This is a genomic window from Halorhodospira sp. M38, from assembly GCF_022227985.1.
GTDB lineage: Bacteria > Pseudomonadota > Gammaproteobacteria > Nitrococcales > Halorhodospiraceae > Halorhodospira > Halorhodospira halophila_A.
The window spans coordinates 1-55,764 of sequence record NZ_JAJNQP010000012.1 but is presented as its reverse complement, the minus strand read 5'-3'; the positions used below and the strand labels follow the sequence as shown (position 1 = coordinate 55,764).

55 protein-coding genes, 1 tRNA gene and 1 other RNA gene (1 of these 57 only partly in view) are annotated in these 55,764 nt (G+C 70.3%); 7 read left to right on the top strand and 50 right to left on the bottom strand.

From position 1 onward, the window contains the following. A protein-coding gene (locus LRA98_RS08575; protein ID WP_238633905.1) for a porin crosses the window boundary here: on the top strand, positions 1-552 show its final stretch. The gene continues 639 nt to the left of window position 1, outside the view; the window shows 552 of its 1,191 coding nt (coding positions 640-1,191); its start codon lies beyond the left edge, outside the window; the stop codon is at positions 550-552. A gap of 99 nt (positions 553-651) precedes the next feature. On the opposite strand, the gene LRA98_RS08570 is transcribed toward LRA98_RS08575, so the two are convergent. From LRA98_RS08570 to LRA98_RS08495, 16 genes are all read right to left on the bottom strand, one after another. Beyond that, the gene (locus tag LRA98_RS08570) at positions 652-2,661 is read right to left on the bottom strand and encodes a hypothetical protein (protein ID WP_238633903.1); all 2,010 of its coding nucleotides are present in this window, start codon (positions 2,659-2,661) and stop codon (positions 652-654) included. Next, the gene (locus LRA98_RS08565) at positions 2,658-2,861 is read right to left on the bottom strand and encodes a hypothetical protein (RefSeq protein WP_201172308.1); all 204 of its coding nucleotides are present in this window, start codon (positions 2,859-2,861) and stop codon (positions 2,658-2,660) included. The genes LRA98_RS08570 and LRA98_RS08565 overlap by 4 nt, the downstream gene beginning before the upstream one ends. An 8-nt stretch (positions 2,862-2,869) precedes the next feature. Further along, entirely contained in the window at positions 2,870-3,460 is a 591-nt protein-coding gene (locus tag LRA98_RS08560) for an LPP20 family lipoprotein (protein ID WP_201172310.1), read from the bottom strand. Positions 3,461-3,550: 90 nt separating this feature from the next. Then, a complete protein-coding gene (locus LRA98_RS08555; protein WP_238633901.1) occupies positions 3,551-4,252 on the bottom strand; it encodes a hypothetical protein in 702 nt (233 codons plus the stop codon). Next, positions 4,249-5,511, bottom strand: a complete 1,263-nt coding sequence (gene rho / locus LRA98_RS08550) for a transcription termination factor Rho (RefSeq protein WP_201172324.1) — start codon at positions 5,509-5,511, stop codon at positions 4,249-4,251. Before rho ends, LRA98_RS08555 begins: the two co-directional genes overlap by 4 nt. Before the next feature lie 106 nt (positions 5,512-5,617). Next, positions 5,618-5,944, bottom strand: coding sequence for a thioredoxin TrxA (gene trxA / locus LRA98_RS08545; RefSeq protein WP_011814842.1), 327 nt, complete (start codon positions 5,942-5,944; stop codon positions 5,618-5,620). 202 nt (positions 5,945-6,146) lie between these two features. Further along, complete coding sequence (locus LRA98_RS08540; RefSeq protein ID WP_201241672.1) at positions 6,147-6,530, bottom strand: hypothetical protein; 384 nt, start codon at positions 6,528-6,530, stop codon at positions 6,147-6,149. 85 nt (positions 6,531-6,615) lie between these two features. Next, positions 6,616-7,440, bottom strand: a complete 825-nt coding sequence (gene cysQ / locus LRA98_RS08535; protein ID WP_238633899.1) for a 3'(2'),5'-bisphosphate nucleotidase CysQ — start codon at positions 7,438-7,440, stop codon at positions 6,616-6,618. Between the two features lie 28 nt (positions 7,441-7,468). After that, positions 7,469-8,023: an ADP compounds hydrolase NudE gene (nudE, locus tag LRA98_RS08530; RefSeq protein WP_201172330.1), complete on the bottom strand. Its 555-nt coding sequence runs from the start codon at positions 8,021-8,023 to the stop codon at positions 7,469-7,471. A 65-nt stretch (positions 8,024-8,088) separates the two neighbouring features. After that, positions 8,089-9,264 (bottom strand): acetate/propionate family kinase, encoded by a 1,176-nt coding sequence (locus tag LRA98_RS08525; RefSeq protein WP_238633898.1) that lies wholly within the window; start codon positions 9,262-9,264, stop codon positions 8,089-8,091. Between the two features lie 14 nt (positions 9,265-9,278). Then, positions 9,279-10,595 carry a bifunctional enoyl-CoA hydratase/phosphate acetyltransferase gene (locus tag LRA98_RS08520; protein WP_238633896.1) on the bottom strand — a complete coding sequence of 439 codons (1,317 nt, stop codon included), beginning with the start codon at positions 10,593-10,595 and terminating at the stop codon, positions 9,279-9,281. A 14-nt stretch (positions 10,596-10,609) separates the two neighbouring features. Next, the gene (locus LRA98_RS08515; RefSeq protein WP_238633894.1) at positions 10,610-12,367 is read right to left on the bottom strand and encodes a PHA/PHB synthase family protein; all 1,758 of its coding nucleotides are present in this window, start codon (positions 12,365-12,367) and stop codon (positions 10,610-10,612) included. Between the two features lie 114 nt (positions 12,368-12,481). Continuing rightward, a complete protein-coding gene (gene traF, locus LRA98_RS08510; protein ID WP_238633892.1) occupies positions 12,482-13,771 on the bottom strand; it encodes a conjugal transfer protein TraF in 1,290 nt (429 codons plus the stop codon). Further along, entirely contained in the window at positions 13,768-14,997 is a 1,230-nt protein-coding gene (locus tag LRA98_RS08505) for a LytR C-terminal domain-containing protein (RefSeq protein WP_238633890.1), read from the bottom strand. Before LRA98_RS08505 ends, traF begins: the two co-directional genes overlap by 4 nt. Before the next feature lie 194 nt (positions 14,998-15,191). Next, positions 15,192-17,699, bottom strand: a complete 2,508-nt coding sequence (locus LRA98_RS08500) for an ABC transporter permease (protein WP_238633889.1) — start codon at positions 17,697-17,699, stop codon at positions 15,192-15,194. Further along, complete coding sequence (locus LRA98_RS08495) at positions 17,696-18,406, bottom strand: ABC transporter ATP-binding protein (RefSeq protein WP_238633888.1); 711 nt, start codon at positions 18,404-18,406, stop codon at positions 17,696-17,698. The genes LRA98_RS08500 and LRA98_RS08495 overlap by 4 nt, the downstream gene beginning before the upstream one ends. 15 nt (positions 18,407-18,421) lie before the next feature. Between LRA98_RS08495 and LRA98_RS08490 the strand changes: the two genes are divergently transcribed. Further along, complete coding sequence (locus tag LRA98_RS08490; protein WP_238633887.1) at positions 18,422-19,075, top strand: arylesterase; 654 nt, start codon at positions 18,422-18,424, stop codon at positions 19,073-19,075. 179 nt (positions 19,076-19,254) lie between these two features. Here LRA98_RS08490 and LRA98_RS08485 read toward each other — a convergent pair whose 3' ends face one another. The 5 genes from LRA98_RS08485 to LRA98_RS08465 all read right to left on the bottom strand — a co-directional run bounded on the left by LRA98_RS08485 (position 19,255) and on the right by LRA98_RS08465 (position 23,969). Further along, positions 19,255-20,163 carry a recombination-associated protein RdgC gene (locus tag LRA98_RS08485; protein WP_201172376.1) on the bottom strand — a complete coding sequence of 303 codons (909 nt, stop codon included), beginning with the start codon at positions 20,161-20,163 and terminating at the stop codon, positions 19,255-19,257. Then, entirely contained in the window at positions 20,150-21,304 is a 1,155-nt protein-coding gene (locus LRA98_RS08480; RefSeq protein ID WP_238633886.1) for a 5-(carboxyamino)imidazole ribonucleotide synthase, read from the bottom strand. The genes LRA98_RS08485 and LRA98_RS08480 overlap by 14 nt, the downstream gene beginning before the upstream one ends. Next, complete coding sequence (gene purE / locus LRA98_RS08475; protein WP_201172390.1) at positions 21,301-21,792, bottom strand: 5-(carboxyamino)imidazole ribonucleotide mutase; 492 nt, start codon at positions 21,790-21,792, stop codon at positions 21,301-21,303. The genes LRA98_RS08480 and purE overlap by 4 nt, the downstream gene beginning before the upstream one ends. A gap of 45 nt (positions 21,793-21,837) precedes the next feature. Continuing rightward, positions 21,838-22,074 carry a hypothetical protein gene (locus tag LRA98_RS08470; protein ID WP_201172393.1) on the bottom strand — a complete coding sequence of 79 codons (237 nt, stop codon included), beginning with the start codon at positions 22,072-22,074 and terminating at the stop codon, positions 21,838-21,840. Positions 22,075-22,163: 89 nt separating this feature from the next. Further along, entirely contained in the window at positions 22,164-23,969 is a 1,806-nt protein-coding gene (locus LRA98_RS08465; RefSeq protein ID WP_238633885.1) for a PHA/PHB synthase family protein, read from the bottom strand. A gap of 62 nt (positions 23,970-24,031) precedes the next feature. Between LRA98_RS08465 and LRA98_RS08460 the strand changes: the two genes are divergently transcribed. After that, positions 24,032-24,829: a class I SAM-dependent methyltransferase gene (locus LRA98_RS08460; RefSeq protein WP_238633884.1), complete on the top strand. Its 798-nt coding sequence runs from the start codon at positions 24,032-24,034 to the stop codon at positions 24,827-24,829. 92 nt (positions 24,830-24,921) lie between these two features. Here LRA98_RS08460 and LRA98_RS08455 read toward each other — a convergent pair. The 26 genes from LRA98_RS08455 to mraZ all read right to left on the bottom strand — a co-directional run bounded on the left by LRA98_RS08455 (position 24,922) and on the right by mraZ (position 50,181). Then, positions 24,922-24,995, bottom strand: a tRNA-Gln gene (locus LRA98_RS08455). A gap of 24 nt (positions 24,996-25,019) precedes the next feature. After that, positions 25,020-25,412 (bottom strand): 30S ribosomal protein S9, encoded by a 393-nt coding sequence (gene rpsI, locus LRA98_RS08450; protein ID WP_201172401.1) that lies wholly within the window; start codon positions 25,410-25,412, stop codon positions 25,020-25,022. 26 nt (positions 25,413-25,438) lie between these two features. Then, a complete protein-coding gene (rplM, locus tag LRA98_RS08445) occupies positions 25,439-25,867 on the bottom strand; it encodes a 50S ribosomal protein L13 (RefSeq protein ID WP_011814863.1) in 429 nt (142 codons plus the stop codon). A gap of 87 nt (positions 25,868-25,954) precedes the next feature. After that, positions 25,955-26,773 (bottom strand): adenosylmethionine decarboxylase, encoded by an 819-nt coding sequence (speD, locus tag LRA98_RS08440; protein ID WP_041595177.1) that lies wholly within the window; start codon positions 26,771-26,773, stop codon positions 25,955-25,957. A 156-nt stretch (positions 26,774-26,929) separates the two neighbouring features. Next, on the bottom strand, positions 26,930-27,748 hold the full coding sequence (trpC, locus tag LRA98_RS08435; protein ID WP_201172419.1) for an indole-3-glycerol phosphate synthase TrpC: 819 nt from the start codon (positions 27,746-27,748) through the stop codon (positions 26,930-26,932). Then, the gene (trpD, locus tag LRA98_RS08430; RefSeq protein ID WP_238633883.1) at positions 27,745-28,773 is read right to left on the bottom strand and encodes an anthranilate phosphoribosyltransferase; all 1,029 of its coding nucleotides are present in this window, start codon (positions 28,771-28,773) and stop codon (positions 27,745-27,747) included. Before trpD ends, trpC begins: the two co-directional genes overlap by 4 nt. A gap of 45 nt (positions 28,774-28,818) precedes the next feature. Then, positions 28,819-29,412: an anthranilate synthase component II gene (locus LRA98_RS08425; protein WP_201172425.1), complete on the bottom strand. Its 594-nt coding sequence runs from the start codon at positions 29,410-29,412 to the stop codon at positions 28,819-28,821. Then, the gene (trpE, locus tag LRA98_RS08420) at positions 29,409-30,884 is read right to left on the bottom strand and encodes an anthranilate synthase component I (protein WP_201172428.1); all 1,476 of its coding nucleotides are present in this window, start codon (positions 30,882-30,884) and stop codon (positions 29,409-29,411) included. Before trpE ends, LRA98_RS08425 begins: the two co-directional genes overlap by 4 nt. Before the next feature lie 4 nt (positions 30,885-30,888). Next, positions 30,889-31,569, bottom strand: a complete 681-nt coding sequence (locus LRA98_RS08415; protein WP_238633881.1) for a phosphoglycolate phosphatase — start codon at positions 31,567-31,569, stop codon at positions 30,889-30,891. A gap of 68 nt (positions 31,570-31,637) precedes the next feature. Next, positions 31,638-32,540 carry a UDP-3-O-acyl-N-acetylglucosamine deacetylase gene (lpxC, locus tag LRA98_RS08410; RefSeq protein WP_011814870.1) on the bottom strand — a complete coding sequence of 301 codons (903 nt, stop codon included), beginning with the start codon at positions 32,538-32,540 and terminating at the stop codon, positions 31,638-31,640. A 160-nt stretch (positions 32,541-32,700) separates the two neighbouring features. Further along, on the bottom strand, positions 32,701-33,861 hold the full coding sequence (gene ftsZ, locus LRA98_RS08405) for a cell division protein FtsZ (protein ID WP_201172434.1): 1,161 nt from the start codon (positions 33,859-33,861) through the stop codon (positions 32,701-32,703). Between the two features lie 48 nt (positions 33,862-33,909). After that, positions 33,910-35,148, bottom strand: a complete 1,239-nt coding sequence (ftsA, locus tag LRA98_RS08400) for a cell division protein FtsA (RefSeq protein WP_201172437.1) — start codon at positions 35,146-35,148, stop codon at positions 33,910-33,912. Between the two features lie 14 nt (positions 35,149-35,162). After that, positions 35,163-35,936 (bottom strand): cell division protein FtsQ/DivIB, encoded by a 774-nt coding sequence (locus LRA98_RS08395; protein ID WP_238633879.1) that lies wholly within the window; start codon positions 35,934-35,936, stop codon positions 35,163-35,165. Then, positions 35,933-36,847 (bottom strand): D-alanine--D-alanine ligase, encoded by a 915-nt coding sequence (locus LRA98_RS08390; RefSeq protein WP_238633877.1) that lies wholly within the window; start codon positions 36,845-36,847, stop codon positions 35,933-35,935. The genes LRA98_RS08395 and LRA98_RS08390 overlap by 4 nt, the downstream gene beginning before the upstream one ends. After that, positions 36,844-37,746, bottom strand: a complete 903-nt coding sequence (gene murB / locus LRA98_RS08385) for a UDP-N-acetylmuramate dehydrogenase (RefSeq protein WP_238633876.1) — start codon at positions 37,744-37,746, stop codon at positions 36,844-36,846. The genes LRA98_RS08390 and murB overlap by 4 nt, the downstream gene beginning before the upstream one ends. Further along, positions 37,743-39,203, bottom strand: a complete 1,461-nt coding sequence (gene murC, locus LRA98_RS08380) for a UDP-N-acetylmuramate--L-alanine ligase (protein WP_238633874.1) — start codon at positions 39,201-39,203, stop codon at positions 37,743-37,745. The genes murB and murC overlap by 4 nt, the downstream gene beginning before the upstream one ends. Further along, the gene (murG, locus tag LRA98_RS08375; RefSeq protein WP_238633872.1) at positions 39,196-40,269 is read right to left on the bottom strand and encodes an undecaprenyldiphospho-muramoylpentapeptide beta-N-acetylglucosaminyltransferase; all 1,074 of its coding nucleotides are present in this window, start codon (positions 40,267-40,269) and stop codon (positions 39,196-39,198) included. The genes murC and murG overlap by 8 nt, the downstream gene beginning before the upstream one ends. After that, entirely contained in the window at positions 40,266-41,453 is a 1,188-nt protein-coding gene (ftsW, locus tag LRA98_RS08370) for a putative lipid II flippase FtsW (protein ID WP_201172464.1), read from the bottom strand. Before ftsW ends, murG begins: the two co-directional genes overlap by 4 nt. Beyond that, complete coding sequence (gene murD / locus LRA98_RS08365) at positions 41,446-42,789, bottom strand: UDP-N-acetylmuramoyl-L-alanine--D-glutamate ligase (protein ID WP_238633870.1); 1,344 nt, start codon at positions 42,787-42,789, stop codon at positions 41,446-41,448. The genes ftsW and murD overlap by 8 nt, the downstream gene beginning before the upstream one ends. Further along, positions 42,789-43,853 (bottom strand): phospho-N-acetylmuramoyl-pentapeptide-transferase, encoded by a 1,065-nt coding sequence (gene mraY, locus LRA98_RS08360; protein WP_238633918.1) that lies wholly within the window; start codon positions 43,851-43,853, stop codon positions 42,789-42,791. Before mraY ends, murD begins: the two co-directional genes overlap by 1 nt. An 18-nt stretch (positions 43,854-43,871) precedes the next feature. Then, the gene (locus LRA98_RS08355) at positions 43,872-45,227 is read right to left on the bottom strand and encodes a UDP-N-acetylmuramoyl-tripeptide--D-alanyl-D-alanine ligase (protein ID WP_238633868.1); all 1,356 of its coding nucleotides are present in this window, start codon (positions 45,225-45,227) and stop codon (positions 43,872-43,874) included. Further along, complete coding sequence (locus LRA98_RS08350; RefSeq protein ID WP_238633866.1) at positions 45,215-46,726, bottom strand: UDP-N-acetylmuramoyl-L-alanyl-D-glutamate--2,6-diaminopimelate ligase; 1,512 nt, start codon at positions 46,724-46,726, stop codon at positions 45,215-45,217. Before LRA98_RS08350 ends, LRA98_RS08355 begins: the two co-directional genes overlap by 13 nt. Further along, positions 46,723-48,450: a peptidoglycan D,D-transpeptidase FtsI family protein gene (locus LRA98_RS08345; protein ID WP_238633865.1), complete on the bottom strand. Its 1,728-nt coding sequence runs from the start codon at positions 48,448-48,450 to the stop codon at positions 46,723-46,725. The genes LRA98_RS08350 and LRA98_RS08345 overlap by 4 nt, the downstream gene beginning before the upstream one ends. A 10-nt stretch (positions 48,451-48,460) precedes the next feature. Then, positions 48,461-48,733, bottom strand: a complete 273-nt coding sequence (gene ftsL / locus LRA98_RS08340) for a cell division protein FtsL (RefSeq protein WP_201172482.1) — start codon at positions 48,731-48,733, stop codon at positions 48,461-48,463. Next, complete coding sequence (gene rsmH / locus LRA98_RS08335; RefSeq protein WP_238633863.1) at positions 48,730-49,704, bottom strand: 16S rRNA (cytosine(1402)-N(4))-methyltransferase RsmH; 975 nt, start codon at positions 49,702-49,704, stop codon at positions 48,730-48,732. The genes ftsL and rsmH overlap by 4 nt, the downstream gene beginning before the upstream one ends. A gap of 18 nt (positions 49,705-49,722) precedes the next feature. Continuing rightward, positions 49,723-50,181, bottom strand: a complete 459-nt coding sequence (mraZ, locus tag LRA98_RS08330) for a division/cell wall cluster transcriptional repressor MraZ (RefSeq protein ID WP_201172489.1) — start codon at positions 50,179-50,181, stop codon at positions 49,723-49,725. 287 nt (positions 50,182-50,468) lie between these two features. Between mraZ and rnpB the strand changes: the two genes are divergently transcribed. Further along, an RNA gene (gene rnpB / locus LRA98_RS08325) (RNase P RNA component class A) lies at positions 50,469-50,828 on the top strand. Positions 50,829-50,853: 25 nt separating this feature from the next. On the opposite strand, the gene rsmI is transcribed toward rnpB, so the two are convergent. Then, a complete protein-coding gene (gene rsmI, locus LRA98_RS08320) occupies positions 50,854-51,696 on the bottom strand; it encodes a 16S rRNA (cytidine(1402)-2'-O)-methyltransferase (RefSeq protein ID WP_238640834.1) in 843 nt (280 codons plus the stop codon). Positions 51,697-51,879: 183 nt separating this feature from the next. Here rsmI and LRA98_RS08315 point away from each other — a divergent pair, with 183 nt between their 5' ends. The 3 genes from LRA98_RS08315 to LRA98_RS08305 are packed head-to-tail and all read left to right on the top strand — an operon-like array spanning position 51,880 to position 54,630. Next, positions 51,880-53,688, top strand: a complete 1,809-nt coding sequence (locus LRA98_RS08315) for a penicillin-binding protein activator (protein WP_238640833.1) — start codon at positions 51,880-51,882, stop codon at positions 53,686-53,688. Continuing rightward, a complete protein-coding gene (locus tag LRA98_RS08310) occupies positions 53,642-54,004 on the top strand; it encodes a YraN family protein (RefSeq protein WP_238634243.1) in 363 nt (120 codons plus the stop codon). The genes LRA98_RS08315 and LRA98_RS08310 overlap by 47 nt, the downstream gene beginning before the upstream one ends. A gap of 29 nt (positions 54,005-54,033) precedes the next feature. Then, positions 54,034-54,630 (top strand): phosphoheptose isomerase, encoded by a 597-nt coding sequence (locus tag LRA98_RS08305; protein ID WP_201172502.1) that lies wholly within the window; start codon positions 54,034-54,036, stop codon positions 54,628-54,630. Between the two features lie 55 nt (positions 54,631-54,685). Here the strand turns inward: LRA98_RS08305 and LRA98_RS08300 are convergent, their stop codons facing one another. Beyond that, positions 54,686-55,117, bottom strand: coding sequence for a ClpXP protease specificity-enhancing factor (locus tag LRA98_RS08300; RefSeq protein WP_201242364.1), 432 nt, complete (start codon positions 55,115-55,117; stop codon positions 54,686-54,688). 18 nt (positions 55,118-55,135) lie between these two features. Continuing rightward, a partial coding sequence (locus LRA98_RS08295; RefSeq protein ID WP_338018552.1) for a glutathione S-transferase N-terminal domain-containing protein occupies positions 55,136-55,764 on the bottom strand: 629 nt, incomplete at its 5' end.

Genomic DNA, 55,764 nt, shown 5'->3' with positions numbered 1-55,764 from the left:
GATGGGGATCAAGAGCACAACTGGATGGTCATGGTGGACTACTCCGACGGTCCGCTGTCTCTACAGGGCACCGTTGCTGAATGGTATACCGTTGGCGTAGAGGACGACGAGGCTAATCCGAATACCCCCGACCTCGTGCCGGACGGTGACCTTGACGACAGTTCCATGGTCTTCGCGATCCAGGGCAACTACGACCTCGGCGGCATGAATGTCGGCGGCGGCGCGCTGACGGTCAGCGCGGACGAGGACGACAGCGACAACAGCGCGGTCTGGTTCGGTGGCAACATGCCGGTTACCGACCGTGGCACTGCGAAGGCCCAGCTTTCGCACCTGAGCGGGGATCGCAGCGACTCCGACGCCAGCATCTTCGCGGTGGGATACGACTTCGCCTTGGCCGAGCGCACCACGCTCTACGGCGTGGCGTCGTTCGTCAACAACGACGATGAGCAAGGGATCGTGCCGCACAGCTACGCATCCACAGCGCCGTCAACCGGCATCGGTGCCGACGAGAGCGGCACGGTTGTGTCCGGCGGCATCATCCACAACTTCTAAAGCGGTCCTCACCCGCACAACAAGAAGCCCCGGGTGCAACCGGGGCCTTGTCTGACTCCAGGGCGCCTACGGGCGCCCTTTTTTTGTGCCGGGATCGGGCTAGTCGAAGTGGGTGCCGGGACGGGCCTCGACCTCGGCGGGCAGGCGGTAGCCGTGCTCCATGGCCGTGCCGCCGAGACCGACGAGCAGCAGCGGCCGCAGGCCCTCGCCGCCGGCGGCGATGCGCGCGCTGACCAGCCACGGGCCCCACTGCCCGCCCAGCTCGAGGAAGGGGTAGCGATTGGAGCTGCGCCCGCCGGGCATGGGGACCGCGCTCTCGTCGTCGTCCCAGCGGCTGCGTTCCCACGCCTGGTTGGCGGTGAGCCAGCCCACGCCCGTCTCGCCCAGGGGCCGCCACAACCCGGCGCCGATGGTCAGCTGCACGGTATCCAGATCGACGTCATCGCGCTGGCCGGCGGCGCTCTCCACCCGGTAGCTCACACTGCGCAGACCGAGACTGCCGCTGGCGGTAACCGGCAGGCGATCGGCGAAGTACTGCCCCTGAACGCCGAAGTGGAAGTTGAGTTCGCCGTCGCGCTCCACCCGGGTAAGCCCATCGAAGCCGTCCGGGCGGTCGCTGTAATCGACCCCGCCGTCGCTGCCCGGCAGGCGGTAGCTGTCGTAGGGCTCGCCGCCAAGGCTGCCCACGCTCACGCCCCAGCGCCAGCCGTAGTGGTAGGGGTGGCGGTAGCGCGGCTCCTTGTAACGGCGCTCGATGCGCTGGTCCGGGCGCAGCACCAGCTCATCGACGACGTCCTGGTAGTCGGGGTCATCCCGGGTGACGCGCACCGTGTACGCCCCCGCCTCGGCGGGGCGACGGATGGCACCGGGCTCCTGGTGGTCGTGGCTGTCCAGGCGGATGACGCTGTGCCGGCCGGCGGCACGCAGGTCCAGGTGGCCGTACTGGCGCTCGGTCAGGCGGGCCGAGAAGTAGACCGCCGGACTCCGCTCGCCGACTTTCACCGTGGCCGTTTCGCCGCGGTACTCGGCGGTGTCCAGTACCCGGATCCGGTAGCGCTGCCCCGGACGCACCGGCACCCGTGCCGGAGTGACGTAGTCGCGTCCGTCGATACGCACCACGGCCCCACCCGGCTGGGTGTGCAGATAGAGGGTGGCGCGGTCGAGCTCCGCCCACGCCTCCGGCTGCAACGCCACCAAGCAACAGAATTGGGCGGGCAGTCCGGCGGGCTGATCCGGGGCACCGAGGACCTGGACGCGGATCTCGCCACCGAGACCGCGCAGACTGCGCGCCGCTGTCCGGCCGTTGTCGTCGGTGAGCAGGGTCATGCCGCCGATGCGCAGCTTGAGGTTGGGCTGTGGGCGCAGGGAGTGGCGGTCCACGGCCACGAAGCGGACCTCGCCGTCGGTCACCACCGGGATCACCTGCAGTTGCGCGGCGGCCTCCCGGGCGGTCTCCTCGAAGTAGGCGGCGAAGGTGGTCTCGCCCAGGCGGGGGCTGTAGAGTCGCTCATCGCCCACGCCGGTGCGCACCACCGTCTGGTGGCCCCGCGCCGCGCGGGCGAAGCGCTGCCCGGGGCGGTCCTCGGGCACCGCCTCGGTGAGCTCGAACTGCGCCATGGCCGGGGCGTTGCGCCGGGCCTGGGCGCGCAGCCGATCCATGCGCGCATCGGGCAGGCGAACCCGGACGTACCACCCTTCGGCCACCCGCTGCTCGGCCACTACGCTTGCACCCTCCAGGGCGACGTGGCTCACCGAGGCCACGGTGGCGGTGAGTTCCAGCTCGGTGTCCCGCTCCACCTCGTCCCCGGCGACCTCACCCCGGCGTTGCAGGCTGCGGAAGACCTCGCGCTGCTCGCCGCGCACGGCGGTGACCACCTCGCCGGCAATCTCGTAGAGGGCGGACTGCCGTGCCTCGTCGGGGGTCTCGCCGGTGCCGTGCCCGTAGGTGTAGCCGGGCTCGGCCGCCGCCCGGCCCTGCTCGCGCAGTTCGGCAGCATCTGGGTGGCGATCACCGAGCCAGGCACACCCGCTGCCGAACATTATCCCCCCAACCAGCAGCAGGGCGGCGGCGAAACGTGGCAGGCGGCCCGGCACGGGAGCCCCCGTCACCGCTGCTGCATGCGGTCGCGGTGCTCGTCCCGGGCCCGTTCCAGATCCTGCTCGGCCTGCTCCCGCTCCTCGCGGGTCTCGGCCTCCTCCAGGGCGCGCTCGGCGGCCCGCTCGCTGGCGCTGCGCTCAACCCGCTCGGCACAGCCGCCGAGCAGCAGCGCGCCGAGCAGCGGGATCAACAACGTCCGGCCACGGCGCATGGTGCCCCCTACTGGTTGACCCGCTCGCGCAGCCGGTCCAGGTGGTTCTCGGCGGCGCCGCGCAGATCCGAACGCAGCCCATCGTCGTCCTCGGCGCCGATGGCGCGGAAGTAGGCGTCGAAGTCCTGCTCCAGATCGTACTGCGACATCACCACCCAGCGGCCGTCCTCGGTGACGTCGGTGCGTTTGACCTGCACGCCGACCAGGGTCTGGTCGATCCACTGCTCGGTGCTCTGCTGCAGCTGCTGCCGGGTGCGCGCGCCCTCCTCGTCACGGCCCAGGTCCTGACGGTCGAAGTATTCGCTGTTGAGCGCCTGGATGGTCTGGGTCAGCTGCTCGGCGATCTCGGCGGCGGCGTTGGTGCGCGCCTGGCGGCGCATCTGATCCGGATAGTCCGGCTCGGCCTGGGAGACGCCGAAGCCGTAGACCACCATGGACTCCTCCGGCGTCTCGCGCTGCACGTACCAGCCGGGCAGCCCCAGGCGCTCCTCGGCCTCGGGCTCGGTCTCGGGCGGCTCGTCGGGGGTGGTGCCGCAACCGATCAGGGTCGCGGCCAAGGCGCTGGCCGCCAGCAGGGCGGGGAAACGGTTCAGGGGCATGGATCCTCCGGGGTGAAAGCCGCTTCGTGGATGGTCTCCACCAGTCCCTACTATAGCCCAATCACCCCTGCTGCGCGCCGGGTATCCGGGCTAGAAGATGCGGCCGAAGACCATGTGCACGCCGGCGCTGCCGCCGGTGTCCGCGTGCAGGCCGACGTAGCCGGTGCGATCGACCATCAGATCGAACTGGGTGTAGGCGCCGGTGAGCCGGTCCTGCTCGAAGCCGTCGCGTACACCATTCACGTACTGATCGCCATCGATGGCACTGAGGTAGCCGCCCACGCTCCAGCGCACCGGGCCGACGCGCACCACCGGCCCGAGCCGCGCCTGCAGCTCGGTCCACTCGCGCTCGACCTCGCGGCCGTTGCTGCTGCCGTCGGCGTCGTGCCAGGTGTAGCGGACCTCGCCGAGCAGGCTCACCGGCTCGCGGTGGAACAGGTGCGAGCGCACGCCGGCGCCGATGTAGTAACCGCTGAGCCGTGTGGTGTCGGCCACCTGGCTGTCGGGGGCGGGGCCGGGGTCGTCCACCCGGGAGCGCATCCAGCCGCCGAACAGGCCGGGCTGGATCTGCGGGTTGCCGACCTCGAAGAGCTGGAAGCCGACGCGGCTGGTGCGGTGCTCGACGGTGCGATCACCGTAGTCGAGGTCGGTCTGGGCGTGGGCACCGCTGATGCGCAGATCCACGTCGTATCCGCGCTCACCCTGGTAGCCGTGCGCCGACGCCGGGCCGGCCACCGCCATCACCACGGCGGCGATCAGCGGGGCACGGACGCGGCGGCGCGGGAGGGTCATGTGCGCTTCATGGCCTCGAAGAACTCGGTGTTGGTCTTGGTGTCCTTGAGCTTGTCGAGGAGGAACTCGATGGCGGCGACTTCGTCCATGTTGTTCAGGAGCTTGCGCAGGATCCAGGTCTTCTGCAGCTCCTCCGGCGTCATCAGCAGTTCCTCGCGGCGGGTCCCGGAGCGGTTGAGGTGGATGGCCGGGTAGATGCGCTTCTCGGCGATCTTCCGGTCCATGTGCAGCTCCATGTTGCCGGTGCCCTTGAACTCCTCGTAGATCACCTCGTCCATGCGCGAGCCGGTCTCCACCAGCGCGGTGGCGAGGATGGTCAGGCTGCCGCCCTCCTCGACATTGCGCGCCGCGCCGAAGAAGCGCTTGGGCCGGTGCAGGGCGTTGGCGTCGACACCGCCGGTGAGCACCTTGCCGGAGGACGGCACTACCGTATTATAAGCGCGCGCCAGGCGGGTGACGGAGTCGAGCAGGATGACCACGTCCTTCTTATGCTCGACCAGGCGCTTGGCCTTCTCGATGACCATCTCGGCGACCTGGACGTGGCGCGAGGCCGGCTCGTCGAAGGTGGAGGAGACGGTCTCGGCGCTGAGCACCGAGCGGGCGAACTCGGTGACCTCCTCGGGCCGCTCGTCGATGAGCAGGACGATGAGGTAGCACTCGGGGTAGTTGTAGGTGATGCTCTGGGCGACGTTCTGGAGCATCATCGTCTTGCCGGCCTTCGGCGGCGAGACGATCAGGCCACGCTGGCCCTTGCCGATGGGGGCGACCAGATCGATGACGCGGGCGGTGAGGTCCTCGGTGGAGCCGTTGCCCCGCTCCATGCGCATGCGGTCGCGGGTAAAGAGCGGCGTCAGGTTCTCGAAGAGGACCTTGTTCTTGGCCGCCTCCGGCGGCTCGAAGTTGATCTGGTCAACCTTGAGCAGCGCGAAGTAGCGCTCGCCATCCTTGGGCGGGCGGATCTTGCCGGTGATGGTGTCCCCGGTACGCAGCGCAAAGCGCCGGATCTGGCTGGGCGAGACGTAGATATCGTCGGGCCCGGCCATGTACGAGGCATCGGCGGAGCGCAGGAAGCCGAAGCCGTCCTGGAGGATCTCGAGGACGCCGTCGCCGTAGATGGAGTCGCCGTTCTTGGCGTGGGCCTTGAGGATGGCAAAGATGATGTCCTGCTTCCGGGAGCGGGCAGTGCCCTCAATGCCCATGGACTGGGCGATCTCCAGGAGTTCGGTGGCTGGCTTTCTCTTGAGCTCGGTGAGATTCATGGTTCGCTTCGGCGTGGGGAGGGTCACGGGGGCGCCGTCCCGCCGGAGGTCCGCAGGGGCGCGGTAGCGCGGGACTGCATCCGGGGGCGGCGCCGCGGCGGTTTCGCTACAGGTTGCTGTCGATGAACGCGGTCAGCTGGGACTTGGACAGGGCGCCGACCTTGGTGGCCTCGACGTTCCCGCCCTTGAACAGCATCAGCGTGGGGATCCCGCGGATGCCGTACTTCGGCGGCGTTTCCGGGTTCTCGTCGATGTTCAGCTTGACCACCTTGAGGCGGTCGCCGTAATCGGCAGCGATCTCTTCGAGAATGGGGCCAATCATTTTGCACGGGCCACACCACTCGGCCCAGTAATCCACCAGCACCGGCACGCTGGCTTGAAGCACTTCCTGCTCGAAATTCTGGTCGGTGGCGTGCACGATTGCGTCGCTCACGGTAGAAGACCTCCAGGTTCGATTGCGTCGATATGGGCGGAGCCGCTGCGCGGGGCTCGGAAAATTGGAAACCGCTCGCTGATTGGAACCGAGGATCCCGACAAGGGGGCCGAATGCGGGATTGGGCGCTGCGCTGCCAAAAGAGCCGGTGCGCGACGCGCGGTTGTAGTAGGACGGAAAATAGCGGCCCTCGGCCAGCGTGTCAACTGCGCTGGCAGGCGCCGAGCGCTTCGCAGCAGCGCAGACCACGCTCTGCCACCTGTTTGAGGTCGCGCAGGGCGTCGTGGGCGGCGAGGATCCGCTCCTGGGTCTGCTCGCCGGCGCCTTCGTCGGCAATGGCTGCGGCGCGTGCCGAATCCGCCGCCTGCTCGAGTTCGATCACCCGGGCGCGGAAACAGCACAAGCGCTGACACTCGACGCAGTTGAGTGTCGCCTCACTCTTGCGCAGCAGCTCCTCGAACACCGCCCGCAGCACCGGCGAGGCGCCCGGGTCGCTGCAGACCGCCGCCACCGCCTCGGCGACGCAGTGGCTGATACGGGTCAGCTGCGCTTCCACCTCTTCCAAGGGGGCCATGGACTCGGCCAATTCCGGTTACCTCCGCTACGGGACAGGCTATGATCCTCTAATGATGCGGGTGAGACTCCACAATCACAAGTACCCCGCTGGCGGCCTAGCGTCGCGCCTCCCAGGGCAGGCGGTCGGTAATGCGCGCCCAGTCGTAGGCCGGGTCGCCCACGGCGATGAAATCGGGATTGAGCAGCGACGCCCCGGTGTTGTAACGCAGCGGCTCCCCGCCGACGTCCATCAGGCGACCGCCGGCGGCCTCCAGCACGCACTGCGCCGCACCGGTGTCCCACTCGCAGGTGGGCCCGAAGCGCGGGTACAGGTCGGCCTCGCCCTCGGCAATGCGGCAGATCTTCAGCGAGCTGCCCACCGAGAGTTCGCGGTAATCGCCCAGCCGGGCGAGGATATCGGACACCGCCGCCTCGCGGTGGGAGCGGCTGACCACGGCGGTCAGCGGCGGCTCAGCCGCCCGGGTGCGGATGCCGCGCCGCTCTCCGCCGGCCTCGCGCCAGGCACCGGCGCCTGCCGCAGCCGCCCACGTCACCCCCAGATCCGGGGCGTGCACCACGCCGAGCACCGGGCGACCGCCGTCGACCAGCGCGATGTTCACGGTGAACTCACCGTTGCGCTTGATGAACTCCCGGGTGCCGTCCAGCGGGTCGATCAGCCAGTACTGCCCCCACGCCGCGCGCTCGGCCGGCTCGATGTCCTCGCCCTCCTCCGAGAGCTGCGGCAGATCGGGGGTCAGGCCGCCCAACCCGGCCCGGATGGCGTCGTGGGCCGCCTGGTCGGCCCGGGTCAACGGGCTGTCGTCCGCCTTGGCCTCCACCTCGAAGTCGGCGGTGCGGTACACCGCCATGATGCGCTCACCGGCCTGCTCGGCGATCTCCTGCACCGGCGCCAGCCAGCGCTGCCACTGTTGCTCTGCCATCATCCCTTCCGTGTCGTTCGGGCGCGCATTACGCCGTGCGCGCCGCCAGGTGATCCCGCGCCAGGAACAGCGCGGTAATCGAGCGCGCCTCGGTCAGATCGGCCTGCCCGAGGAGCCGTTCCAGCTCTTCCAGCGGCCAGGGCACCACCTCGATCGGCTCCGGCTCATCACCGGGCAGGGGATGCTCGTAGAGCCCCTCGGCGAGGATGAGCTGCGTGCGGTGACTGAAGTAGGCGGGCGCCAGGGTGACGCTGCGCAGCACGGTGAGCCGCTCGGCGCCGTAGCCGACCTCCTCCATGAGCTCGCGGTTGGCAGCGCGCAGCGGGTCCTCCTCGGGCTCCACGCGGCCTTTGGGCAGCCCCAGCTCGTAGCACTCGGTGCCGGCGGCGTACTCGCGGATGAGCAGCACCTCGCCACGGGTGTTCACCGGGACCACCAGCACCGCCCCGGCTGCGCTGCCCCCCAGTCGCTCGTACTCCACCTCGACGCCGTTACGAAAGCGCAGCCCCACCGACTCGATGCGAAACAGCCGCGAGCGGGCAACGGTGCTGCGGTGGAGCGTCTCCGGGTAGCGATCGCTCATCGGCCCTGCCTTTCTTCGCGTCGGGCCATTGTACATCCCCCGCCCCGGCGGCGGCGAGCGCCGCCTCAGGCGGCCAGGCGGGCGGTGTGGGCGGCGATGACCCGCTCCTCGTCGGTGGGGATAACCCAGGCGCGAAGGGCGCTGCCCGCCGCGGTCAGCCGGGGTCCACCGGCCTCGTTGGCGGCGCCGTCGAGCTCCAGGCCGAGCCAGGCCAGCCCCTCGAGGATGCGCCGGCGCACCGGCGTGGCGTGCTCGCCGATCCCGGCGGTGAAGACCACAGCGTCCAGCCCGCCGAGGACCGCAGCCAGGCCACCGATCTCGCGCAGCGTACGGTGGCAGAAGAGATCCACCGCCTCTTCGGCGGCCGGGTCGTCGCTGTCGAGGAGCACGCGCATGTCGGCGGAGAGCCCGGAGACGCCCAGCAGCCCGGACTCGCGGTAGAGCAGGCGCTCGACCTCCGCCGCCGTCATCCCCTCCTGCTGGAGCAGGTGCAGGATCACCCCGGGGTCGATGTTGCCGCAGCGCTGCCCCATGGGCAGACCGTCCAAGGCGGTAAAGCCCATCGTCGTGGCCACGCTGCGCCCGCCGGCCAGGGCGCAGAGGCTGGCGCCGGCGCCCAGGTGGGCGACCACGGTGCGCCCTGCCGCGGCGGCCGGATCGTATTCCGGCAGGCGGGCGGCGATGTACTCGTAGGAGAGGCCGTGGAAGCCGTAGCGGACCACCCCGCGCTGCTCGAACGCCCGCGGCAGGGCGAAGCGCTGGGCGACCGCCGGCTGGGTGCGGTGGAAGGCGGTATCGAAGCAGGCCACCTGGGGCAGTTCCGGCGCCACCCGGCGCACCGCTTCGACAGCGGCGAGGTTGTGCGGCTGGTGCAGCGGCGCCAGGGGCTCGAGCTGGTGCAGGGCCTCGAGCACCGCCGCGTCGATGACCACCGGCGCGCTGTGCGCCTGGCCACCGTGGACGATGCGGTGCCCGGCGGCCACCAGATTCAGCTCGCCCAGATGGGCGCGAACCGCGTCGAGCACGGCCGACAGCGCCGCATCGTGGTCGGCACCGGCCCGCAGCTCGCGGGTGGCGACCGCCCCCTGCAGATCATCCACGTGCAGCCGTGCCGCGGCCCCGATCCCCTCCACCTGGCCACGCAGGTGCAGGGTCAGGGCGTCTTCATCCCCGTGCCGGTAGACCGCGTACTTGACGCTGGAAGAGCCGGCGTTGAGGACGAGGATGGCGTCGTCGGGCATCGGGCCGCCTCCGGCTAGAGGTGAGCCAGACCGCGGCGCTGGCGGTCGGCCACCAGCAGCGCAATGGCGCAGGAGGCCAGCCGGGCGATGACGTCATCGGCCCGGGAGGTGAGCACGATGGGCACCCGGGCGCCGAGAACGATCCCCGCCGCCTCGGCATCAGCCAGGTAGTAAAGCTGCTTGGCCATCATGTTGCCGGACTCGAGATCGGGCGCGATGAGGATATCCGGGTTGCCGGCCACCCGCGAGTGGATGCGCTTGGTCCGCGCCGCGCTCTCGGAGATGGCGTTGTCGAAGGCCAGCGGGCCGTCGAGCAGACCGCCGGTGATCTGCCCCCGGTCGGCCATCTTGCACAGCGCCGCGGCGTCGAGGGTCGAGGGGATCTCCGGGTTCACCGACTCGGTGGCCGAGAGGATGGCCACCTTGGGCTCGGCCACGCCGAGGGCGTGGGCCAGCTCGATGGCGTTCTGGCAGATATCCCGCTTGCAGGCCAGGTTGGGGGCGATGTTGATGGCCGCGTCGGAGATCAGCAGCGGGCGCGGATAGGTGGGCACATCCATGGCGTAGACGTGGCTGATGCGCCGCTCGGTGCGCAGCCCCTTCTGCCGGCTGACGACCGCGCCCATGAGCTCGTCGGTGTGCAGCGAGCCCTTCATCAGGCCCTCGACCTCGCCGCGGCGGGCCAGGTCCACGGCCACCTCGGCGGCCTGGTGGGAGTGCTCGACGTCGATGATCGGCGTTGCCCCCAGCTCCAGCCCCGCCTCGTCGGCGGCGGTGCGGATCTTGTGCTCGGGCCCGACCAGGGTGAGCGTCATCAGATCGTGCTCTGCCGCCTGCATGGCGCCCTGTAGAGCCAGGGCGTCCACCGGGTGGACCACGGCGACGCGCATGGGGGTCAGGTCGTCGGCCATGCGCAGCAGACGGTGGAGCTGACGGCGCCGCCCCTTGCTAGTGCCCGCCAGGCTGCCCGGCTCGCCGTTGATGCGCTCGGTGGGCACGCGCACGGTGATCTGCCCGCTGATCACCGGGTCGCCGGTGTCCTTGACCGCACGGGCGGCGATCACCGCCTGCCCGGTCTCGGCATCCTTCTCGACCACCTCCAGGGTGATGGTGACCACGTCGCCGATGGCGACGCTGCCCTGGTAGATCAGTTCCTGCGCCACCGGCTGGGTGCCAGGGCCGGGCAACTCGGTACACACGGCGTTGACCAACATCGTCCCCGGCCACAGCCCCTCGCCCAGGGTGCGCACGTCCTGGTGGTTGAGCCGGCTGGTGGTCTCCACCTGCTGGCCGGTGTGGAGCTCGTCGAAGAGGAAATTCTGCACCGTCATCGAGACACCCCGGCTCACGGCTGCAGCACGTAGGTGCCGGGGGCATCGGTGAGCGGCTGGTACGACCCCTCGCTCTGCCCCAGGCCCGGCGGCGCCACGCGGCTGCCCGAACGCTCGCGCAACCACTGCTCCCACTCCGGCCACCACGAGCCCTGCTGCTCCGTCGCCTTCTCGAGAAAGACATGGGAAGGCACGTAGGGATCACCGACCCGCCGCGCCAGGCTGCGGTAGATGCGGCGGGGATGCCCCGGCGGCGTGACGATGCCGGCGTTGTGGCCGCCTGTGGTCAAGGCGAAGGTGACATCGGCCCGGGGCAGGAAGCGGTTGATCTTGTAGACCGAGCGCCAGGGCGCGATGTGGTCCTTTTCGGTGCCTACGGCAAAGGTCGGCACCTGGATATCGCCGATGTGGATCGGCTGACCACCGACGTCGTAGCGATCCTCGACGAAGTCGTTGTTCAGGAAGAGATCGCGCAGGTACTCGCTGTGCATGCGATACGGCAGCCGGGTGGTATCGGCGTTCCAGGCCATGAGGTCGATCACCGGGCCGCGCTGACCCATCAGGTAGTCGTGGATCAGCCGCGAGTAGATCAGGTCCTTGGAGCGCAGCAGCTGGAACGCACCGGCCATCTTGGCGCCGTCCAGGTAGCCCTCCTCCCACATCATGTCCTCGAGGAAGGTGACCTGGCTCTCGTCGATGAACAGATCCAGCTCGCCCGGCTCGGTGAAGTCGGCCTGGGCGGCGAGCAGGGTCATCGTGGCTAGGCGGTTGTCACCGTCGCGGGCCATGGTGGCCGCGGCCAGCATCAGCAGCGTGCCCCCCAGACAGTAGCCGACGGCGTGGATCTGGCGCTCCGGCACGATGGTCGAGACCGCATCCAGGGCGTCCATGACACCGTCCCGGCGGTAGGTGTCCATGCCCAGGTCACGATCCTCGCGCCTGGGGTTCTTCCAGGAGATGACGAAGACCGTATGCCCCTTGCTCACCAGGTGCTCGATCAGCGATTTGCCCGGGCGCAGATCGAGGATGTAATACTTCATGATCCACGCCGGGCAAATGAGAATGGGCTCCGGGTAGACGGTCTTGGTGGCGGGCTCGTACTGGATCAGTTCCATGATCCGGTTGCGGTAGACCACCTTACCCGGGGTCGTGGCCAGGTTTTCACCCACCTGCCAGTGCTCCGCACCCACGGGCGGCCGGCCACTGAGGCTACGCTCGGTATCCTCAAGCAGATTGGCGAAGCCCTTGACTAGGTTGGCGCCGCCCTGGTTGAGGGTCTCCTCGAGCACCTCGGGGTTGGTGGGCAAGAAGTTGGAGGGGGAGCAAAAATCTAGGGTCTGGCGCCCAAGGAAGTTGACCACGTCCTCATGGTGCTGGGTAACCCCGCGGATGCCCGTGGTTGCGCTGTGCCACCACTGCTGGCTGAGCAGGAAGCCCTGCTCCATCACATCGTAGGGGAAGCGCTGCCACTGCTCTGCAGCGAAGCGGTCGTCGCCGCTCCAGGGCTTGGCGCAGGGCTCCGGGCAGCTGCCGGTCAGGCGGCTGAAGACGTAGGCGTTGTAGCGCATGGTATGGCGCATCGCCTCGTCCATCAGCGCGAACTGCTTGCCTGGGTGGGTAGCCAGGTGGACGGCCCAGTCGAAGGTGGCCAGCGACAGCGCCGCCGGCGAGAGCCCGAGGGTCATCCGGCCCAGGCCGGCGTGAAACAGGCGATCGATGGTCAGCGCTTCGCGCTCACCTTCCTCGAACTCGGGCATCAGGGGGTGGACCATGGTGGGGCTTCCTCGACGTTACCAACAGGCGGTGCGCGGCGCCGGCAGGCGCCGTGTCGCACTGCACAATCTGGCTCCAGCGACGCCCCATGTCAAGGAACGCCCCTGCGCCAATCAGAAGGTGACGCCGGCGCCGATGCTGAACATCAGCGAGCGCGGGTAGGACTCGTCCTCGTGCTCCACCGAGTCCCGGGCGTAGGCCAGGTCGAGATCGACCACCGAAAAGAGGGTCAGGCCGGTGGTGATGTACTCGAGTTCCGAGCCGGTGAGGTTCTTGCGGTAGCCGAAGCGCACCCCAGGCAGCCAGCCCTGGGGCGGGGCAGCCGAGACGCTCAGCGTGGCCCACTGATGATCATCACCGAAGGCGTCCTCCACGCCGTTGGCGTCCAGCGAGCCGGCCACCACCCAGCTCCGGTCCGGGGTGTAGACGGCGCCCTCGAGACCGAGCTGCCGCTCCAGGGTGTAGTCCGGGCGGGCCTCCAGCTCACCGCTGTCGATGAACTGCGCGGCGGCATCACAGCGCGACCGGGCGGTGCTGTCCGTATCGTAGTCGTCGCACTCCGTACCGATACGCCGGTAGTCGAGGCTCGGCTCGTTGACGTTGCGAAGCGTCGCCCCGGCCTGCCAGCGCTCGGCCACCCACAGGGCACCCAGGTCGACACCGACCCGGGTGCTGGCCTCGGTGTCGTCGCGCAGGGCGTCATCGAGGACATCGGCGGTGTCGTCATCCTCCACCTCATCGAAGGGGATGACTGCCTGGGAGAGCTCACCCTGGATCATGTTCAGCCGGGCACCGCCGACCAGCCTCCCCTCCTCGCGGACGACCAGCGGGCGCGCGTAGCCCAGGCGCAGCTCCTGAATGGTGGCGTCCTGGATCTGGAAGGCCACCTCGGGGTCGTCTGCGTTCCCGTTATTGGGTGAGAAACCGCCATCGTCGAAGAGCAGCCCCAGCCGCGCCTGCCCGGAGCCGCGGGCCTCCACGGTGAGGGCGTCGCCGCGCTCCTCGCTCAGCGGCACCACCACCGGCGTCAGCGGGAGCTGGGCGGCGCCGCCGAGCTTGAGGTAACCGTCCTCCACGGCCGCCTCGAAGAAATCGATGAACTCAAGGAACTCGTCGTCATCGTCAAGATCCGCCGCCAGGGCGTCGTCCAGGCGGTCGATGAAACCGTCCACCGGGCCCAGCTCCGCCCCGGCGCTCAGCGAGCCGAGCCCCACGTGCCGCTGTCCGGGCCGAGCGGCGGCGCCGGCCGGGTTGGCGAGACTGCCCACGGCGTGGGGATGGCTGGTGGGCCCCAGGGTGAACCCCGGGCTCACCGCGGCGCCGGGGGCCGCCGCCAGCGCCGCAGCGGGCGCGGCGGCAACCGCCAGGGCGCCGGCCAGATAGAGACTGCGACGGCGGCTCACGATCCATCCTCCTCTGCACTGTGCCCCAGGGGTTCGCGCTGATCCCGGCCCACCAGGATGCGGACATCGGCCCCGCGGGGCAGTTCGCCCTCGGTCACCTCCTGGATCCGCTCCAGGGACTCGCCCAGGGCGACGGCCTGCTCGCCGTGGCCGGCGCGATAGCGGATGTGGGTGGTCTGCTGGCCATCGCCGGCACGCGCCGAGTCCTGGATCCGAACCACGTAGTGCCCCTCCTCGCGCAGACGCTCGGCCATGGCCCGGCCCAGCCCGGCCTCGCCGGAGGCGTTGATGACCTCGACGTCGAGCTGCCCGGCGCGGCGGCGCAGCAGCTCGATCCGCTCGCGCTGCTCGTCGGCCCGGCCGGCCTGCATGGCGGCACGGGCCCGGGTGCTGGCGTGGGCAGCCTCCAGATGGTCGATGCGCGCCTCCAGCTCACCCCGCGACGGCGCCGGCTGCGGGCGGTGGGTGAGCTGGGCGGTGACGGTGTTGGTGGGCTCGACGCCAGCATCGGGCAGGTCGCGCCCGGCAGTCAGGGAGAGATCGACGGTGGGTGCGAGGTGCAGCCGCACCCCGGGGCGCAGGGCGAGGCCGAACTGGTTCTGCACCTCATCGCCGCTGAGCCCGTAGACGGCCGCCGCCTCCAGGGTGAGATCGAGGGCCGCCGCTACGCGGTGTTCGGCGCGGGCCCCGTAACGAAGCCGGTTGACGGCGCGGTAGCCGGGCTGGCCGTCGACCTCCGCCACGTCGGCCCGCTCCAGCGCCATACTGCTGTGCAGCCGCGTCTCGCCCAGACCGTCGCTCAGGTGCAGGCCGAGACCGAGGTTGTGGCTGCCGCTGCCGATCCCCGAGTCGTCGTCGACGGGGGCGACGGTGCCGTAACCGGCCAGGGTGATGTCCGCCGCTCCCACGTCCTGGCGCAGCGGCGTCGCTGCCTCCAGGGCGAGGTGGCGCAGGCCGCTGCCATCATCCCCCTGCGCCCGATGCTGCGCGGAGAGGCCGATCTCATAGCCGGCGGGCAGCCCGTAGCGCAGCCGCGGCTCGATGAGCCGTGCATCCTCCCGATCCGAACCGGACCAGGTCTGGCTGCCAACGGACAAGGCGTGCACCGTGGCCCCGTCATCAAGGACCTCGGCGCCGCGGACCCCCGTGGGATCCGCGGCGCTGGCAACAGCGCCCGGGCCGCACAGCGACAGCCCGAGCATGGCGAGGAGGGACTTCCGATCCATGGGACGGCCTTTGCGGGAATCTATGCCGGGTTAGCGGCCGATCCGAGTCCGCCTTGAGGGCGCTGGTTGTCAGGAGTCAGCGTCCTCATCATCGGCCCCGTTGTCCGCGGACGCCGAGCGAGGTCACAACGGTATTTTTCGCCACAGGGGGCCAGCCACACCGGGCGGCCGGCCCCTGCCGGCGGGGGGATTGGTCACGACTCGCCGCCGCGCAGCAGCTCCATGGGGCTGGTCCGCCAGTCCCGGCGGGCCCCCAGCCAGCCCGCGCCGGCCACCGTCACCGCGCCGACGACCGCACCCAGCACCACCACCGATCCGGGGAAGGCGTAGGTCAGATCGAACAGGTACCGGGCCGCCAAGTAGCCGCCCGAGGCGGCGGCGATGCCGGCCAGCAGCCCGGCCAGCGCCCCGGAGGCCGCGAGCTCGGCCACCGCGATGGCCTCCAGCCGTCGCCGCGAGGCGCCCAGGGCACGCAGCAGCGAGGCCTCGAAGCGCCGCTGCGCCGCCGCCGTGCGCAGCGCTGCGAGCAGCACGACCACCCCGGCCACCAGGGTCAGAGCAGCCATCAGCTCCACCACCCGTGCCCCCTGGCCGATGATCCGCCGGGCGGTCTCCAGGATGGCCCCGATATCCAGCGGCGTAGCCCCGGGGAAGCGCTCGTTGAGCTCCGGCAGCACCCGCTCGGCGGCGTCCCCGAGGCGGAAACTGGTGATGTACTCCGGATGGGCATCGATCATCCCCGGCGCGGCGATGACAAAGAAGTTGGGATTGAAGCTGTCCCAGCGCAGCTCGCGCAGCGAGGTCACCGTACCGCTAACCGGCTCGCCGTCGATGACGAAGCTGATCTCGTCGCCCACACCGATGCCCACGCGCTCGGCGTAACCGGCCTCCACCGACCACTCGGCACCGGGGTCGTCGCCCCACCATTCGCCGGCGACCACGCGGTTGTCCTCGGGCAGCGTCTCGGCCCAGGTGAGGTTGAGATCCCGGTCGACCATGCGCTGGGTCCGCGGCGACTCGAAATCACCGGGGCGGACGCGGTCCTCGTTGATGGCGTCGAGCCGACCGCGGGTGATGGCGTAAAGGGTCACCTCGGTGTCCAACTCCTCGGCCAGGAAGGCCTGCAGCGGCTCGACATCCTCCGGCGCCACGTCGATGAGGAAGGTATCCGGCGCATCGTCGGGGATGCCGGCCTGCCAGGTATCGAGCAGGTCCTCGCGGACCGCCGAGAGCAGCAGCAGCGCCATCAGCCCCAGGCCCACGGCCACCACCTGCACCACGGTGGCGCCGGGACGCCGGCTCGGCCCGGTGAGCCAGAGCAGCCGCGAGCCGCTGCGCGCACGCAGCCAGCCGGCCAGGCGCACGGCGGCATACGCAGCGATGGCCAGGGCGGCCAGGGTGGCGGCCGTGGCCGCCAGGACCACGCCGGCGAGGGTGAGATCGCCGGCGCGCCAGACCATGAGCGCGGCGATCACCGCCGCCGCCACGGCGTAGGCCCCGCCGGTCCGCACCACGCCGGCACCCGCGGTGCGCCGCAGCACCCGCATGGGCGGCACATGGCGCAGCCGCGCCGCCGTGGGCAGGGCGAACCCGGCCGCCGCGGCCACGCCCAGGCCCACCCCGTAGATGGCCGGCAGCAGGCCCGGCGCTGGCAGGTTGGGCGGCAGCACATCGGCCAGCAGGGCGATCATCACCGCGTGCAGGGCGAAGCCGATGGCCGCGCCGAGCACGCCGGCGGCGAGCGCCACCGCGCCGAGGACCGCGGCCTGGATGGCCACCACCCGGCCCTGCCGAGCGCCGAGCACGCGCATGACCGCCACGCGGTCGAGCTGCGCCTCGGCGTAGTGCCGGGCGGTGAGCAGCACCGCGGCGGCGGCGACCACCACGGTGATCAGCGCCGCCAGGCCCAGGAACCGCTCGGCCTGGCCGACGATCTCCTGGATGGCCGGCTGCGCCTCGGTCCCGGTGAGCACCTCCGCCTCGGGTCCCTCCGCCTCGCGCAGCCACTCGGCGAAGGCGTCCAGCTCCGCGTCGGCCCCGGCGAGCAGCAGGGCGTGGCTCACCCGCGCGCCCTCGCCCACCAACCCGGTGCCCTCGATATCCTCCCAGGCCATCAGCACCCGCGGGGCCACGCTGCCGAACATGCCGGCACGATCGGGCTCGGCGGTAACCAGCCGCGTCATGGGCAGTTCGCTGTCGCCGACCTCCAGGGATCCGCCAAGCTCGGCACCGAGCAGGTCGAGCAGTCGCGGCTCGACCCAGGCCTCACCCGGCTGCGGGCGCTGCTCCGCCACCCGGTCGGCGCTCTCGCGATCCTCTGCGTAGCGCAACTCACCGCGCAGGGGGTAGCCGACCTCCACCGCCTTGGCGGAGACCAGGCGCGTGCTGCCATCGGCAGCCACCACGGTGGGGAATTCCACGGTGCGCGCCGCCTGCAGGCCGCGCTCGCGGGCCTCGTCCAGCCACGCCTGCGGGGCGGCGTCGTCGGTGCGCACCAGGCGATCGGCGGCGATCAGCTCCGCCGCCCGCTCGGTGGTGGCCGCCCCCACCCGGTCGCCCAGCCACCCAACGGCGGTCACCGCGGCCACAGCCACAACCAGCGCGGCGGCGAGGATCCCCAGCCGGCCGGCGGCCAGATCGCGTCGCAGGAAGCGCGCGGCTAGCCGCAGCGTGGTGCCAATCGCAGAGTTCGGGGCGCTCATCGGGCCAGCACCCCCTCGCGGAAGCGATAGACGGTCTCGCAGCGCTCGGCCACCGAGGGATCGTGGGTGACCAGGATCAGGGTGGTGCCGTGCTCCCGGTTGAGGTCGAAGAGCAGGTCCACCACCTGGGCACCGATGGTGTCGTCCAGGTTGCCGGTGGGCTCGTCGGCCATTAGTAGCCGCGGCTCCGTCACGAAGGCGCGGGCGATGGCCACCCGCTGCTGCTCGCCGCCGGAGAGCCGCTCGGGGGTATGGTGCAGGCGATGCCCCAGCCCCACCCGCTGCAGCGCCGCAGCCGCCGCCTCACCGTCGCCACCACGGCCGGAGAGTTCCAAGGCCAGGCGCACGTTCTCCAGCGCCGAGAGCCCGCCGAGCAGATGGAAGGCCTGGAAGACAAAACCGATGCGTCCGGCCCGCGCCGCCGCACGCCCGTCCTCGTCCAGCGCGGTCAGCTCCTCGCCGTCGACACAGACCTGCCCGCTGGCGGGCTGCTCCAGGCCGGCCAGCAGCCCGAGCAGGGTCGATTTACCGGAGCCCGAGGCGCCCAGGATGGCGACGCTCTCGCCGTGGCGGATGGTAAGATTCAGGTTATCGAACAGGACGACCTCGCCGTCGGGGCCACGAAAGCGCATCCCCAGGCCGCGGGCTTCCAGCGCCGGGTGAGGGGTGCCCGCCGCGGCGGGGGCGTCGGCTTCTTCCTTCAGCATCGGGTGTTCGCTCCTATGGCTGGTACCGGCTGCTTCTTTTTGCCCCTGCGCCGGGCGTTGTTCGCCGCGGCACTGGCGCTGCTCCTGGCGCCGGCGGCGGCCGCCGCCGAGCGTCCGACCATCCTGGTCTTCGGCGATTCACTCTCCACCGCCTACGGCTTCGACCGCGACGAGGCGTGGCCCGTTCTACTCGAGACACGCCTGGACGAGGCCGACCTGCCCCACCGGGTGACCAACGTCAGCCGCAGTGGCGAGACCACCAGCGGCGGGACCCGGCGCCTGCCCGACGCCCTCCAAGAACACGAGCCGGAGATCGTCCTGCTCCAGCTCGGGGGCAACGACGGCCTGCGCGGCCAACCCCCGGAGCGGATCCGCAGCAACCTGGCGCGGATGATCGAGCAGGCCCACGAGGCGGACAGCCAGGTATTGCTGATCGGCATCCGTATCCCACCGAGCTACGGGCGAACCTACACCGAGCAGTTCGCGGCCATCTACCCCGAACTGGCCGAAGAGCACGACCTGCCGGTGATCCCCTTCCTCCTCGATGGGGTCTGGGACCGGGACGGGATGATGCAGAACGACGGGGTCCACCCCACCGCCGAGGCGCAGCCGAAGATCGCCGAGCGGGTGTGGGAGACCCTTCGCGAGATGCTCGACACCGCCTCCTAACGGCTGACCGACGCCCCCCACCGGCGGGAGCGGGTGGGGCCGGGGTCAGCCAGGGGCCTCGCTCGCCAGGGACGGCGAGCGTGGAGCCCCCAAAGGTGGGCGGGTAGCGTCCCCAGGTCGGCACCGGCGCCAGCACGCCCCCGCCGGCGGTGATCGTCGGTCGCCCCTGGGGGCAGGTATCAGGAGGTGGCTTTCTCGCCGCCGAACCACTCCATCATGCGCGGGATCAGGGTGCGCAGCTCAAGGGTCATCAGCGAGAAGTCGGCATCGAGCTGCTCGGCCTGGCTCTCCGGGTCGCGGTCGCCGGCCTGCTCGCGGATGACGTCGTGGAATTTCAGGCGGCGCAGGCTCAAGTCGGTGTCGAGCACCGCGCTGAGCCGCTCGCTGTAGGTCACCGCCAGCCGGCGAACGCGCTTGCCGGCATCGATGTGGGCACGCATCTCGTCGGAGGTCAGGTCTTGGCGCTTGACGCGGACCTCGCAACCCTCGGCGTTGGGGTCCTCGAGCACCGCCTCTTCGCCTAGCTCCAGGTCACCGGGCAACTGCTGCTGCGCCAGCCAGCGGGTCATGATGGTCCCCGGCCCCATCTCGGTCTCCGGCGGACTGAGGGTGAGATCCCCCCACGCCTCGCGCAGCTGCTCGACGAAGTGCTCGGCCTGTTTCTCGGAGCCGGCGTCCACCACCAGGTAGCCGGCCTCGGTATCCAGGTAGCCCCAGGTCCGCTTGTGGCGGCTGAATGCCCGCGGCATCAGGTCGGTGACCACCTCGTCGCGGATGCGGTCGCGCTCGCGCTTGCGCACCTTGCGATGCTCGGCCGCCTCCACGGCGCTGATGCGCTCGTCCATAGCCTCGCGAATCACCGCCGCGGGCAGCAGCTTCGTCTCCTCCTGCAGACAGAAGAGCAGGCTGCCGGCGGCGGCGTGCACCAGCGGCGCCCCGGGGCCGAGCGGCGGTACGAACCCACTGCGGCTCGGCTCCAGTGCCCCGCAGGGCGTGAAGGCGAGCGCACCCAGGCGCTGGTCGGCGGTCTCGGGGTCGTAAGCGACGTCATCGCGCAGGCGGTAGGGGATCAGGTTACGAAACCACATGGGGGGCCAGTCGGTTGCGCAGCTTCAGGGCTCGGTCGGCGGCCTCCTGCCGGTCGTCGCCGAGCACGGTGATGTGGCCCATCTTGCGGCCGGGGCTCGGCGCGCCCTTGCCGTAGAGGTGGAGGGTGGCCGCCGGGTCGGCGAAGACCTCGTCCCAGGGCGGGGTGCCGGCATCCCAGACATCGCCGAGCAGGTTGACCATGGCCGCCGGGGTCAACCGCCGGGTGCTACCCAGGGGCAAGCCGCAGATGGCACGCAACTGCTGGTCGAACTGTGAGGTGACCGCCCCCTCGATGGTCAGGTGGCCGGAGTTGTGCGGCCGCGGGGCGATCTCGTTGACCATCAGCTGTCCGCCGGCGTCGATGAAGAACTCGACGCAGTAGGTGCCGACGGCGTCGAGCCCCTCTCCCACCAACCGGGCGATCTCCACGGCCTGCTGACACAACGCCGGGTCGAGGTCGGCATCGCTGACCGACAGATCGAGGATGTGGTCCCGGTGGCGATTCTCGGTCACCCCGTAGTGGACAAAACGGCCATCCACGCCGCGGGCGGCCACCACCGAGACCTCCATGGCCAGATCGATACGCGCCTCGACCACCGCCTCCTCGGCACCGATGGCCGGCCATGCAGCGGCCACGGCCTCGACGCTATCTACCCCCGCCTGGCCCTTGCCGTCGTAGCCCAGCCCGGCGCTCTTGATCACCGCCGGGGCACCGAGACGTTCCACGGCAGCGGCCGCCTCCGCGGCCCCGCAGACGGACTCGAAGGGGACCGTGGGCAGGCCGTGCTGGCGCAGGAAGGTCTTCTCCAGGGCGCGGTTCTGCGTCGTCGCGAGGGCGTGGGGGGACGGCCGCACCGGTAGGCACTCCGCGGCGGCCTCGACGGCCCCCCGGGGCAGATTCTCGAACTCGTAGGTCAGCACGCTCAGTTCGCCAGCCAGGCTGCGCAGCAGCTCCGCCGTGGGCTCGGCGTCGTGCACGACATCGGCCACTTGCCCGGCCGGGGCCTGCCCGGCGCCGGGGGCGATGACGTGGACCCGGTAGCCGGAACGCCGCGCGGCCACGGCGAGCATGCGGCCGAGCTGGCCGGCACCGAGGATGCCGATGGCCGCTCCCGGCAAGATCGGCGCGGCGACGGTCATGAGAGCTCCTCCCCATAGACGCGCTCGGCCTGCTGGGTGCGGAAGGCCTTGAGCGCGTCGGCGTAGCGCGGATCCTCGCGGGCGAGCATGGCCACCGCAAAGAGCGCCGCATTACGCGCGCCGGCGGTGCCGATGGCGAAGGTGGCGGTGGGCACGCCGGCCGGCATCTGGACGATGGACAGCAGCGAGTCGAGGCCGTTAAGGGCCTTCGACTGCACCGGCACCCCGAGCACCGGCACGATGGTCTGCGCGGCGAGCATGCCGGGCAGATGGGCGGCACCGCCGGCGCCGGCTATGATCGCCCGCAGGCCGCGCTCTTCGGCCTCGGCGGCGTAGTCGGCCATCAGTTGCGGGGTTCGGTGGGCAGAGACCACTCGGGCCTCATGGGGCACCTCGAAGTCACGAAGCACCTCGGCGGCGCCGGAGAGGGTGTCCCAATCGGAACTGCTGCCCATCACGACGCCCACTAACGGCTGCGCGTCGGTCATAACGGGTCCACTCGCAAAAGCGAAAATTGTAGCACGGGCGGGAGGTCAGGAGCGGATATTGAGCAGCGTGCCGGTCATCTCGTCGACGGCCCGCACGACGCGGACGCCGGCGTGTCCCTGCTGCTCGTAGCTCAGCGACTGGATGACCGCCGTGTGCATCTCCTCGGAACGAGGATCGGACTGCGCTGTAACCCGGGCCACCTGGGCGGCGGTCCGGGTCAGGCCCTCGTCCGCGCGGTGGATGGCCTGCATCCCCGCCGGATTGAAAGCGGTCACGTCCATGGCAACGCGCTGCCCGCAAGTATGACTCAGTGCATAAGTGTAATCCGGGCCGGCCGTCGACACCAGCCCGCCCGACCCGGAAGATGGCTTCAGTCGCCGTAGAGCACGCCGTGGCGGACGTAGGAGCCCGGTGCCGGCTCGATCGGGGCGTGCTTTTTCGACCCGACCTTCCGTGCAGCAACGCTCTCGCCGCCGTGGCCGGCCAGCCACTGCCCCCAGTCGTTCCACCATGAGCCCTCGTGGGCCTCGGCCCCGGCCAGCCACTCATCCTGATCCACCGTCTTGGCGGTGTTGGTCCAGTAGCCGTACTTGTTCTTGTGGGGCGGATTGATGACGCCGGCGATGTGGCCGGATCCGCCAAGCACGTAGCGGGTGGGACCGGAGAGCAGCCGCGGGCCACGGATGGTGCTCTTCCAGGGGGCGATGTGGTCCTCCTTGGCCGACATGAAGTAGGCCGGGATGTCGACCCGGCCCAGGTCGATGGCCTCCCCCGCCAGCTCCAGGGCACCCGGCTCCTTGAGCAGGTTGCGCTGATACATGTTGCGCAGGTAGAAGCTATGCATCTTGGCGGGCATGTTGGTGGAATCGGAGTTCCAGTAGAGCAGATCGAAGGGGAACGGCTCATCGCCCTTGAGGTAGTTGTTCACGAAGAACGACCAGATCAGGTCGTTGGCGCGGAGCATGTTGAAGGTCGTGGACATGTACCGACCCTCCAGATAGCCCTTCCGGCTCATGCGCCGCTCCAGCGTGGCGATCTGCTCCTCGTCGAGGAAGACCTCCAGCTCACCGGGGTACTCGAAGTCGAGCATGCAGGTCAGGAAGGTCGCGGCCTGAATGCGCCGGTCCCCGCGGGCCGCCAGCCAGGCCAGGGTGCAAGCCGACAGGGTCCCGCCGAGGCAGTAGCCAACCAGGTTCATCTCGTCGCTGCCGGTGATCTCCTGGACCACATCCATGGCCGCCACCGGCCCCTCGAGCATGTAGTCCTCGAAGCGCTTCTCGGCCAGGCTCTCATCGGGGTTGCGCCAGCTGATGATGAACACGGTGTGGCCCTGGGCCACCAGCCACTTGACCATGGACTTCTCGTCATTGAGGTCCATGATGTAGTACTTGTTGATCCACGCCGGCACCAGCAGCAGGGGCCGCTTGTGGACCTCGGCGGTGGTGGGCTCATACTGGATGAGCTGCATGAGTTCGTTCTGGTAGACCACCTGCCCCGGGGTGGTGGCGAGGTTGGTGCCGACCTCGAAGGCGTCGTAGTCGGTCATCTTGATGTCGAGCCGGCCACGACCCCGCTTGAGGTCGTCGAGCAGATTGCTCAGCCCCTGCAGCAGGTTCTGGCCGCCGGTCTCGACGGTCTTCTCGAGCACCTCGGGGTTGGTGGCCACGAAGTTCGACGGGGCCATGGCGTCGATGAACGCCCGGGTGTAGAAATCCACCTTCTTCTTGGTCTGATCATCGAGCCCTTCCACGTCCCGGACCACCGCGTGGGTGTGATCCGCCGCCAGGAGGTAGGACTGCTTAACGAAATCGAAGAAGGGGTGATCCTCCCAGTGCTGGTGCTGAAAGCGCCGATCCCCCTTGGCCGGCTGCGCCACCGGCTCGGACTCCAGCCCCCAGAAGCGCAGGGCCACGTTCTGCATCAGGCTCATGTAGTCCTGCCAGAAGGACATCTGCACCTGCATCAGGCGGGCCGGATCGGCCATCACCCGCGCGCTCAGCTGCTGGAACAGCTGCGCCATCTGCGCGGCATCCTCCATGGCCACGTGGTGCGTCGACTGCTCCTGCTGCAGGAACTCCTGCACCAGCTCCTGACTCTTGGCGGTAATCTCGGTCAGCGACCGGGAGAGCGCCTCGTAATCGATGTCCTGGTTCCGGGTGCCGTTCTCTTGTGCCATACCGCTCCTCGCGATCGGGGCCACGTGCCCCGCGGGTGTCTTGTCTCCGGAGGAACATACTAATGCACGCAGGATTGCGTTGCGATGCGTCAACCGATGCCGGGCTGCGCGGCGTGCTGACCGACGGCGACGATGCCCTCGCCGCCGCATGGGCCGAGCGCCTGGGCGTGCCCCAGCTCGACGCCCACCCCGACGCCGGCCCCGGGGTGGTGCTGCGCGCCGGCGACCCGCCTGCGCTGCAGATGCTCGGCCGGCGCGCCCCCGGACCGGTGGCGGTGGACTTCGCGGACCGGCAGCTGAAGCGCCGGGTGGCCGGCTCCACGCCCCGCCGCGACCCGTTGGCGCGCGCCGTGGGGCTACATAGACGACCGCAGACGGCAGTGGTCGATGCCACCGCCGGACTCGGCCAGGACGGCTGGGTGCTCGCCGCTCTGGGCGCCTCGGTGACCTGGATCGAGTGCAGCCCGGTCCTCTCCGCCCTGCTCGCCGCCGCCCTCGAGCGGGCTGCCGCCGAGCCGCAGCTGGCCGCCACGGCCGAGCGCATCCGCCTGCAACCGGGGGATCTGCGCGACGTGCTGGGGCGGCTCCCCACCGCCTCGTGCGAGGTGGTCTACGTTGATCCGATGTACCCCGACGGCGCCACCCGCGGCGCCGTCGGCCGCCCAGCGCAGGTCCTGCGGGCCCTGCACGCGAGCGCACCGCCCCCGGCCGAAGCCGACCTGCTGGCCGCGGCGCTGGCCCACGCCACCCGCCGGGTGGTGGTCAAGCGTCCGCAGCGCGCGGCCCCGGTGTCCGGCCCACCGCCAAGCCGGGCGGTATCCGGCCGGGCGGTGCGTTTCGACATCTACGAGCGGGGCTAGGATATACGGCGGCGTCGAGAGGAAGGGAGGCCGAACGAAAGCGCCAGCGGCACCCGAGGGTGTCCGCTGGCGCGGGGCATAGGCCGTATAGATGGCTGGGGGAGGTGGATTCGAACCACCGCTGACGGAGTCAGAGTCCGTAGTCCTACCGCTAGACGATCCCCCAGCAGGAACTGCTGCTTTCGCCGCGTTAACGCTTGGAGAACTGCGTCGCGCGACGGGCCTTGTGCAGGCCGATCTTCTTCCGCTCGACCATGCGCGCATCGCGGGTGATGAAACCAGCACGCCGCAGCGGCGCCTTGAGCTCGGCGTCGTAGTTCGCCAGCGCCCGGGCAATGCCGTGGCGCACCGCACCGGCCTGCCCGCTGGACCCGCCGCCCGAGACGGTCGCCTTGATGTCGAACTTGTCCGCGGCGTCCACCTGATCCAGCGCCTGGCGCACGATCATCCGCCCGGTCTCGCGCCCGAAGTACTCGTCGAGCGGGCGACCGTTAACGGTGATATTGCCGTTACCCGGGGTCATGAACACCCGCGCGGCAGAGGTCTTGCGGCGTCCGGTTCCGTAATACTGCTGATTCGCCATGGTCTTGATCGTTCCCGATTGTAGCCTCAGAGCTCCAGCGGCTGCGGCTGCTGAGCGTGATGACGGTGCTCGTTCCCGGCGTAGACCTTGAGCTTCTTGAGCATGGCCCGGCCCAGCCGGTTCTTCGGCATCATCCCGCGCACCGCGCTCTCGATCAGGCGCTCCGGATGACGTTCACGCACTTCGGCCACGGACCGGCTCTTGATGCCGCCCGGGAAACCGGTGTGCCAGAAATACTGCTTGTCCCGCTCTTTCCGCCCGGTCAGGCGAATCTTGTCGGCGTTGATCACGACAATATAATCGCCCGCGTCGACGTGCGGAGTAAAGACCGGCTTGTGCTTGCCGCGCAGGCGATGCGCGACCTCGCTGGCCAGCCGCCCGAGCGTCTTGTCGGTGGCGTCGACCAGGTACCAGTCGCGTTGAACCTCTGCGGGCTTGGCGCTATACGTCTTCATCGCTTCGCTCTCTCCGTCGAAGACCGCGCATAATAACGGAAGGCGGCGGTACTGGCAACCGCCACTGCCCCCGCCGTCCGCGGCGGCTCAGACTTCTTGGTTGGCCGGCAGGTTGCGCCCGGCGAAGATCTCCATCATCTCCCGGCGCAGATGCCTGCGGATCGTGTTCGCCTCTTCCTCGTCAAGGTCGGCACTCGACTCGCCGAAGAGGTAATTATCCAGGTCGAACTCGCGCAGGATCATCTTCGTGTGGAAGATGTTCTCCTGGTAGACGTTCACGTCCAGGGTCTGGTAGCGCTCCTTGGTGTCCTCGGAGAGGTAGTTCTGGATCGAGTTGATCTCGTGATCGATGAAGTGCTTGTGCCCCTCCACGTCGCGGGTGAAGCCGCGCACGCGGTAGTCCATCGTCACGATGTCCGAGTCGAACGAGTGGATCAGGTAGTTGAGCGCCGTCAACGGCGAGATCACGCCGCAAGTGGAGACATCGATGTCCGCCCGGAAAGTGCTCACACCCTTGTCCGGATGCATCTCCGGGTAGGTGTGCACGGTGATGTGCGACTTGTCCAGGTGGGCAACGACATCGTCGGGCAGCGGCCCGGGCCGCGCCTCGGCGCTCTCCTCGGCCTCCTCGGGCGACACCGGACCCTCGGAGATGAGGATGGTCACGCTGGCCCCCTGGGGGTCATAGTCCTGGCGCGCGACGTTGAGCACATTGGCGCCGATGATCTCGGCGACGTTGGTCAGGATCTCGGTCAGCCGTTCGGCGTTGTACTCTTCGTCGATATATTCGATATACGCCCGCCGCTGCGCCTCGGTCTTGGCGTAGCAAACGTCGTAGATGTTGAAGCTCAACGACTTGGTCAGATTGTTGAAGCCGTGGAGCCGGATGCGGGTGTAATCGACCAACGCCTGGGCCCTCCCGTCGCCGGTGGGAAGTGTGCGCTCAAGGAAGCAGGGAATTATGCACAAATCTGGCGATAACGCCACCGTTGTAATGGACAGTAGCTCCGCGGCCGACGTTCCGTGGAACACCCGCCGCGCGGCCCACGGCCACCCCGCCGGTCACGCCCCAGCGGGGCCGCCGAAGAGCTCGGCGAGCCGTTCCCCCGGGCTCTCCGCGGACATGAACGCCTCGCCGACCAGGAAGGCGTGGATGCCGGCCGCGCGCATACGGGCCACATCCCCGGCGGTATGGATGCCGCTCTCGGTCACTGCCAGGGCACCGGAGGGCATCGCCCCGGCCAGCGCCTCGCTGGTTGCCAGATCGGTATGGAAGGTCCGCAGGTCCCGGTTGTTCACGCCGACCAGCGCCGGCCCCAGCGGTGCGACCCGGGCCAACTCCTCGGCGTCGTGGACCTCGATGAGCACATCCATGCCCAGTTCCACCGCCAGGGCGTGCAGCTCTGCCAGCTGCGCATCACCCAGCGCCGCGGCGATAAGCAGGATGCAGTCCGCCCCGAGGACACGCGCCTCGTAGACCTGATAGGCATCGACGGTGAAGTCCTTGCGGAGCACCGGCACGGTGACGGCCTCGCGGGCCTCCTGCAGATGGGCGTCATCGCCCTGGAAGAAGTCGCGGTCGGTCAGCACCGACAGGCAGGCGGCACCGTGACGCTGGTAGTCGGCGGCGATGGCCGCCGGCCGGAAGTCGTCGCGGATCACGCCACGGCTGGGCGAGGCGCGCTTGATCTCGGCGATGACCCCGGCGCCGCCGGCCTCAACCCGCTGCAGCAGGGCATCGCAGAACCCGCGGGTCGGCGCCAGGTCGGCAGCGGCGGCCGACAACTCGCGCAGCGATCGGGCCTCGGCGCGCTCGACCACCTCCTCGGCCTTGCGGCGCAGGATGCGGCGCAGGATATCCGGCGTCCCGGTGGCGCTCATTGGGCGAGCTCCCGGGTCGTCGCCACGAAGCGCTCCAGGGTCTGGGCGGCGGCCCCGGAGGTCATGAGTTCCCGAGCCCGCTCCACACCACGACGCAGATCGGGCGCCTCACCGCCGACATAGAGCGCGGCACCGGCGTTGGCGGCGATGAGCTCCATGGCGGCAATGCGCTCGCCGGCGAAAGCGGCACGGATCATCGCCAGGCTGTCCTTGGTGCCGGAAATGGTGACCTCATTGAGCGGCGCGCTGCGCAGCCCCAGATCCTCCGGCGTGACGGTGTACTCCTCGATCTGCCCGTTGCGCAGCTCGGCGATCCGCGTCGGGGCGGCGATGCTGATCTCGTCCAGCCCGTCCTCGGCGTGGACCACCAGCACGTGGTCGCTGCCCAGGGCCTGGAGCACCTCGGCCACCGGGCGCACCCACTCCTGGCCGAACACCCCGAGCAGCTGGCGCCGCGCCCCGGCCGGGTTGGACAGGGGGCCGACCAGGTTGAACAGGGTGCGCACACCGAGTTCCTTGCGCGGCCCCACGGCGTGCTTCATGGCGCTGTGGTGCAGCGGGGCAAAGAGGAAACCGACGTTGACCCGGCGGATGCACTCGGCCACCGCCTCGCTGCTGAGCTCCAGCGTGGCGCCGCAGGCCTCGAGCAGATCGGCACTGCCACTGCGCCCGGAGACCGAGCGGTTACCGTGCTTGGCCACCGGGATGCCCCCGGCGGCGGTGACGAAGGCGGCGGCGGTGGAGACGTTCAAGGTGCCGCTGGCATCACCGCCGGTGCCGCAGGTGTCCACCAGGCGGTGGAAGTCGTCGCCGACATCGACCCGCTCGGCGAGCTCGCGCATGACCGAGGCAGCAGCGGCCATCTCCTGGACCGTCTCCCCCTTCAGGCGCATGCCGATGAGGAAGCCACCGATCTGCGCCGGCGTGGCCCCACCGGTCATGATCGTGCGGAAGACCGCGGTCATCTCATCGGGGCTGAGGTCCTGGTTTTCCGTGATTCGACGAAGGGCGGCGGTTAGGTCCATGGGGTGCCTCGGTTTTTTGATGGTTCAGGGTACTAGGGGCAGGGTTCAGGCGACGGCGCGGGGCTGCTCGAGGAAGTTGCGTAGCAGATCGTGGCCGGACGATGTGAGGATCGATTCCGGGTGGAACTGCACCCCCTCGACCGGGAGACGGCGATGGCGCAGACCCATGATCTCGTCGACGGCGCCGTGGGCCCCCTCGGTCCAGGCGGTGATCTCCAGCTCCTCAGGGAGGCTTTCGCGCTCGACGATCAGCGAGTGGTAGCGGGTGGCCTCCAGCGGCTCGGGGAGGCCGGCGAAGACTCCCTGGCCGCGGTGACGCACCGCGGACGTCTTGCCGTGCATGACCTCGCGGGCCCGGACCACGCGGCCACCGAACACCTGCCCGATGGTCTGGTGCCCGAGACAGACGCCGAGGATGGGCACCTCGCCGGCCAGGCAGCGGACCACCTCAAGCGACACGCCGGCCTCGTTGGGCGTGCAGGGCCCTGGCGAGATCACGATGCGCTCCGGACGCAAGCGGCGCACCTCATCGGCACTGATCTCGTCGTTGCGCACCACCTCGACCCGGGCACCCAGCTCACCCAGGTACTGGACCAGGTTCCAGGTGAACGAGTCGTAGTTGTCGATCATCAGGATCATAAGCCAGCCTCGGCCATCTCGACGGCGCGCAGCAACGCCCGGCCCTTGTTCAGGGTCTCTTTCCACTCCAGCTCGGGGACCGAGTCGGCGACCACCCCGGCGCCCGCCTGGACATGGACCTGGCCATCGTGGACCACCGCCGTGCGGATGGCGATGGCGGTATCCATATTGCCCGACCAGGACAGATAGCCGACGGCCCCGGCGTAAACGCCCCGCTTGACCGGCTCGACCTCGTCGATGATCTCCATGGCGCGGATCTTCGGCGCGCCGGAGACTGTCCCGGCGGGGAACGTGGCCCGCAGCACGTCCATGGGGCCGAGCCCGGGACGCAGCCGGCCAACCACGTTAGAGACGATGTGCATGACCTGGGAGTAGCGCTCCACCACCATGCGCTCGGTCAGGCGCACGGTGCCGGTCTCGGCCACCCGGCCGACGTCGTTGCGCCCGAGGTCGATGAGCATCACGTGCTCGGCGATCTCCTTAGGGTCCGAGACCAGTTCCTGCTCCAGCTCCCGGTCGCGGGCTTCGGTGGCCCCGCGCTTGCGGGTCCCGGCGATGGGACGCACGGCCACCTCGCCATCCTCGAGGCGGACCAGGATCTCCGGCGAGGATCCGACCACCTGGCACGCACCCAGATCGAGGAAATACATGTAAGGCGACGGATTGGTGCAACGCAACGCCCGGTAGAGATCGAGCGGCTCGGCGCTGAACGGCATGCTCATGCGCTGCGAGGGAACCACCTGCATCACGTCGCCTGCAGCGATATACTCGCGGATCCGCTCCACCGCGTCCTCGAAGCCGGCCTGGGTGAAGTTGTAGCGGGGCTCGCCGGCCGCCACACCACGCCCCCGGGACGGGGGCCGCTGCACGGGCTCGGCCAGCCGCGCGGCGAGCTCGTCGAGCCGGGCCAGCCCGGCCTCATAGGCGCCGGGCTCGCGCGGGTCGCAGTGGACCACCAGGTAGAGCCGGCCAGCGAGGTTGTCGAAGACCACCACCTCCTCGGCCTCCACCAGGCAGATATCCGGCAGCCCCAGGGCGTCTTCCGGGGCCCCCTCAGCCAGGCGCGGCTCGACGTAACGCACGGTATCGTAGCCGAAATACCCCACCAGCCCGCCGAGAAAACGCGGCATCTGCGGGAATCCGGAGGGCGTTGCGGCGCGGTGGCGGTGCTGGTAGGCCTCGATCCAGGCGAGCGGATCGCGAACCTGCTCCTCGTCGACCAACGCGCCGTCGCGGCGAACCTCGACCCGGTGGCCGTAGACGGCGATCTCGGTCCGGGCCGGCAGGCCGATGATGGAGTAGCGCCCCCACTTCTCACCACCTTCCACCGACTCAAAGAGGAAGGAGCGCGGCCCGCGGGCGAGCTTGAGATAGGTGGACAGCGGCGTGTCGAGATCGGCCAGCACCTCCCGGATAAGGGGGATACGGGTGTAGCCGGCCTCGGCGAGGCTGTGGAATTCGTGCTCTTTCATCGCCTCAGGCCGCCCCGCGAAGCAGCGTGACCACGCCGCTGAGGTCATCGACGATGGCGTCGGCCCCCAGATCCTCCGGCGCGACGCTGCGGCGATAGCCGTAGGGCACGCAGACCACCGGGATGCCGGCGTTGTGCGCCGCTTCGACATCGGTGCGCGAGTCGCCGACCATCAGCACCGTCCGCGACGCCGCGCCCAGGCGCTCCATGGCCAGGCGCAGCGGCTCGGGATCGGGCTTGCGCGCCTCGGTGCACTCGCCGCCGACGACCACATCGATGGCGTCGGCCACGCCCATGCCCTCGAGGATCGGCTCGGCGAAGCGCCGCGGCTTGTTGGTGACCACGGCCAGACGCATGCCGGCCCGGGCCAGCGCCTGCACGGTCTCCACAACCCCGGGGAAGGGGCGACTGTGGACGTAAACGGCCTCGCCGTAGCACTCGAAGAAGCGCTCCAGGGCGGTGTCCAGTTCCTCGTCGGGCGGGGTACCGTCGTCCTCGCCGGTGAGGGCACGCGCCACCAGCCGTCGGGCGCCGTTGCCCACCCAGCCACGGACCTGCTCCTCGGTTACCGGAGACCGGTCCCGCTCGGTGAGAACCTGGTTGATGGCAGCGGTCAGATCCGGGGCGCTATCCACCAGCGTCCCGTCCAGATCGAAGAGAATCGCGCGAGTCAGCGAGAGATCCATAGCCAGCTTTCAGGCAGAAAGCTACACCCTACCGGCTGGCCGGCCCGGACCGCAAGCTGCTGCGGCGCTCAGGCCACCACCGGCTGATCGTAGGCAATGGGCAGTTCGTCGAGCTCCTCGAAGGTCACCTCCTCCCAGGCGTGCTCGTGCTCGAGGAGCTTGCGCAGGAGGCGGTTGTTGAGGGCGTGCCCGGACTTGTGCCCGTGGAAAGAGCCGATCAGGCTGCTGCCCAGCAGGTAGAGGTCGCCGATGGCGTCGAGGATCTTGTGCTTGACGAATTCGTCCCGGTAGCGCAGCCCGTCCTCGTTCAGCACCCGGTAGTCGTCGACCACGATGGCGTTGTCCAGGCTGCCCCCCAGGGCCAGACGGGAAGCCCGCAGCGCCTCGATCTCCTTCATGAACCCGAAGGTCCGCGCCCGGCTGACCTCCTTGATGAACGAGGTCGAGGAGAAATCCACCTCGGCCCGGGCGTGCTGATCGAGGAAGACCGGATGGTCGAAGTCGATGGTGAAGCTGACCTTGAAGCCCTCGAAGGGCTCGAAGGCCACCCACTTGTCACCGTCGACGACCTGGACCGGCTCCAGGATGCGCACAAAGCGCTTCGGCGCCTCCTGCTCCTTGATCCCGGCAGAGCGGACCAGGAACACAAAAGGCGCCGCACTGCCGTCCATAATCGGTACCTCGGCGGCGGAGAGATCAACGTAGCAGTTGTCGATCCCGAGTCCGGCCAGCGCCGAGAGCAGGTGCTCGACGGTGGACACGCGCACCCCGTCCTCGACCAGGCAGGTCGAGAGACGGGTGTCGCCCACCGCAGCGGCCGTTGCCTTGATCTCGCGATCGAGATCCGTCCGCCGGAATATGATGCCCGCATTGGCCGGAGCCGGGCGGAGGGTCAGGTAGACCTTCTCGCCGGTGTGCAGGCCCACGCCGGTCGCGCGGATGCTGTTCTTCAAGGTGCGTTGACGGATCATGGCTCGACTCGGCTCCACTGCTCATGCGGCTACATGTGTGCTCAGCCGCAACCAGCGCGACCGGACACACCGCCTTCACCGTTTATAGCGGCGAGACGTCGCGAAATATTAGTGTAACAAATCCAAAAAGTATATTGCAGCGCACAAAACGCGCCGCGCCTCAGTCGGCCTGGCGACGCAGGAACGCCGGGATATCCAGGTACTCCATGTCGCCGTCGGTATCCGCCTCCTTGCGCTCGTTGGCGGCGTTCTGCCGGATCACCGTGGGCCGGTCGAGCTGCGCGTAGTCGACCTCGCCGGTGTGCTTTCGCGGACCGGGCTGCGCCTGCTGGGCGACGCGAGCCACATCCTCAGCGGACTGAACCGCCGGCCCCAGACCGGTGGCCACCACCGTCACGCGCAGCTCGTCCTCCAGTTCGGGGTCGATCACGGCACCGACCACCACGGTCGCCTCGTCGGAGGCGTACTCGCGCACGGCGTTGCCGACCTCGTCGAACTCGCCGATGGAGAGGTTGTAGCCACCGGTGACGTTGACCAGAACACCGTTGGCGCCGGCCAGGTTGAAGTCCTCGAGCAGCGGGCAGGCGATGGCCCGGTCGGCCGCCTCGCGGGCACGCCCCTCGCCCGAGGCCACGCCGTTGCCCATCACCGCCATGCCCATCTCGGACATCACGGTGCGCACGTCGGCAAAGTCGACGTTGATCAGGCCCGGACGGGTGATCAGCTCAGCAATACCGCGCACCGCGCCATGGAGCACGTCGTTGGCCGACTTGAAGGCGTCGATCAGGGTCAGGTTCTTGCCGAGCACCGGCAGAAGCCGCTCATTGGGGATGGTGATCAGCGAATCGACGCTATTCTCCAGCTCCTTGATGCCCTCCTGGGCCACGCCCATGCGCTTGTTGCCCTCGAACGGGAACGGCTTGGTCACCACCGCCACGGCGAGGATGCCCATCTCGCGGGCGACCTCGGCCACCACCGGGGCCGCCCCCGTGCCCGTGCCACCGCCCATGCCGGCGGTGATGAAGACCATGTCCGCCCCGTCGAGCACTTCCTGAAGGCGGTCACGGGACTCCTCGGCCGCCTGCCGGCCGGTGGTCGGATCAGCCCCGGCCCCCAGGCCCTTGGTGATGCCGGAACCGAGCTGCACCGTCACCCCGGCGCGGGTATTGGCCAGGGCCTGGGCGTCGGTGTTGGCGTAGATGAACTCCACGCCCTCGATCTCGCTCTCAACCATGTGCTGGACGGCGTTGCCACCGCCGCCGCCGACTCCGATCACCTTGATGACCGCGTTCTGATTGGCGGTATCCATCAGATCAAACATGATGCTGCCCTCCTCAAGCGTCGCGGACGCTAGCGATTACTGAAATGACTAGAAATTGCCCTTGAACCAGTTCTTCATCCGCCCCCACAAGGCGGTTATCCCGGCGTCCTGCGCCAGCGCCGGCGACATGCCGCTTTCGCGGTTGCGCGCGCCGAAGGCGAGCAGACCGACGCCGGTGGAGTACATCGGGTTGCGCACCACATCGGATAGGCCGGTAACGAACTTCGGCACCCCGATGCGCACCGGCAGGTGGAAGACCTCCTCGGCCAGATCGGTGACCCCCTCCATCTTCGAGCTACCGCCGGTGAGCACGATGCCCGCCGGGATCAGATCTTCGAAGCCGCTCTTGCGCAGCTCCGACTGCACCAGCGAGAGCAGTTCCTCGTAGCGCGGCTCCACCACCGACGCCAGCGACTGGCGGGACAGGCGGCGCGGCGGCCGGTCACCCACCGAGGGCACCTCGATGCTCTCCTCGGGGTTAGCCAGCTGCGACAGGGCGCAGGCGTAGCGCACCTTGATGTCCTCGGCGTGGTGCGTCGGCGTCCGCAGCGCCACCGCGATGTCGTTGGTGACCTGGTGCCCGGCGATGGGGATGACGGCGGTATGGCGGATGGCGCCGCCGGTGAACACCGCGATATCGGTGGTCCCGCCGCCGATATCGACGAGGCAGACGCCGAGCTCCTTCTCGTCGTCGCTGAGCACAGCGTGGCTCGCCGCCAGCTGCTGGAGAACGATGTCGTCCACGTCCAGCTGGCAGCGGCGGACGCACTTGGTGATGTTGTCCGCCGCCGAGACCGCACCGGTGACCATGTGGACCCGCGCCTCCAGCCGCACGCCGGCCATGCCCAGGGGATCGCGGATACCCTCCTGGCTGTCGATGACGAACTCCTGCGGGATCACGTGCAGGATCTGCTGGTCCGCCGGGATCGCCACCGCCTTGGCCCCATCGAGGACACGCTCCAGATCGGCCTGGCGGACCTCCTTGTCGCGGATGGCCACCATCCCGTGGGAGTTGAGGCTGCGGATGTGGCTGCCCGAAATCCCGACATAGGCCGAATGGATCTCGCAGCCGGCCATCAGCTCGGCCTCCTCGATGGCGCGCTGGATCGACTGCACCGTGGAGTCGATATTCACCACCACGCCCTTCTTGAGACCGTGGGACGGGTGGCTGCCCACACCGATCACCTCCAGCTCGCCCTCCTCCTTGGCCTCGCCGACGATGGCGACCACCTTCGAGGTACCGATATCGAGGCCCACCAACAGGCTGTCTTCGCTCTTTCGCACCATGCTCTGCTCCGCCTTCAGTCCGCTTCGTCTGCCGCACCCCAAGCCACGGCAAAGCCGTTGGGGTAGCGCAGATCGACCCGCTCCATCGGGGCCTCTTGTCGTTCTTCCAAGGCCGGCAGCACGGCGGCGAAGCGCTCCACGCGCTCGCCCGGGTGCTGCCGGCCCAGGGCCATCTCAATGCCGCCCTCCAGCCGCGCGCTCCAGGACCCCCGGGGCGAAAGACCGAGCGCCACCAGGTTGACACCGCGCTCAGCGAGTCGTTGCTGCACCTCCCTGAACAAGCCGGCCATCTCACCCTCGCTGCCGTCCGGACCGCGCAGCACCGGGAGCCCCTCCGGGATGCTCGCCGGCCGCGGCTCGAACCGCTCGCCGTCGCGGTCGACCAGCGCCTGCTCTCCCCAGCGCGCCAGCGGCTCGCGCTCACGCAAGGTCACTTGGATCCGCCCCGGCCAGGCCCGGCGCACCTCGGCACCCGCCACCCAGGGCAGCGCCTCCAGGGCGTCCCGGGCGCCGCGCACATCCACCCCCAGCACACTCCTGTGCAAGTGCGGTGCCAGCGCCTGGCGCAAGTCATCGTCCGCCACGCGCTCCGGCGCGGCGCTCAGTTCCACCCGCTCCAGGGGCAGAATCCGCCCCTCCTGAAGCGCCACGGTGGCCATACCGGCAGCGCCGGTGGCCAACAGCGCCACCGCTCCACCCCAGAGCCAGCCCCGCAGCCCCGGGGCGCCGACCCGCTTGCGGCGCGTAGGCTGCCGGCCCAGCAGGTCTCTCCAGTCTTCGCGGCTCACGGCAACGCCTCCCCGAGAATGCGAGCCACCAGCTCATCGAAACCGATACCAGCCTGCGCCGCAGCGATCGGGACCAGCGAGTGATCCGTCATGCCCGGGATGGTGTTCACCTCCAACAGCCACCAGCGTCCGTCGGCATCCCGCATGACATCCACCCGCCCCCAACCGTTGCCGCCGCTGGCGGAAAAGGCCTCGCGACACAGCGCGCCGAGCTCCGCCTCCTCGTCCGCACCCAGACCGCTCGGGCAGTGGTGCCCGGTATCGTCGGCCTGGTACTTGGCGGCGTAGTCGAAGAAGGCGTGGGATGTCTCCAGCCGGATCGACGGCAACGCCCGATCGCCGAGCAGCGCCACGGTGTACTCCTCGCCCTCGACCCACTGCTCCGCGAGGACTGCATCGTCGTAGGCCGCCGCTGCCCGGTAGGCCTCGGCCAGCTGCGCCGGCCCGTCAACCCGGGTCATGCCCAGACTCGACCCTTCCCGGACCGGCTTGACGATCACCGGATACGCCAGCCCCTCGGCCAGCACCGGAGACTCGCTGGTGAGCAGCTGACCCGCCGGCGTGGGCAGTCCACTACCCTGCCAGAGCCGTTTGCAGCGCCACTTGTCCATGCCCAGCGCCGAGCCGAGGACACCGCTGCCGGTGTACGGCACCCCGAGCAGCTCCAGCAGCCCCTGTACCGTACCGTCCTCACCCCCCCGCCCATGCAGGGCGATGAAGACCACGTCGTAGCCCCTCAGCCCCTCCAGGGCGCGGTCACGGGGGTCGTAGGCCTCGGCGTCGTAGCCGCGGCGCTGCAGCGCGGCGAGCACCGCCCCGCCACTGCGCAGGGAGATGTCCCGCTCGGCGGAAGTGCCCCCCATGAGCACCGCCACGCGACCGACCCGCTGCGGATCCGGGATACCAGTCATGGCCGCACCTCCCCGATCACATGAACCTCGGGTTCCAGCCATACACCGTGCACCACAGCAACCCGCTCCCGGACCTGCGCCATGAGCCCCTCGATATCCGCCGCACTGCCACCCTCGTTGATGATGAAATTGGCGTGGCGCTCGGAGACCCGGGCACCGCCGCGCCGCGCCCCCTTCAAACCGGCCTCCTCAATCAGCCGCCCGGCCGCATCCCCCGTGGGATTGCGGAAGACCGAACCGCAAGTGGGCTGCCCCACTGGCTGCACGGCGTTGCGATGCTGCAGCAGCGCCCGCACCCGCTCGCGGAGCACCTGCGCATCGGCGGGGGGCAGTTCCCAGGTCGCGGCTAGGAACCACTCGCCGGCGGGGGCGGCCACACTGCGATAGCCGATCCGGAAATCGGCCGGGCCCCGCCGCCGGATGCGCCCCTGGCGATCGATGGTCTCGACCTCGACCACGCGCTCCCAAGTCTCGCCGCCCCAGGCGCCGGCATTGAGGGCCAGGGCCCCTCCCACGGTGCCCGGGATACCGGCCAGGAACTCGAGCCCGGCCAGCCCCTCCCGGACTGCCGCCCGAGCCAGGCGACCGCACGCCACGCCGGCTTCCGCGTGGACCCGGCCATGCGCCCCCACCACCAGCTCGTCCAACCCGCCCTGGGTCAGGACGACCGTCCCTGCCACGCCACCATCGCGGACCAGCAGGTTGCTGCCCAGACCACACCAGAGCAGCGGCTCGTCGGCTGGCAGGCGCGCCAGGCAGTCGACCAGCCCGTCGCGGCCGGCCGGACAGCAGAGCCGACGCGCCGGCCCGCCCACCCGCCAGGTGGTGTAGCCGGCCAGCGGCTCCTGCTCGCGCCACTCGCCGGGCCGAATCCGCCGCCGCTCGACCGCCGCGCTCACGCCGCACCTCCCGCCGCCGGGCCGGCGCCCAGGCGCGCCGGGAGCCCACCGATGCTGCCGGCGCCCAGGGTCAGCACCACGTCGTTATCGCGCAGCAGCCCGGCCAGCAGCCCCGGCACCTCGTCCAGGCTGTCTGCGAAGATCGGCTGCGCACCGCCGCGATCGCGCACCGCCGAGGCCAGCGCCCGGCCGTCGGCGCCGGGCAAACGCGCCTCGCCGGCGGCATAGACCTCGGTGAGCACCAGCGCGTCGGTGCCACTGAGCACCCGCGCGAAATCGTCGAAAAGCTCCCGCGTCCGGGTGTAGCGGTGCGGCTGGAAGACCACCACCAGGCGCCGCTCCGGCCAGGCGGCGCGGGCCGCCTCCAGGGTCGCCTCCAGCTCCCGGGGATGATGGGCGTAGTCATCGACCAGCGCCGCCGCCCCACCGGCGAGCGGGATGTCGGGATAAACTTGGAAGCGCCGGCCGATCCCCTGGAAGCCGGACAGCGCCCGCTGGATCGCCGCCACATCCACCCCCAGCTCTCGGGCCAGGGCGATGGCAGCGGTGGCATTGAGCACGTTGTGCCGTCCGGGCAGGCTCAGCTCCACGGCGAAGGCGGCGTCACCGCCCTCCTCGACCCGGAACCGGGTGCGATGGCCGTCGGCCTCCAGGGCACTGACCCGCACGTCGGCATCCGCGGAGAAGCCGTAAGTCAGAACCGGCCGGCCGATCTCTTCGCGCAGCCGGCGCACCTCCGGTTCATCGATGCAGAGCACCGCCAGGCCGTAGAACGGCAGATGGTGCAGGAACTCGATGAAGGTCCGGCGCAGGGCGTCGAAATCACCGCCGTAGGTGCCCAGGTGGTCGGCGTCCACGTTGGTCACCGCCGCCATCATCGGCTTGAGATGAAGGAACGAGGCGTCGCTCTCGTCGGCCTCGGCCACCAGGTAGGGCCCGGCACCCAGGCGCGCGTGCGCCCCGGCACTGATCAACCGGCCGCCGATGACGAAGGTCGGATCCAACCCGCCCTCGGCCAAGCAGCTGGCCAGCAGGGAGGTCGTCGTCGTCTTGCCGTGGGTGCCGGCCACCGCCACACCGTGACGGAAGCGCATCAGCTCGGCGAGCATCTCGGCCCGCGGCACCACCGGGATGCGCTGCTGGCGCGCCGCCTGCACCTCAGGGTTCTCCTCGGTGACAGCGGTGGAGACCACGACCGCGTCCACGCCCTCGACATGGCCCGGATCGTGGCCGATCCGCACCGCCACCCCGAGACCGAGCAGGCGCTCCACCACGGCGCCGGACTTGACGTCGGATCCGGTGATGGTGAAGCCGAGGTTGTGCAACACCTCGGCGATGCCACCCATCCCGGCCCCGCCGATGCCCACGAAGTGGATGCGGCGCACCCGGCCGAAGGCGCCACGGCCATCGGCCGGCGCGGCGAAACGCGGCTCGCGTGCAGGGACTGCATCAGCCATGGGCCACCTCCTCACAGATCGTCGCCACGCGGTCGGTGGCATCCGGGCGCGCCACGTCGCGAGCCGCCTCCCCCATCCCCGCCAGGCGTTCACGGTCGGCGAGCAGATCGGCAAGCACCGCACCCAGCGCCCCCTGCTCCACGTCGCCCTCAGGCAGACACCGGGCTGCGCCGGCGGCGCACAGCAGCTCGGCGTTGGCCGTCTGGTGGTCGTCCACCGCCCAGGGGAGCGGCACCAGCACGGCCGGCACCCCGGCCGCGGCCAGCTCGGCCACGGTCAGGGCACCGGCGCGGGCCACCACCAGATCCGCCCAGGCATAGGCGCCGGCCATGTCCTCGATGAACGGCACCACCTCCGCGTCCAGGCCCAGCTGCCGATACCCGGTGCGCGCCTCCTCTAGGGTGAGCTCGCCGGCCTGATGCAGCACCTGCGGCCGCGGCCCGTCGAGGCCGGCCAGCGCTTTCGGGACGAAACGGTTCAGGGTCCGCGCCCCCTGGCTGCCGCCGAGCACCAGAACCCGCGGCACCTCCGGGCGCCCGGCGTAACGGGATCGCGGCGCCTCCAGCCGGTAGATGCTTGTACGGATGGGATTGCCCACCCACTCGCCCCGCGCCCCCAGGGTATCGGGGAACCCGGTCAGCACGCGGCGCCCGAGGCGAGCCAGGAAGCGATTGGTCAGCCCGGCCCGGGCGTTCTGCTCGTGGATCACCAGCGGCCGCCCGGTGAGCCGGGCGGCCAACCCGACCGGCCCGGCCACGTAGCCGCCCATGCCGAGGACCACATCCGGACGCCGGCGACGCAAAGCGGCCCCGGCAACCGCCACTGCGCGCCCCAGCCGCCAGGGCAGCCGGAGCTGCGCGGCCAGCCCCTTGCCGCGCAGCCCCTGGATCTCCAGCCACTCGGCCTCGACACCGGCGGCGGGCACGACGCGGCCCTCCAGGCCGCTGCGCGTCCCGAGCCAGATCACCCGGTGGCCACGCTCGCGCAGCAGCTCGGCCACCGCCAGGCCGGGGTAGACGTGCCCGCCGGTGCCACCGGCGGCGATGGCCACGGTCAGCGCGGTCATGACGGCTCCTCCTCGGGACGGCGCCCCTCGGCCCGCGCCTCGGCCAACTCGTAGCCACAGCGCAGCAGCAGCCCAATCATGGCGCCCGTCGCCAGGGCGCTGCTGCCGCCGTAGCTGAACAGCGGCAAGGTCAGGCCCTTGGTCGGCAGCAGCCCGGTGGCCACCCCCATATTGATGAACGCCTGCAGGCCGATGGCCAGCCCCACCGCCCAGGCCAGGTAACCGGCGAAGGGCAGTCGGTGGCGGTGGCACAGCCAGCCCATGGCCATGGCCCGCCAGACGATGTAGGCGAAGAGCAGGACCACCACGACCACGCCGATCCAGCCCAGCTCCTCGGCCAGCACCGAGAAGACGAAATCGGTGTGCGCCTCGGGCAGGTAGAAGAGCTTCTGCACGCTGCCGCCGAGCCCCACACCCAGCCAGTCTCCGCGGCCGATGGCGATCAGCGACTGGGTGAGCTGGAATCCGGTATTGAACGGATCGGACCAGGGATCCATGAAGGCGGTCACCCGCTGCCAGCGGTAGGGCGAGTAGACCACCAGGGCGGCGGCCGCCGCCGCCAGCACCCCCACCAGGGTGACGAACCGCCACAACGGCGCGCCCGCCAGGTAGAGCAGACCCACCGCCAGCGCCATGAGCATCAGCGCGGTGCCGAAATCGGGCTGCCGCAGCAGCAGGAAGGCACACGCCGCCGAAACCAGCACCGGGACCAGGAAGGCAGCCATGGAGGTGCGCAGCTGCTGCTGTCGGCGCACCAGGAAACCGGCGAGATAGAGGGCCAGCAGCACCTTGACCACCTCGGCGACCTGCAGGTTGAACACGCCCAGCGGGATCCAGCGCACGGCACCATTGACCTCGCGCCCCACACCGGGGATCAGCACCAGCACGAGCAACCCCAGCGCGACGAGCAGGAGCCCCGGGCCGGCCCGCTCCCAGGTGGCCAGCGGGACCTGCAGGAGGGCCAGGACCATGCCCAGGCCGAGCAGGGCGAAGAAGACCTGGCGCTTGAAGAAGTAGAACGGATCGCCGGTGGCCTGCTCGGCCATGGAAATCGAGGCCGAAGCGACCATGACCAGGCCGAGCAGCGCCGTAGCCGCCACCACCCAGACCAGCCGCTGGTCCAGGCTTGGCCACAGCGGCAGCCGCGTACCGCGTTCGGCAACGCCTGCGGTCATCTCAGCCATGGGCCACCTCCCCGCGAACGGCGTCGCGGAACGCCTCGCCGCGTGCCTCGAAGCCGCTGTAGGCATCAAAGCTGGCGCACGCCGGCGCCAGCAGAACGGCGTCACCCGGCTCGGCCCAGCGGGCGGCGGCCGCCACGGCAGCGGTCATGCCGCCGACCCGCTCAGTGGGCACGCGACCGGCGATGGCCGCCTCGATAGCCGGCGCGTCCTCGCCCACGAGGATGACGGCCCGCGCCGATTCGGCACAGACCCGGCCCAGCGGCCGGAAATCCGCACCCTTACCCTGCCCGCCGGCGATCAGCACCACCGGCCGCTGCAGGCCGCTGATGGCAGCCACGGCAGCACCGACATTGGTCGCCTTGGAGTCGTTGATCCAGCGCACCCCGCACCACTCGCCCACCGGCTCCATGCGGTGCGGCAGTCCGGCAAAGGCCTTCAAGGCCTTGCACTGCGCGGCTTCCGGGATCCCCAAGGCGTCGGCCAGGGCCATAGCGGCCAGCGCATTGGCGCAGTGGGCGCGCCCGGGCACGGGAAGCGCATCGTCGGCCACCCGCGGCCGACCGGCGACGGCGAGCCAGGTACCGCCGTCCCGCTCGAGCAGGTGGTAGTCGGCCGGCCGGTCGATCGCGAAGCGGCGCACCGTGCCGGCCTCGCGTCCCAGCTCGGCCAGATGTGGATCCTCGGCGTTGAGCACCGCTGTCCCGACCCCCTCGAGCAGCCGCGCCTTGACCGCCGCGTAGTCAGCAAGGCGGTCATAGCGGTCCATGTGATCGGCGCTGACATTGAGCACCGCCGCCACGTCGGCCTGAAACCCGGGGCACGCTTCCAGCTGGAAGCTCGACACCTCCAGCACATAGCCATCGGCCGGCGCCCGGGTCAGCAGCTCCAGCGCCGGCGTCCCCAAATTGCCACCCACGGCGACGTCGAGCCCGGCGGCCCGGGCCATTTCGCCGAGCAGGCTGACCACGGTGCTCTTGCCGTTGGACCCAGTCACCGCGCAGACCGGCGCATTCACCGCCTCGGCGAACAGGGTCAGCTCGCCCACCACCGGCCGCCCGGCGGCGCGCAACTCGGCCCAAACCCCGTGACGCAGATCGAGCCCCGGACTGGCCACCACCCGAACCGCGCCGAGCAAGGTTTCCCGATCCAGCCCCCCGGTCACCACCTGGACCTCGGGGTGCTCGGCCTGCAGCTGCCCCAGGCGGGGCGGCTCGCTGCGGCTATCCACCACCACGACCGCCTCGCCACGGGCGCGCAAATGGCGCACGCAGGCCATCCCCGTGGCACCGAGGCCGGCGACGGCGGTATATCCGTGATGGCGGTCGCCTGCTGCCATTAGCGCACCTTCAACATCGCCAGACCGATCAGGACCAGGACCACGGTGATGATCCAGAAGCGGACGATCACCCGCGGCTCGGGCCAGCCCTTGAGTTCGTAGTGGTGGTGCAGCGGCGCCATGCGGAACACGCGCCGCCCGGTCAGCTTGTAGGAGAGGACCTGGATCATCACGGAGACCGTCTCCATGACGAAGATGCCACCCATGATGAACAGAACGATCTCCTGGCGGACGGCCACGGCCACCACGCCCAGGGCGGCGCCGAGGGCCAGGGCGCCCACGTCCCCCATGAACACCTGGGCCGGGTAGGTGTTGTACCAGAGGAACCCGAGTCCGGCGCCGACGATGGCGCCACAGAAGATCACCAGCTCCCCTACCCCGGGCACTGACGGGATCCCGAGGTACTCGGCGAAGATGTGGTGCCCGCTGGCGTAGGCGAAGACCGCCAGGCCGGTGGCCACCAGCACCGTAGGCATGATGGCCAGGCCATCGAGCCCGTCGGTGAGGTTGACGGCGTTGGAGCTGCCCACGATCACCAGCGTTGCCAGCGCGATGAACCCGAGACCTAGCGGGAAGACCCACTCCTTGACCAGCGGCAGCACCAGGCTGGTCTCCACCGGGTCGGCGGCGGTGGCGAACAGGAACGTGCTTGCCGCCAGGGCCGCGAGCATCTGCAGCGAGAACTTGGTCCGGGCGCGCAGCCCCTGGCTGTCCTGCCGGGCCAGCTTGAGGGCGTCGTCGACCCCGCCGATCACGCCGAAGGCGAGGGTCACCAGCAGGACCACCCAGACGTAGCGATTGGTCAGATCCGCCCAGAGCAGGGTAGACACCGCGATGGCGACGAGGATCAGCGCGCCGCCCATGGTGGGGGTGCCCGCCTTCTCCAGGTGCGTCTGCGGGCCATCGTCCCGGACCTGCTGTCCGACCTGGTGGAGCACCAGGCGCTGGATCACCGCCGGGCCGATCATCAGCGCGATCCCCAGGGCCGTGAGCACCCCGAGGATGGTCCGGAACGTAATGTACTGGAAGACGTTGAATCCCGAGTAGAACGTCTCCAGCACCATGGCCAAGTGGTAGAGCACCTAGCGATCCCCCCCTTCCGTTGTCGATTCTTCCGCGGCCAGGCCTGCCGCCACGTGCTCCATGGCGGCGGAGCGCGACCCCTTCACCAGCACCACTGCATCGGCGGGCATCTCGGCCCGGCACGCCTCGATCAGCGCCGAGGCGTCGTCAAAACAGCGCCCGCCAACCCCGAAGCCCTCGGCAGCCGGGGCAGCGGCCCCGCCCAGGGTCCAAAGCCGCTGGATCCCGGCAGCCCGCGCCCGTTGCCCGGCGCGGCGATGCCAGTCCGCCGCCTCCCGGCCGAGCTCGCCCATGGCCCCGAGGAGCAGCCAGGGCGCACCGCCGAACTCCGTGACCGTATCGATGGCGGCCTGCAGGCTTGCCGGGTTGGCGTTGTAGGTATCATCCACCAGCCACCCCCCGTGACACCCCCAGCGCAGCTGCAGCCGCCCCGGCACGGCCGCGGCGGCCGCCACCCGCTCCAGGATGGTCCGGGCCGGCACCTCGAGCGCGGCGGCGCAGGCCGCGGCGGCGGCGATGTTCTGGGCGTTGTGGCGACCGAGCAGCGGCGTCGGCGCTGCCGTCCAGCCGCCTCCGAGATCCAGCTCGAGCCGGCTGCCCCGCCCCCGGTAGCGGATCTGACCGGTCTCGGCGCCGAAGGTCAGGCAGCGCCGCGCGCCGGCCAGCTCCCGCCACAGGCCGCTGTAGTCGTCGTCGGCATGGATCACGGCAACGCCGTGGCCGGGCAGCCCCTCAAAGAGTTCGCCCTTGGCGCGGGCGACTCCGTTGAGCGAGCCGAAGCCCTCCAGGTGTGCTGGCCCGGCGTTGGTCACCACACCCACGTCCGGCTGCGCCCACACGGTGAGCTGTGCAATCTCACCGGGTGCGTTGGCACCCATCTCGATGACGGCGTAGCGGTGCCCACCATCAAGCCGGCAGAGCATCTCCGGGACGCCCAGCAGGTTGTTCCGGTTGCCCTCGGTGGCCAGCGTCGGACCGGTTTCGGCAAGCATCGCCGCCAGCAGTTCCTTGACCGTGGTCTTGCCGTTGCTGCCGGTGACGGCCACCACGCGCGCCCCGCTGCGACGCCGACACTCCGCGCCCAGAAGCGCGAGGGCCGCGGCCGGGTCCTCGACCACCAGCGTGGGCAGCGCCGCCACCGGCCGAGCCCCGAGGACCGCCACGGCGCCCCGCGCCGCGGCGTCGGCAGCAAAGTCGTGGCCATCGCTGCGGGCCCCGGCCAGGGCCACGAAGAGCGTCCCCGGCGCGGACCGGCGGCTATCCAGCGCAACACCGTTCACCGTCGCACCGCCGTCACGACCGACGAGTTCGGCACCGGTCAGCGCAGCCACCTGATGCAGGCTCAGCGGGTCCATGCACCCTCCTCGGCAGCGCCGAGCAGCCGCGCCACCTCCTCACGGTCAGAGAAAGGCAGCCGGTGCCCGTCCACTTCCTGGTCCGTCTCATGGCCCTTGCCGGCGACCAGGACCACATCTCCGGCGCCCCCCCAGGCGACAGCCTCGCGGATGGCCGCGCCCCGATCCGCCACCAGTTCGGCCGCCTCGCCGGCCCCGTCGGCCACGGACGCCCGGATGGCGGCAGCATCCTCGCCCCGGGGGTTGTCATCGGTGATCACCACCCGGTCGGCCAGGCGCGCTGCGACCTCACCCATCAGCGGGCGCTTGCCGGTGTCGCGCTCGCCCCCGCAGCCGAATACGACGCACAGCCGCCCGTCGGTATGCGCGCGCAGGGCGCTCAGCGCCTGCTCCAGGGCACCCGGTGTATGGGCGTAGTCCACCACCACCAGCGGTGCCCCGACGGCCTGGAACTGCTCCATCCGCCCCGGCACCGGACGCAGCGTCGCCAGCCGATCGAGAACGGCGTCCATGGGCCGCCCTAAAGCCAGGGCCGCCGCCACTGCCGCCAGCACGTTGGCCACGTTGAAGCGCCCGAACAGGGGCAGTCGCACCGAGCGTCGGATCCCGCCCAGACAGAGTGTGAGCTGAACGCCGTCGGCCACCGGGGTTACCGCCTCGGCGGAGAGGTCCGCAGCGGCGCCGGCAGCGCTGTAGGTGAAGACCGCACCGGCGGCCCGGTCGTGCAGGCGCCGGCCGAGTTCGTCGTCCAGGTTGAGCACCTGGGCCCGCAAACTGGGGAACTCGAACAGCCGGCTCTTGGCGTCGGCATACGCCTCGACCGAGCCGTGGTAATCCAGGTGGTCGCGCCCCAAGTGGGTGAGTACGGCCAGATCCACCGCTGTGGCGGACAATCGCCCCTGCTCCAGGGCGTGGGAGGAAGCCTCCATGGCCACGCCGCGGGCGCCCGCCTGGCGACAATCGGCCAAGGCCTCCTGCAGGGCCACAGCGTCCGGTGTGGTCAGCACACCCGGGCGCAGCCGGTCCACCAGGCCGTGGCCAAGGGTTCCGACCACGCCCCAGGGCGCCTCGGCGGTGCTGAGCAGCTGGGCAATAAAATGGGTGACCGAGGTCTTGCCGTCGGTGCCGGTAACCGCGATGACATCCAGATCCCGGGATGGCTCCCGGTAAAGGCGCGCAGCAACAGCACCAAGGTATCGGCGCAGGCCCGGCACACCGACCATCGGCACGCCGGCCGCCTCGGTAGCGGCACGCGCCGGCGCGGCATCAGCGTCGTCGTCCGTATCCCACGCCACAGCAGCAGCCCCGGCAGCTACCGCTGCGGGCACGTAGGCAAGTCCGTGCTCGCGGCTGCCGGACAGCGCCAGGAACACGGCGCCGGGCTCAAGGCGCCGGGTATCGAGGGCCAGCCCGCGGACCGAAACCGCCGGGAGTTCGCCACCGACCCACGGTTCGAACAGCCAGCGCAGGGTGACCCCGGATGCGGACAAAGCGCTCATGACCCCTCCCCCTCGGCGACGACGGGCACCTCGAGCTCCGGGAGATCGTCCGGCGGCACGTTGAGCATCCGCAGCGCACTGCCCATCACCCGGGAGAACACCGGCGCCGCCACCTGGCCGCCGTAGTAGAGATCGCCGCGGGGCTGATCGATGGTCACCGCCATGACCAGCCGCGGGTCCGACGCCGGGGCGAAACCGACGAAGGAGGCGAGGTAATCCTCCTCGGCATAGCCGCTGGGGCCGCTCTTGAGCACCGTGCCGGTCTTGCCGGCCACCCGGTAACCGGAGATGGCCGCACGGGTGCCGGTCCCGCCGGGCTCGACCACGGCCTCGAGCATGGCGCGCAGCTCGGCAGCCAGATCCGGGTCGAGCACCTGCCGGCCCTGCGGGGGATCATCCAGGGCGCGAATAGAGACCGGGCGCATCACCCCGTCGCGGGCCACCGCGGCGTAGGCGCGCGCCAGCTGCACGGGCGTGGCGGTCACGCCGTAACCGTAGGAAAGCGTAGCGCGCTGCACGTCGCCCCGCGGCGGCGCCGGCAGGAAGTGCCCGGCGACCTCGTCGCGCAGGCCGCTGCGGGTACGCTCGCCGAAGCCCACATCCTCCAGGGCGCTCCAGAGGGCCCGCGGCTCGGTCTCCAGGGCCATCTTGACCGTGCCCACGTTGCTGGATTTCTGCAGCACGCCGGCAATGTCGAGCTCGCCGTAGTCGAGGAAATCGCGGACCGTGTGCCGCCCCACGCGCATGGTCCCCGGCGCGGTATCGAACTCCTGCCCGCTGCGCACGGCCCCGCTGGACAGGGCGGCGGCGATGGTGAACGGCTTGATCACCGACCCCGGCTCCTGGGCCCAGCTCACCGCCCGATTGCGGCGCTGCTCGGCCTCGACGCCGGAGCGGCGATGGGGATTGAACGAGGGCTGGCTGACCATTGCCAGCACCTCACCGGTGGTTGCATCCAGCACCACGGCCGCACCGCCCTCGGCATCGTGGCCATGGACGGCGCGCTTGAGTTCGCGGTACGCCACATACTGGATGCGCCGGTCCAGCGAGAGGCGGATGTCCTCGCCGGGGCGCGGCTCGCGCAGCAGCTCGACATCCTCGATGGTGCGCCCGAAGGGATCACGGACCACACGCTTGGCGCCGCTACGCCCGCTCAGGGCCTCGTTAAAGGCGCGCTCGACGCCGCCCAGCCCACGACCATCGATGTCCGTGAAGCCGACCAGCTGCGCGGCCACCTCGCCGGCCGGATAGAACCGGCGGAACTCCTGCTGCAGCTGAACACCCGGCGCATCCAGTTCCTGGATGCGCGCCGCCACCCGTGGGGACAAGTGGCGCCTCAGGTAGACGAACTGCCGCCCCTCCCGGGCCTGCAGGAAGTCGCGCAGCTCGGCCGGAGCACGCTCGAGGGTCTGGGCCACGGCGGCGACGGCCCCCCGGTCCTCCAGCAGCTCCGCCGGGTTGGCCCAGGCCGACTCTACCGGTGAACTGATCGCCAGCGGCTCGCCGTTGCGATCGGTGATCACCCCGCGGTGCGCCGGCATGCTCACCGTACGCAGGTGGCGGGCGTCGGCCTCGTCGCGCAGGAACTCGCTGTTGATCACCTGCAGATCCAGGGCGCGCAGGATCACGGCACCGGCGGCCAGGGCCAGCACCACCACGACGCTGTAGAGCCGCCAGCGTGGCGGCCCCTGAAGCGGGGGTTGTCGGCGCGTGTTCCTGCTCACTCTCGCCACCTCAAGGGCGCCTCAGGATGATGATCTCGTCACGCTCGGGCAGCGCCATGCCCAGCTCCTCGCCGGCGACGCGCTCCAGACGGCTGTGCCCGGCCCACGCCCCCTGCTCAAGCTGCAGCATGCTCCACTCCTCGCGCAGCCGATCGCTGCGCTCGAGTTCGTCCTGCAGGGTCACGAAGACCCCGCGGTACTCGTGCTGGACGGCCACCACGCCGATGGCACTGGCGACCACCGCCGGGACCAGCACGGTCATGCCCCAGACCGCACGGCTCATGACAGCCGCTCCGCTACGCGCAGCACCGCACTGCGTGCGCGCGGGTTGCCGGCCACCTCGTCGTCGCCGGCGCGCAAATCGCGTCCCAGCGGCCGCAGACGGGGCTGACAGCCTTCCGGCGGCACCGGCACCGACGGCGGCAGATCGCCGACGCTCGAGGCCCGGCGGATGAACCGCTTCACGCGCCGGTCTTCCAGGGAGTGGAAAGCGATGACGGCCAGTCGCCCGCCGGGGGCGAGCAGGTCGATGACCCCATCGAGGAAGCGGTCCAGCTGTCCGAGTTCGTCATTGACCGCAATGCGCAGGGCCTGGAAGGTCCGCGTCGCCGGATGGCGCCCGGGCTCGCGGCGTGGCACCGCCTGCTCGACCAGCCGGGCCAGCGCCAGGGTGGTGCGCGGCGGCTCACCGGCCTCGCGGGCAGCGACGACGGCACGGGCGATACGCCCGGCGTGGCGCTCCTCCCCCAGCTGGCGCAGGATCCCGGCGATCTCGCGCACGCTCAAACGCTCGAGCAACGCCGCGGCCGACTCGCCGGAACTCGGGTCCATGCGCATGTCCAGCGGGCCGTCCCGCTGAAACGAAAAACCGCGGTCGGGGTTGTCAACCTGCGGCGACGAGATACCGAGATCCGCCAGCAGGCCGTCGATACCGGCGGTCAGACCATACCCGGACAACATTCGGGGCAGATCGGCCAGCTCGGCACCGAGCACGGTACAGCGGGGGTCATCCGATAGGGTCTTGCGGGCGTGGGCCAGCGCCTCGGGGTCGCGATCCGCGACCCACAGCTGGCCGCGGGGCCCCAGCCGCTCGAGGATGCCGCGGGCGTGGCCGCCACGACCGTAGGTGGCGTCCACATAGCAGCCGTCCGGGCGCACGGCGAGCGCCTCCAGCGCGGCCTCGTAGAGGACCGGCCGGTGTGTCGTCGCCGTTGGCTTCTGCTCCGCCACTGCGCGCATCTCCGCTGCGGACATGACGCCCCCTGACCTGATCTACAGGGCGAGGCTCTCCAGCTCCCCGGGGAGCTCGGCATCCGACGCGGCCGCCTCCTGCAGCCAATCCGCCCGCCGCTGCTCCCAGAGGGACTCATCCCAAAGCTCAAACTTGTTGCCCTGCCCGATCAGCACCACCCGCTTTTCCAGGCCGGCGTATTCACGCAACGGCGGGGGGACCAGGGCGCGTCCGTTGCCGTCAACCTGGAGTTCCTGGGCGTGACCGATCAGAAGGCGTTTGAGTCGCTTGGCGCTCGGCTGGAGGTCCGGCAGGGCGATCAGTTTGCGCTCGATCTCTTCCCACTCGGGCAGCGGGTAGAAGACCAGGCAACGATCGCGATAGTCGATCGTTGCCACTACCTCGCCGCTGCAGTGACTCAGCAGGCGGTCGCGGTGCCGGGACGGGAAGGCTAGCCGCCCCTTGGCATCCAGGTTGAGTTGGTTGACTCCGCGAAACACCGCGCCCCCCGCTGCTCCATGCCGTGCCCTTTTATCCCACTTTTAACCACGTTGCGACACTATAGGAGGGGGCCCACACCCCGTCAACCAGCCGTACCGCCGCACTGCCCGGCGCCAAACATGAAGTTACGCACGGGATTTCAAGTCGAAGGGCGGCCGATGCGACAACCAAATAACTGGCGTTACGGGATGTTAACCGCATGTGCTAATAACGCACATCGGCTCTTTTCGGTATCTACCTGTCATTGAAGGGTTGACGTGCTCGTGCGCGTTCGTAATATAGGGGTGGAGTCGGCCGGATGGCCGCTGTGCCGCACCGCGGCACGGAGGAAAGTCCGGGCTCCACAGGGCAGGGTGCCAGGTAACGCCTGGGGGGCGTGAGCCCACGGAAAGTGCCACAGAAAACAGACCGCCGATGGCCGCCGCGGAGCGGCGGCACAGGTAAGGGTGAAAAGGTGCGGTAAGAGCGCACCGCGCGACCGGTAACGGTTCGCGGCACGGTAAACCCCACCCGGAGCAAGGCCAAATAGGGGAGCCATGGCGTGGCCCGCGCCGCTCCCGGGTAGGCCGCTAGAGGCGTGCGGTGACGCCCGCCCCAGAGGAATGGCCATCCTCGACAGAACCCGGCTTACAGGCCGACTCACCTCTTTTTTCCGCCACGCGACCTGTGACTCAGCCCCGGGCGAGTTCCAGGGCGCGCTGGTATAGGGCGTTGCGCCGCCCCCCGGTCAGGCGCGCAGCCACGCGAGCCGCCTGCTTCACCGGAACCCCTTCGCCGAGCAGCGCGCGCAGCGTGTCATCGGCGTCGGCGCCTGCCTCCCGCGCCGGCGCCCCCTCAAGGACCACGACGATCTCTCCCCGCTGCTGATTGCTGTCCGCCTCCACCTGCCCCAGGACCGCCTCCAGCGCACCGCGCAGCAGCGTCTCGTGCACCTTGGTCAACTCCCGCGCCACCACGACCCGGCGCTGTCCACCGCAGATCGCGACCAGATCGCGAAGGCAGGCGGCGATGCGGTGCGGCGCCTCGAAGAAAACCGCGGTCCGCGGCTCGGCCGCCAGCTCCTGCAGCCGGCTGCGCCGGGCGGCATCGCGCGAAGGCAAGAAGCCGTCGAAGACGAACCGGTCCGCCCCGAATCCGGCCACCGATAGCGCGGCCGTGACGCTGCAGGCCCCCGGCACCGGCGACACCGGCACCCCCTCGGCGGCGGCAGCGGCCACCAGCCGGGCGCCCGGGTCGCTGAGCAGCGGCGTACCCGCATCACTGACTAGGGCCACATCCCGGCCGGCCGCCAGGATCCGGAGCAGGCGGGGCAGGCGCGAGGCCTCGTTATGCTCGTGCAGGCTCAGCAGGCGCGCCCGCAGGCCGTACTGCTCCAGCAGACGCCCCGTGCGCCGCGTATCTTCGGCGGCCACCCACTCGACACCGCCCAGGATCTCGGCCGCCCGGCGGCTCAGATCGGCCAGATTCCCGATCGGCGTCGCCACCACCCACAGCGTCCCGCCGCCGTTTGACACGGGTGCGACGGGCGCCGGATACTCCGAAGGCTTATCCACAGGCTTCTCCGACGGTTCCCATGACCTGCCCCTCGCGCGTTCTCCAGTTCCTGATCGCGGCCGCGCTGCTGGCGGCACTCTACAGCTGTGCCCCGGCACCGGTCACGCCGGCCGACGCCCCGGAGCAGACCGAGGCGCAGGCGGATGAGGCCCGGGGGGGGGGGGGGGGGGGGGGGGGCCCCCCCCCCCCCCCCCGCGGAGCTCTATGATGCGGCAGCGGAGGCCTACGAGGAAGCGGCGGACCGCAATCGAGTCAGCATCGCCGCTGCACGCACCTGGCTGGATGCCGACGAGCGCGACGCCGCCACCACGGCGCTGGCCCGGGTCGAGCCGGATCATCTCGACGACCGGGGACGGGCGCATTTCACCTTGGCCCGCGCCCAGCTCGCCTTGGCCCGCGAGCGGCCGGACCGGGCCGCATCGCTGCTCGATAACCTGGCCGAGCCACCGGCCGGCGAGGAGGCGGATTACCACCGTCTACGCGCCACCGCAGCCGCCGGCCTGGACAACCACCTGATGGTGGTGGAGCAACGCGTGGCCCTCGAGGACCACTTGGAGACGCCGTCGCAGCGCGACGAGAACCGCAATGTCATCTGGCAGGCCCTGGGGCGGGCCCCGGCGCAACAACTCCAGGCCATCGAGCCGGACGCCGACACCTACGGCGGCTGGATCCGCCTGGCGCAGATCGCCCGCAGCCACCGCCTCGACCCGGAGCGCCTCGAGGAGGCGGTGTCCGCCTGGGAGGAGGCCTATCCAGACCACCCGGCGCGCGACCGCCAGGCCACCGAACTCATCACGCGCTTTCATGAGCGCATCCGCCGGCCAGAACACGTCGCCCTGCTGCTGCCACTCAGCGGAGACTTCCGCGATGCCGGCCGCGCCGTCCGTGACGGCATCCTCGCCGCCTACTTCAACGACGCCAACCGTCGCCCGGAGGTCACCGTCCACGACACCGGTGGCGAGGCGGAGCGGGCCCGCGCGGCCCTGGCCGAGGCCCGGGAGGCCGGCAGCGACGCCGTCATCGGGCCCCTGACCCGCGACGCTGTCCGCGCCGTCGCCGACATCGATGACGCGCCCCCGATCCTGGCTCTCAACACCCTGGAGGACGGCGACAGCCATGACCACCTGTTCCTCTTCCCCCTCAGCCCGGAGGCAGAGGCCCAGCAGGCCGCCCGGCACGCGCACCGCCGCGGCTGGACCAGCGTGGTGGTTCTCGCGCCGCGGACCGACTGGGGTGAGCGGGTCCAGCAGGCTTTCCAGGAGGCCTTCGAGGCGGGCGACGGCACGGTCCTGCAGAGCGAAGCCTACGACGCCGATGAAACGGACTTCTCAGGCCCCATCCGCGAGGTGCTCAACCTGCGCATCAGCAGCCGCCGCCACCAGGAATTGACCCGAACCTTCGGCCAGACCCTGGAATACCAGCCGCGCCGCCGCCAGGACGTCGACGCCGTCTTCCTCGCCGCGTTCCCCGAAGCGGGCCGACTGCTGCGCCCGCAGCTCGAATACCACCACGCCCAGGACGTGCCGGTCCTGTCGACGTCGCATATCTACGGTGGCACCCCACGCCCCGAGGACGACCGCGACCTGGACGGCCTGCACTTTGTCGACGGCCCCTGGCTGGTGGGCCAGTCGCCCGGGATCCCGGCGGAGCTCAAGCACGAGCGGCTGACCGAGAAGCTCGGTGATGTCATGGCCCGCCAGGCCCGGCTGGTGGCCCTGGGCATCGATGCCTACCGTATCTTCCCGTACCTAGAAGTGCTCGAGGAGCACCCGGAAGAACGCCTGGACGGGCTGACCGGGGGGCTACACCTGAACAGCGAACGGATCGTCGAACGCGAGCTGGTGACCGCGCAATTCGTGCGCGGGCGCCCGGTATTCCGCCAGCCGGCCACGGAGGGCAGGCACCATGACACCGAGAAGGAGGGGGAATGCCCCCCGCGACCGGGGCCATGAGGCCGAGGAGCGGGCACGCGCCTACCTGGAGCGGCGGGGGCTGCGGACACTGGCACGGAACTTCCGGACACGCCGGGGCGAGATCGACCTGGTCATGGCCGATGGCGGCGTCACCGTGTTCGTCGAGGTCCGCCGACGCAGCCACCCGGGGTACGGCGGCGCAGCCGCGTCCGTGGACCGCCGCAAGCGCCAGCGCCTGAGCCGCGCCGCCAACGTCTGGCTGGCCCGAAACCCCGGGTGGGCCCGATTCGATGTAGTCGCCACGGACGGAAACGAAGTGCACTGGGTGCGCGATGCGTTCCAGGAAGAACGCTGACCGGCCCGGCAAGACGACAGCGAGGATTCATGGATTCCCACGAACGCGTGGCACAGCTCTTCCACGACAGCATCCGCGCCAAGCAGGATGCCCTGGATCGCATCGCGCCGGACATCGTCCGGGCCGGGCGTGCCATGGCCCGGGCCCTAGGCGCCGAGCGCAAGATCCTGATCTGCGGCAACGGCGGCTCCGCCGCGGACGCCCAGCACTTCTCCTCGGAGCTGCTCAATCGCTTTGAGATGGAGCGACCGGGCCTGCCGGCCATCGCGCTGACCACCGACTCCTCCACACTGACCTCGGTGGCCAACGATTACCACTACGACGAGGTCTTCGGCCGGCAGATCCGCGCCCTAGGCCACGAGGGGGACATCCTCCTGGCCATCTCCACGAGCGGCGGCTCGGGGAACATCCTCGCAGCCCAGCAGGCCGCCACCGAACGGGGCATGGTCACCGTCGCCCTCAGCGGCCGGGACGGCGGGCCACTGGCCGCCAACCTCTCCAGCGACGACATCGAGATCCGCGTGCCCAGCGAGACCACGGCAAGGATCCAGGAGGTCCACCTGCTGGCGATCCACTGCCTGTGCGATCTGATCGATCGCACGCTGTTCGGCGGGCCGGGCGGCTAGTCCGCGGAGCCGGGTCGACCACGGCCCCCGGCCGGCCCCGCCCGCCCCGCCTCGCCTACTTCACCACGCGCAGGTTGGGCCGCTTGCCGCCGCCGGAGCCATCGGGGCCATCCGGCGGGCCGTCATCGCCCTCGTCCCCGCCGGCGTCGATGGCCTCGTAGCCCTCGGCCTCGGCATCTTCGCCATCCCCGAAGAGCATCCCCTGCCCGTTCTCCCGGGCGTAGATGGCCATGACGGCGTTGACCGGCAGCTGCACGCCGCGCGGCACGCCACCGAAACGCGCCCGGAAGGCGATTTCGTCGTTGCCCATGCTCAATCCCTGGACCGCCCGCGGCGCCACGTTGAGCACGAGGCGACCATCCTCGGCGTACTCCAGCGGGGCATCCACGTCGTCGCGGGTGGCGTCCACCAGCAGATAAGGCGTGTAACCGTTGTCGGCGATCCACTCGTAGATCGCCCGGATGAGATAGGGACGGCTCGGGGTCATTGGGTGCGCCTCCTGCCTTCAGGCACGCAGGCCCAGCTCCTCGCGGGTCAGGCTGGTGCGGAAGGCATCGGTTGCAAACTGCTGTTCGGCGTACTGAGTGATCGCCGCTGCATGCTCCGGCAACTCGACGCCGGCGGCGGAGAGTCGCCACAGCAGCGGCAGGATCGTCAGATCCATGATGGTCAGCTCATCGCTGAGGAAGTACGGCTGGCCCTCAAAGAGCTCGGCAGCCGCCACCAGGCTTTCGCGCAGGGCGCGCCGCGCCTGTTGGGCCTGCGCCGCCGTACCGTTCTCGATTTGTTCGTAGAGCGCGTACCAGTCACGCTGCATGCGGTGCACCACCAGTCGCGCCTTGGCCCGGCTGACCGGGTCCACCGGCAGCAGCGGCGGGTGGGGATACCGCTCATCCAGGTAATCGATGATGATCTCGGGATGATAGAGCGCGATATCGCGATCCACCAGAGTCGGGACATCCCCGTAGGGATTCTGCTCCAGCAGCGACGCAGGCGGACGCTCCGGGTCGACCGGGACACGCTCGGCCTCCACCCCTTTCAGGGCCAGGGCCAGCCGGGCCCGGTGGCTGTGGATGCATGACGCTCCGGTGTAGAGGCGGATCACGGACCCTCCGGCAACCCCGCGGGGGGGGG

Bases quoted from the DNA above. Each gene is read 5' to 3' on its own strand.
- LRA98_RS08565 (WP_201172308.1), bottom strand. From the start codon at position 2,861: ATGCGCCGTGGCCGGACGTTGTTGATCCCGCTGCTCGGCGCGCTGCTG.
- LRA98_RS08560 (WP_201172310.1), bottom strand. From the start codon at position 3,460: ATGCCCCTGAACCGTTTCCCCGCCCTGCTGGCGGCCAGCGCCTTGGCC.
- LRA98_RS08555 (WP_238633901.1), bottom strand. From the start codon at position 4,252: ATGACCCTCCCGCGCCGCCGCGTCCGTGCCCCGCTGATCGCCGCCGTG.
- rho (WP_201172324.1), bottom strand. From the start codon at position 5,511: ATGAATCTCACCGAGCTCAAGAGAAAGCCAGCCACCGAACTCCTGGAG.
- cysQ (WP_238633899.1), bottom strand. From the start codon at position 7,440: ATGGCAGAGCAACAGTGGCAGCGCTGGCTGGCGCCGGTGCAGGAGATC.
- nudE (WP_201172330.1), bottom strand. From the start codon at position 8,023: ATGAGCGATCGCTACCCGGAGACGCTCCACCGCAGCACCGTTGCCCGC.
- LRA98_RS08525 (WP_238633898.1), bottom strand. From the start codon at position 9,264: ATGCCCGACGACGCCATCCTCGTCCTCAACGCCGGCTCTTCCAGCGTC.
- LRA98_RS08520 (WP_238633896.1), bottom strand. From the start codon at position 10,595: ATGACGGTGCAGAATTTCCTCTTCGACGAGCTCCACACCGGCCAGCAG.
- LRA98_RS08515 (WP_238633894.1), bottom strand. From the start codon at position 12,367: ATGGTCCACCCCCTGATGCCCGAGTTCGAGGAAGGTGAGCGCGAAGCG.
- LRA98_RS08505 (WP_238633890.1), bottom strand. From the start codon at position 14,997: ATGGATCGGAAGTCCCTCCTCGCCATGCTCGGGCTGTCGCTGTGCGGC.
- LRA98_RS08500 (WP_238633889.1), bottom strand. From the start codon at position 17,699: ATGAGCGCCCCGAACTCTGCGATTGGCACCACGCTGCGGCTAGCCGCG.
- LRA98_RS08495 (WP_238633888.1), bottom strand. From the start codon at position 18,406: ATGCTGAAGGAAGAAGCCGACGCCCCCGCCGCGGCGGGCACCCCTCAC.
- LRA98_RS08490 (WP_238633887.1), top strand. From the start codon at position 18,422: ATGGCTGGTACCGGCTGCTTCTTTTTGCCCCTGCGCCGGGCGTTGTTC.
- LRA98_RS08485 (WP_201172376.1), bottom strand. From the start codon at position 20,163: ATGTGGTTTCGTAACCTGATCCCCTACCGCCTGCGCGATGACGTCGCT.
- LRA98_RS08480 (WP_238633886.1), bottom strand. From the start codon at position 21,304: ATGACCGTCGCCGCGCCGATCTTGCCGGGAGCGGCCATCGGCATCCTC.
- purE (WP_201172390.1), bottom strand. From the start codon at position 21,792: ATGACCGACGCGCAGCCGTTAGTGGGCGTCGTGATGGGCAGCAGTTCC.
- LRA98_RS08470 (WP_201172393.1), bottom strand. From the start codon at position 22,074: ATGGACGTGACCGCTTTCAATCCGGCGGGGATGCAGGCCATCCACCGC.
- LRA98_RS08465 (WP_238633885.1), bottom strand. From the start codon at position 23,969: ATGGCACAAGAGAACGGCACCCGGAACCAGGACATCGATTACGAGGCG.
- LRA98_RS08460 (WP_238633884.1), top strand. From the start codon at position 24,032: ATGCACGCAGGATTGCGTTGCGATGCGTCAACCGATGCCGGGCTGCGC.
- rpsI (WP_201172401.1), bottom strand. From the start codon at position 25,412: ATGGCGAATCAGCAGTATTACGGAACCGGACGCCGCAAGACCTCTGCC.
- rplM (WP_011814863.1), bottom strand. From the start codon at position 25,867: ATGAAGACGTATAGCGCCAAGCCCGCAGAGGTTCAACGCGACTGGTAC.
- trpC (WP_201172419.1), bottom strand. From the start codon at position 27,748: ATGAGCGCCACCGGGACGCCGGATATCCTGCGCCGCATCCTGCGCCGC.
- trpD (WP_238633883.1), bottom strand. From the start codon at position 28,773: ATGGACCTAACCGCCGCCCTTCGTCGAATCACGGAAAACCAGGACCTC.
- LRA98_RS08425 (WP_201172425.1), bottom strand. From the start codon at position 29,412: ATGATCCTGATGATCGACAACTACGACTCGTTCACCTGGAACCTGGTC.
- trpE (WP_201172428.1), bottom strand. From the start codon at position 30,884: ATGAAAGAGCACGAATTCCACAGCCTCGCCGAGGCCGGCTACACCCGT.
- LRA98_RS08415 (WP_238633881.1), bottom strand. From the start codon at position 31,569: ATGGATCTCTCGCTGACTCGCGCGATTCTCTTCGATCTGGACGGGACG.
- lpxC (WP_011814870.1), bottom strand. From the start codon at position 32,540: ATGATCCGTCAACGCACCTTGAAGAACAGCATCCGCGCGACCGGCGTG.
- ftsZ (WP_201172434.1), bottom strand. From the start codon at position 33,861: ATGTTTGATCTGATGGATACCGCCAATCAGAACGCGGTCATCAAGGTG.
- ftsA (WP_201172437.1), bottom strand. From the start codon at position 35,148: ATGGTGCGAAAGAGCGAAGACAGCCTGTTGGTGGGCCTCGATATCGGT.
- LRA98_RS08390 (WP_238633877.1), bottom strand. From the start codon at position 36,847: ATGACTGGTATCCCGGATCCGCAGCGGGTCGGTCGCGTGGCGGTGCTC.
- murC (WP_238633874.1), bottom strand. From the start codon at position 39,203: ATGGCTGATGCAGTCCCTGCACGCGAGCCGCGTTTCGCCGCGCCGGCC.
- murG (WP_238633872.1), bottom strand. From the start codon at position 40,269: ATGACCGCGCTGACCGTGGCCATCGCCGCCGGTGGCACCGGCGGGCAC.
- ftsW (WP_201172464.1), bottom strand. From the start codon at position 41,453: ATGGCTGAGATGACCGCAGGCGTTGCCGAACGCGGTACGCGGCTGCCG.
- murD (WP_238633870.1), bottom strand. From the start codon at position 42,789: ATGGCAGCAGGCGACCGCCATCACGGATATACCGCCGTCGCCGGCCTC.
- mraY (WP_238633918.1), bottom strand. From the start codon at position 43,853: ATGGTGCTGGAGACGTTCTACTCGGGATTCAACGTCTTCCAGTACATT.
- LRA98_RS08355 (WP_238633868.1), bottom strand. From the start codon at position 45,227: ATGGACCCGCTGAGCCTGCATCAGGTGGCTGCGCTGACCGGTGCCGAA.
- LRA98_RS08350 (WP_238633866.1), bottom strand. From the start codon at position 46,726: ATGAGCGCTTTGTCCGCATCCGGGGTCACCCTGCGCTGGCTGTTCGAA.
- ftsL (WP_201172482.1), bottom strand. From the start codon at position 48,733: ATGAGCCGTGCGGTCTGGGGCATGACCGTGCTGGTCCCGGCGGTGGTC.
- rsmH (WP_238633863.1), bottom strand. From the start codon at position 49,704: ATGTCCGCAGCGGAGATGCGCGCAGTGGCGGAGCAGAAGCCAACGGCG.
- LRA98_RS08315 (WP_238640833.1), top strand. From the start codon at position 51,880: ATGAGGCCCGGGGGGGGGGGGGGGGGGGGGGGGGCCCCCCCCCCCCCC.
- LRA98_RS08310 (WP_238634243.1), top strand. From the start codon at position 53,642: ATGACACCGAGAAGGAGGGGGAATGCCCCCCGCGACCGGGGCCATGAG.
- LRA98_RS08305 (WP_201172502.1), top strand. From the start codon at position 54,034: ATGGATTCCCACGAACGCGTGGCACAGCTCTTCCACGACAGCATCCGC.
- LRA98_RS08300 (WP_201242364.1), bottom strand. From the start codon at position 55,117: ATGACCCCGAGCCGTCCCTATCTCATCCGGGCGATCTACGAGTGGATC.